The following is a 57671-nucleotide window of genomic DNA, read 5'->3' as shown; positions in this document are numbered from 1 at the left end:
GTGAAACGTTGATTGATTTTGATGCAATCAAGGCTATCGCATACACCAATGACGGCATTGGGGTTCAAACTGCTGATACTATGTATCAAGCAATGAAAGTTGCAGCAGAGCGTAATGCACTCATTGTTGCGCATACTGAAGATGAATCCGTGCTTCATGGCGGCGTGATGCATGAAGGAATCCGAAATAAAGAGCTGGGATTACCGGGGATGAGCAGTTTGAGTGAGTCAACCCAAATTGCGCGTGATGTGGTGATTGCAAAGCATACGGGTGCGAGATATCACGTGTGCCATGTTTCGGATACCCTAAGTGTAGAGGCCATTGCGTTTGGGAAGCGAATGGGTGCGCAGGTTACTGCAGAAGTTACCCCGCATCATTTAATTCTTAACGAAATGCACATCACGGAAGATAATGCGAATTTTAAGATGAATCCTCCGTTACGATCGAAGAAAGATCAGATAAACCTTCTAGAAGCACTCCATAACGGAACGCTTGACATGATTGCGACCGACCATGCACCGCATGCATGGGATGAAAAAGCCTCAGGGTTTAGAAATGCCCCCTTTGGCATTATTGGGAGCGAATTTGCATTTCCCCTCATGGTTACGCATTTTGTAAAGACAGGGAAAGCGACCTATGAAGATTTACAAAACTGGATGAGTATTCGACCTCAAGAAATCTTTGGGTTACCAGGGTGTCAGTTAAGAGTTGGTGATGTTGCTGATATTGCAGTCTTTAATGTAACCGATACGGTCACATTGGCATCTGAACATATTCAATCAAAATCCCAGAATACCCCTTTTCTGGGAGCACAAGTAACTGGAATGTGTACACAAACCTATGTTGGAGGAGAACGCGTATGGAACGCATAATTATACTTGATGATAATACAGAATTTGCAGGATTTGGCTTCGGATCGCGTGGTGATGTGTCAGGATCCTTTATGATTGACCAAAGTGCTTATACGTACAATACCTCGATGCTAGAAAACGATATCACCATCTTTACGTATCCTGAAATTGGGATTCAGGGTGTCAACGAATCAAAACTTCCAAAAAGCATGAGTCCCTACCGTGCAATTATTGTCTCTGAACTTAGTAGCGATAGTGCTCATTATGAGGCAACAACTTCACTAGAATCATATTGTGATATGTATCAAGTGATTGGTGTACGTGGTGTGGATACTCGTGCATTGGTACGCCATATTGAGAAACATAAGAATAAATCATTACGCATTGTTATGAAAGAGGGACAGGAATGAAACGAATCTTAGTTATCGGATCAGGACCAATTGTTATTGGTCAAGCAGCAGAGTTTGACTATGCGGGAACACAAGCATGTTTGGCGTTAAAAGAACTGGGATATGAAGTCGTTTTGGTTAATTCCAATCCCGCTACAATTATGACGGACGCGGATGTTGCTGATAAAGTATATATTGAACCATTAACAGTAGAATTTTTAACACGAATCTTAGAACATGAAGCGATTGATGCAATTCTTCCGAACCTCGGTGGGCAAACTGGCTTAAATTTAGCGGTTGCCTTGTATAAAGCAGGAACCCTTGAACAGTTTGGCATTACGCTTTTAGGGACACGTGTTGAAGCGATTGAACAAGCTGAAGATCGTGACTTATTCAAACAGTTGATGTTAGAACTTGACTTACCGATTGCACCCAGTGAGATTGTCCACAAAGTTGACGAAGCAATTCAAGCTGCACAACGTATCGGGTATCCGATTATTGTCAGACCAGCCTTTACAATGGGCGGTAGTGGCGGCGGTCGGTGTGAAGATGAGGCTGCATTGGTAGATGTTGTGACACAAGGGTTGTTACTCTCACCGGTAAATCAATGTTTGATTGAACAAGACATTTCGGGATTCAAAGAGATTGAATACGAAGTGCTTCGGGATAAAGATGATAACTGTATGGTGATTTGTACTATGGAAAACTTTGACCCTGTGGGAATTCATACTGGAGATTCAATAGTCTTCGCTCCTGCTCAAACATTGTCCGGGGATGAACTTGACATGCTTCGTAACTCAGCATTTTCAATTCTCAAAGCCTTGAAAATAGAAGGGGGCTGCAATGTACAATTTGCTTTAGATCCATTCTCCAAACAATACTATGTGATTGAAGTGAATCCACGGGTATCGCGATCCTCAGCACTCGCAAGTAAAGCAACGGGTTATCCAATTGCGAAGATGACGGCGAAAATAGCGGTGGGACTGACACTACCTGAAATTGAACATCCAATTCTTGAGAATACATCAGCATTCCATGAACCGGTCGTTGATTATGTTGTCGCTAAAGTGCCACGTTGGCCATTTGATAAGTTCCTAAGTGGAAACCGTAAACTGGGAACCCAAATGAAAGCAACGGGTGAAGTTATGGCTTTAGGGCGAAATCTCGAAAGTGCGTTACTGAAAGCAATCCGATCACTTGAGCTTGGCATTCATCATATTAAACTCGACAAGCTTGAAGAGGTGGATACAAAATCACTATATGATGGTCTATCCGCTCAAACCGATGAGCGCATTTTCTATATCGCAGAATTACTTCGCCGTGCAATTAGTGTGGAAACAATCTATGAAATGACACGCATCGATCGATTCTTCTTAAACAGAGTTGCGCATATTGTGGCGCTTGAAGCAAGCGAAGATACCCTTCAACAAAAACGCTACGGTTTTAGCGATACAGTTGTCAAAGACCATAATCATAAACCTGTCTTTAAAGCCATTGATAGTAATGGTGGAAAGGCAACAACAACAGCACCATACTTCTATAGTACGTATGAACAGCATAATGACAGTGTGGTGAGTTTGAAACCATCCATCGTCGTCTTAGGGTCTGGACCGATACGAATTGGCCAAGGCGTAGAATTTGATTACGCAACAGTACATTGTGTCAAAGCAATCCAAGCAAACGGTTATGAAGCGATTGTCATCAATAATAATCCCGAAACCGTCTCTACAGATTTTGAACTGGCCGATAAACTGTATTTTGAACCACTGACATTTGAAGATGTCATGGCGGTCATAGACTTCGAAAAACCTGTGGGAGTTATTGTTCAGTTTGGCGGACAAACAGCAGTCAACCTTGCAGGACAACTTGAGCGAGCAGGTGTCAAAATTCTCGGGACTCCAGTCCGCGCGATTGATGCAGCCGAAGATCGCCACCAATTTGAACAGTTACTCAAAAAACTTGATATTGCACAACCCCTGGGATCCAGTGCTCAAAGTAAAGACCGACTGATTGCAATTGCTCAGGAAATCGGCTATCCGGTGTTGGTTAGACCAAGTTTTGTCCTCGGTGGTCAATCGATGAAAGTTGTTCATACAGAAGCAGCACTCATTGAACACATCGATACTCTAAGTTTTAAATCACCGATTCTCATTGATCGCTACATCTATGGAACTGAAATTGAAGTTGATGCCATTTCAGATGGAACGCACGTGGTTATTCCCGGTATGATGGAACACATTGAGAAGTCGGGAGTTCACTCAGGCGATTCGATGGCAGTGTATCCACCACAATCACTCAGTGCAGCGTTAAAAGAAAACATCATTGATATTACAACACGCCTTGCTTTAGGACTGGAAACAATTGGATTGATTAACATTCAATTTATTGTTCAAGATGAAACAGTTTATGTCATTGAAGCAAATCCGCGGGCATCGCGAACCGTGCCGTTCTTAAGTAAAGTTACGGGTATTCCGATGACACGACTTGCGAGTGAAGCGATGCTTGGGAAGCGGCTCCCTGAACCTTATGGATATCAAAAAGAAGTCGCAGGTGTTCATGTTAAAGCACCGGTATTCTCGTTTGCAAAACTTCGAAGTGTGGATACTGTGTTAAGTCCTGAAATGAAATCAACGGGTGAGGTAATGGGATCGGATTTCGAACTATCGCAAGCACTTTATAAAGCGTTTGTGGCGAGTGGTCATACAATACCATTACGAGGAACCGTTTTAATTACTGTTGCTGATGCAGATAAGGAAGAGGCACTTACTCAAGCCCGCTTCCTTCAACAACGTGGATATAAAATTATTGCCACAGAAAGTACAGCGAAGTACTTTAATGAGAATAAAGTTTCTGCAAAGAGTATTGCTAAAATATCAGAGACATCTGAGAACGGAATTCTTGCGGCAATTCGCAATAAAGAAATTCAAATGGTGATTAACACTATAAGTGGTGAATCTCAAACAATCACTGATGGTTTCCTCATTCGACGTGTTGCAACGGAACAAGGCATTCCACTCTTTACATCGCTGGATACATCTCAGGCAATGCTACACGTCATTGCTTCGAAGATCGTAACCCCTTGGGAATTGGGAGAACGAAGATGGCAATCATAAAAGATCTAAAAATACTTCGAAATCAAGAAATAGCAGACAACATTTATGAAATGATTCTTGAGAGTAAAGAGCTCGCAGAAACATCCAAAGCAGGTCAATTTCTTCATTTAAAACTCCATGACCAAGCGAAGACGCTTCGACGCCCCATAAGTATTGCCTCAATTGATACGAAACATCATCAAATCGTGATTTTGTATCGTGTTGTTGGCCAAGGGACATTAGAAATGTCGACATACACTACTGGAGATTTAATAAACGTTATGGGTCCGCTTGGCAATGGATTCGATATCGAAATCATTCAAAAAGATTCGAAAGTCCTAATTATAGGTGGAGGTATCGGCGTCGCGCCTTTGTACGAATTAGCAAAACAAGTAAGCACGAAAACAAACAATGTAACAATGTGCTTCGGATTCACCACGCAGGGTGATATCTATTATGAATCTAAGTTTAAACAATTAGGTCAAGTGATGTATACAACTAATGATGGTACCTATGGGCAGCAGGGATATGCTTTGGACGCTTTAGATGATACGGAGTCATTTGATGTGATTTACGCATGTGGTCCCCATGCATTGAATGAAGCAATTCAAAAACGATTTGAACATCATGATAACGTATTCTTGTCCTTAGAAGAAAGAATGGCGTGCGGCATGGGTGCATGCTATGGATGCGAAACAAAAGATAAGAAGCATCGTGTCTGTAAAGATGGACCTGTATTTAATACAAAGGAGATCCAGTTATGAATCGATTAGAAGTACAATTACCAGGGATAATGCTAAAAAATCCAATCATTCCGGCAAGTGGAACATTTGGTTTCGGTGAGGAGTTCGCGGACTACTATGACTTGAGCATGCTTGGGGCTATTATGACAAAAGCTGCAACGCTAGAAGAGCGCGTTGGCAATGACTTGCCACGTGTTTGTGAAACCACAAGTGGAATGATGAATGCGATTGGTTTAAAGAATCCGGGTCTCGATGTCATTATGAAGGAAAAATATACGTTTCTTGAAGCGTTTGATGTTCCTCTTATTGCGAATGTCGCAGGCTCGACGGAAGAAGAATATGTTGAAGTTTGTCAGCGCGTTGGTGAAGCGCCTAACGTAAAGGCAATCGAATTAAACATTTCATGTCCCAATGTTAAGGAAGGGGGGGTAGCATTTGGAACAGATCCCGAGACTGCGGCGCGTTTAACACGTAAAGTCAAAGCGGTGGCAACCGTTCCTGTTTATGTCAAACTCTCTCCGAATGTCACTGATATAGTTGCTATAGCGAAAGCAGTTGAAGATGCTGGAGCAGATGCAATTACAATGATCAATACCTTCACCGCAATGAAAATTGATATTAAAACGAGAAAACCGGTACTTGCCAATGGTACTGGTGGTTTATCAGGTGCTGCGATAAAACCCATCGCAATCCGCATGATTCATCAAGTCTCTCAAGCTGTATCCATTCCAATCATCGGGATGGGTGGTGTAGAGACGGTCGACGATGTGCTTGAAATGATTATGGCAGGTGCAAGTGCAGTGGCAGTTGGAACCGCAAACCTCCATAACCCAATGATTTGTCCGGAATTGATTGAGGCGCTCCCAGACCGAATGGCAATGTTGAAAATTGACTCAATAGAACAATTGATTAATGAAGTTCACGCTTCTAAATTCAAGTAGAGGACCCAAAAGGGTCCTTTTATTTACAGAAATTGAATTTTTAAAACTATTTTTGAAAAGTAGAAAATCGTTAAAAAGTGACATTTCCTCACGATGATAACGCTATCAGAAAAGGTGCGATAATATATTTTATTAGGTATACCTAATTTAATATTGAATTGCACTTAACAAAGTGGTATTGTATAACTACAAAGGAGAGAGATTATGATAAAAATTAAAGATTTGAATGTTGATTATTTCGGAAACCCAGCACTCTCCAATGTTTCAGTAGAGATACCATTTGGATATTCTGTAGGAATTATTGGACCAAACGGTGCCGGTAAATCAACATTTATCAAAGCACTTCTAAATATCGTGAAAGCAAGTTCGGGAGATGTTACGGTTGACGGAGAACCAATCAAAAACAGACAATCCAAAATTGCATATGTTCCACAAAAAAGTGATGTGGATCTTAGTTTCCCAATTACTGTCGAAGATACAGTTTTAACGGGAACATACCCAAATATTAAATTATTCAGACGCCCTGGTAAGAAAGAACGAGAAATCGTGAAGACGGCCATGGAAATGGTAGATATTACAAATTTAGCAAAACGCCAAATTAGTAATTTATCTGGGGGACAATTACAACGTGTGTTTATTGCCCGAGCACTCGCTCAACAAGCCGATGTGTTCTTTCTTGATGAACCGTTTGTCGGAATTGACCTAGTCAGCGAAACCATTATTGTAGACCTTCTTAAAGAACTGCGTGCAGAAGGAAAAACAGTAGTTGTTGTTCACCATGATTTACACGAAGTCGAAGCATACTTTGATAAACTCATAATTCTTAATAAAGAACTCGTCGCATTTGGTGATGTCAAAGATGTCTTTAATACAGAAAATATTCAGAAAGCATACGGCTCATCACTGGGACGTATCGAAATCAAAGGTTTAGGTGATACATTATGATCGAATATCTATCGCAATTAACCAATATTCCGATCTATATCCTTAATGCTGGACTCTCAGCGATTATTCTAGGTGTTGTATCGGGAATTATTGGAAGTTTTATTGTTTTAAGAAAAATGGCATTAATGGGAGATGCCCTTTCCCATGCAGTTTTACCAGGTGTCGCAATATCATACATGCTAGGTATCAACATGCTTGTTGGGGCATCCATATTTGGATTAATTGCCGCGATCTTAATCCAATTCATATCAGCGCGTAGTACGCTAAAAAGTGACACATCGATTGGGATTATCTTAAGTACATTCTTTGCACTGGGTATTATCTTGATCACACGTGCTCAAAGTGGTATTGACTTAAACCATGTTCTCTTCGGAAACATTCTTGCAGTGCCAAGTTCAGAATTGATGCAATCCTTTTGGGTCATGGTCGGTGTCATTGTGATTGTCGTTCTATTCTACAAAGAATTATTGATTAGCTCATTTGATCCAATTGTTTCCAAGGCATATGGATTGAACACAACATTCTACCACTACCTACTCATGTTCCTATTGTCAATCGTAACAGTTTCCTCCCTATCACAAGTTGGTGTAGTCCTTGTTATTGCTATGTTGGTAATTCCAGCAGCGACTGCATACTTGTGGACAAATAAACTATCACACATGATTGTTTCGGCATCTGTTATTGGCGCAATTATCGGAATTGTTGGAACATACATTAGTTTCAACTATAACCTTCCTACTTCAGCAACAATCGTCCTTGTGGGAGCGACTTTGTTTGTTCTAGCTTTCCTAACATCCCCCAAAAATAATTTCATAAAGAGAGGCGTTAAAGCATGAAAAAAATATTAGTAAGTTTAGTTCTAGCACTGGTAGTGCTAACTGGATGCCAACAGGCATCTGGCATCGAAAAAAGTGATAAATTACAAGTTGTAGCAACGTATTCAATTATTGCGGATATGGTAGAGAATATTGCCGGTGATAAGGCAGATGTCTACAGTATGGTACCAATTGGAACAGATCCGCATATGTACGATCCCCTCCCAAAAGATACTGATAAAGTATCTAAAGCGGATTTAGTTTTCTATAATGGTTTAAATCTTGAAACTGGAAAGGGTTGGTTTAATGACCTCTTAAAAGTTACGAATAAAGAAGACAAAGCCTTCGCAGTGACTCGTGATGTACAACCAATGTACCTTTCAGAAAAAGGAAAAGAAACTCAGGAAGATCCTCATGCATGGTTTGATGTACAAAACGCTATTAAGTACACAAACGTTATTGCGGAAGAACTGATTAAGGCCGATCCAACAAATAAAGAGGCATATGAAGCCAATCACGCTGCGTATGTAAAAGAACTTGAAGCCTTGGATGCGTATGCCAAAGAACAAATCGCGACATTGCCTTTAGATAACCGGACATTGGTAACCAGCGAAGGTGCGTTTAAGTACTTCTCAAAAGCATATGACTTACAAGCTGCATATATCTGGGAAATTAATACTGATAACCAAGGTACTCCGGAACAACTATCGCGTATTATCCAAATTATCAATGATGAAAAAGTACCCGCGTTATTTGTTGAAACAAGTGTGAGCCCAAAAACAATGGAAACGGTATCCCGTGAAACAGGTGTAAAAATTCATTCAAATGTGTTTACCGATTCCCTTGCTAAAAAAGGTGAGAAGGGAGACAACTACATTGACATGATTAAATGGAATGTTGATCATGTAGTTGAAGGACTCAGTCGGTAGTTGTGAATCCGTCGAAACCTATATTTAGAGACTAAAAATAGAGATAATAAAAGTAATATCGTTGAATGAGACTTAAACTAAAAACATCTTGTATTCGTACAACTGTCCAAGGACAGTAAGTGCAAATAGGAGGTGTTTTTTTTACATATCCCATATTACAGAAGCAATTCCAATTAAATCAATTAATTTTCTGAATATTATTCAATTTATTGACATTGAGCACAATAATTTAACATCACAAAATATACATCTGACTCGTGAATGCGAAGCATAAACTGAACTATGATGATATATAATACCGATAAATCATAACCAATTTATAGTGTTTTAAATATCATCTTGTTTGGATTGAAAAAAATGAGATAGCAAAATTAATGAATATTAAATAGTATTTATGCTCTTGACAAAAAAAGATTTCGATTTTAAAATATCGGTGTTGGCACTCGGTTTGGTTGAGTGCCAAGTGGTCGATTATGGAATAGGAGGAATGGATATGATTAAACCATTGTATGACCGGCTTTTATTAGAGACGATTCAGGAAGAATCAATGACACTTAGTGGAATTATCTTACCAGAATCAAAAGATAAGCCTACCATTGCACGTGTTGTAGCTATTGGTGACTTAGAAGATAATGAATCTGGCAACCAAATTCAGGTTGGAGATCATGTAATTTATAAAAAATATTCAGCAACCGAGCTAAAACATAATGGACAGGACTATTTAATTATTGAACTAAAAGATATTTTAGCACTTGTAGAGGAGGATAAATAATGGGAAAAGATGTACGTTATGGTCGAGACTCGCGAGATTTATTGTTAAAAGGGATGGACACACTTGCAAATGCTGTTAGTGTCACACTTGGGCCAAAAGGGCGTAATGTTGTTCTAGAAAGAAGTTACGGATCGCCTTTAATAACAAATGATGGTGTGACAATTGCAAAAGAAATTGAATTAGAAAATCCGTTCGAAAATATGGGGGCGAAACTTTTATATGAAGTTTCAAATAAGACAAATGATATTGCAGGTGATGGAACTACAACTGCCACGCTTCTAGCGCAATCAATTATTCATAAAGGTATCACGCATGTTGAACGAGGCGCTAATCCGGTTCTAATGCGATATGGAATCGAGAAAGCAGCACAAACCATCTCAAATTATTTATTGAAACAAAGTAAAAAAATCGAATCACGAGATGACATTTCTAATGTTGCTGCTATTAGTGCAGGAAGTGAAGAAATTGGTCAAATTATTGCGGATGCAATGGAAAAAGTTGGTAGAGACGGTGTCATCACAGTTGATGAGTCAAACACATTTGAAACAACTCTAGAGATTGTTGAGGGGTTACAGTACGATAAAGGGTACCTCTCACCATACATGGTTTCCGACCGGGAGAAAATGGAAATCGAAATGGAGAATCCTTATATCCTTGTAACGGATCGTAAAATCTCTACGATTCAAGAAATCTTACCGCTTCTTGAACAGATTGTGAAAGAAAATAAACCACTTTTTATCATTGCTGAAGACATCGATAGTGATGTTGTATCAACACTTGTCGTCAACAAATTACGAGGAACGTTCAATGTTGCAGCAACAAAAGCACCTGGCTTTGGAGATAATCAAAAGAAAATTCTTGAAGATATTTCAATCGTAACAGGTGCCACCTTTATCAGTAAGGATTTAGGTATGGATTTGAAGGATAGTACACTTGAAATACTTGGTGGTGCTTCAAAAGTAGTTGTTCGTCACGATGAAACCACCATTGTTGGAGGAAAAGGTTCAAAAAACAAACTCAATGAACGAATCCAAGAAATTCGTGCCCATATCGAACACTCAAGCAACGATTATGATACGCAACAATTAAATCAACGCATTGCAAAACTAACAAACGGAGTTGCTATTATTAAAGTTGGAGCTGCAACCGAATCTGAAATGAAAGAAAAGAAACTTCGAATTGAAGATGCACTCAATGCCACAAAAGCAGCTGTGCTAGAAGGTACTGTACTTGGGGGCGGTTATGCTCTAGCTCGTGCATACCTCGACTTGAAAGGAACGATTACTTCGGAGTCACAGGATGAAAATCGTGGCATATCCACAGTCTTTGAAGCAATTTTGAAGCCGTTATGGCAAATTGCAGAAAACGCAGGTTTTGACGGCGACGAAATTGTAAGCACTCAATTGGCATCAGATATCAATGTTGGGTTTGATGCAAAAAATGGGGAATGGAAAAATCTCCTGGATGCGGGAATTGTTGATCCTACTAAAGTAACTCGAAATGCCCTATTGAATGCTGCGTCAATTGCATCTTTATTTTTAACCACTGAAGCTGCTGTCGCTTCCATAGGTGACAGTAAATCAATAGCATCACCAGAAATGCCACTTTACTAGTGGTAATAATTTAAAGGACGTAACCCGGTTTTTCTAGAAAAATCGGGTTTTTAATTATCCGTTTAGAGACCCATATGCTATGTCTATGAGCATAAACGTATGGCGTTATAACAGAAAAAACCTTCATGTTATATAAATGTGATTGACAATTTCGAATTATAAAATGAGGTAATAACTTGGTGCCGAGTGAAAATAGTTTAGCACATACTTGTGTTGATCATATCCATTTGTTGGTGAAAATATCACTGAGACTTGCGATATCTGCATTTGTAGAATATCTCAAGGGAAAAAGTACATGGACGATATTTGATGGACATGCAAATCTAAAATATAGGTAGGGGAATAAAAGCTTCTAGGCAAAGGGATATTATGTTAGCACAGTGGGATTAAATCAGAAAACAATAGAAAATCATAAAAAAATCAAGAAACAGAAGATAAGCTTAGAGATGAAATGACGAAGCGAGAGTATATCTAACCCTTTTAGGGATAGCAAACAACGATATAGCGGTTGTCAGTCTCTAAAAGAAAACCCCCTTAATGGTCGTGAACAAAAAGCACTTTTAGGGCGATACTACACTACCTGTTCTACGAGTAATTATTTATTACTAGGGGATCAGATATCTACAAATTCTTCTATTATGCCACTGTAACTGACGGCAAAACAAATGAAAAAAAACAACGTTTCTTGAGAAATTCCAAGAAATCGTGCTAAAGATTAATTTAGACAACTTGGGTCGTTAAAATGAGTCCCAAAATGAAGACGTTATGCAGGTTTCATGAACAAAAAAAAAGATACTATTTGGGATGTAAATAGTACACGTTCTGTCGTCCTACAGAAAACATCATTTGGCAAAACTGATTTTGAAGTCAGACCCGAATTCGATTGTGTATTTGGCGAAGAAATAAACTAAAAAAAGACATCAGGGAAGTCGATTGATTGAGTAACCATGATGTGTGCGTGTATTTAATGCGTAAAGTATCTGAAATCAAAAAAAAATGCAATCCATGAATTCTGAAATTTTTATAATGTGATAGAGCCAGAAAGTGTATTACTATTTTATAATAAAATTTAGCTATCATTAGTTTTATGTGTATAATAGTAGTGATTAGTTTTCGTATTTTCGAAAGCATGTGTAAATTTGAAAAATGTCGGAGTCAAAAAAGTAGATATATATTTACATCACATATATATTAAACCAAACATTTACTTTCATTTTTCAATAAATAGGAGAGGGAGAATTAAACAATGATTGTTACTAAGACACCACTTAGAGTTTCTTTTTTTGGTGGAGGAACTGATTTTAAGGAATATTTTGAGAAAGAGGGCGGAATTGTTTTATCAACTTCAATTGATAAATACACGTATGTCACAGTTCGCGACTTACCCGATCTTTTTTCATTCAAAAATGAATTAACCTATTCGAAAACAGAACGCGTTGAAAATATCGACGAGATAGAGCATCCATTAATACGTAACGCAATGAAGTTTACAAATACAGATAAGATTCGACTGTTTTATGATGCAGATTTGCCTGCGGGAAGTGGTTTAGCTTCAAGTAGTTCTTTTGCGGTTGGTCTATTGAATGCATTCAAAAAAAGAAAGGGCGAAGTACTTTCTAATCGTGAAATGTCAGATCAATCAATTCATCTTGAACGAGTCATGTGTGCAGAATCAGGAGGTATCCAAGATCAAATAGCAGTCGCTTTTGGAGGCTTGAATAAAATTGAATTTTCGAAAGATGGCTATACTGTTAACCCAGTTGAATGTTCAGTAGAACGTAAAAGGCAGCTTAATGACAAGCTGATGCTTTTTTATACGGGAATCACACGTCGTTCTTTTGAAATTCAAGATGACACTCGAAAATCAATTACGGATTCAAAAAAATCAGAATCTATGAGCAGAATGAAAGAAATTGCATATTCTGCAATTAATGTTCTAGAAGATGAATCCCGTAATCTAGTGGAATTTGGAGAGTTACTAGACGAAACATGGCGTATAAAGCATTCTCTTTCATCTAAAATCAGTAACGATCAAATTGATGAATATTATGATATGGCTATGAAAGCTGGTGCAGTGGGAGGGAAATTACTTGGCGCTGGAGGCGGAGGTTTCTTATTGTTTTATGTTGATGAAAAAGAACAAGAATCAGTTATTAATGCACTTTCAGAACTTCACCATGTGAAATTTTCGTTTGAAGACACCGGAGGTACCATTATCTATGAAGAGAAATAGTGACAAATTTGATGTAGTCATCATGGCAGGAGGAATGGGAACAAGAGTTGCTGAAAATTTTCCCTTAATTCCTAAACCAATGATACTAATAAATGATATCCCAGTGCTAGAGCACCAAATAAAGGTTTTGGCAGACTCAGGATTTAAAAATATATTAATAGTAGTTGGACATTTGCATTCTGTAATCACAAGTTATTTTGATTCAGGGGAGAATTGGGGCGTTAAAATAAAGTACTTTGTTGAAGAAACCCCACTTGGAACCGCAGGAGCATTGTACAAAGTTCGAGATTTATTAAGCGCAAACTTCATTTTATTGAATGGTGATTTAATTTTTGATATGGATTTAGAGAGATTATACAAATTTCATATGGAATCGGAAAGACTGGCAACAATTACAGTACATCCAAATAGTCACCCATTTGATAGCGCTATTGTAGTAAAAAAAGGTGCAGAGGTTGTTAAATGGCTGTCTAAAGATGACCCAAGTAGAGCTGATGATGAATATTGGTATTCAAATTGTGTAAATGCAGGTATTCATGTTTTGAACAAAAGTATATTTGATAATATCCCAGCAAAGGATAAAGTAAATTTAGATAGAGACATTCTTAAACCTCTGATAAAATCGGGGAATCTATCCGCATATTCAACAACTGAGTACATTAAAGATATGGGAACTCTGGATAGAATCCCTGAAGTTGAACGTGAGATTGCTTCAGGATTTGTCCATAGCAAGAATTTGACATTCAAACAAAAGGCAATATTTATAGATCGTGATGGAGTCGTCAACAAGCACGTAGGCCATCTCTCGAATATTGAAGACTTTGAATTAATTAGGGGAGTAGAAGATGCGATTTCGACATTAAACAATCTTGGTTATCTATGTATCATTGTTACAAATCAACCAGTAATTGCACGTGGTGAATTATCAGTTAACCAGTTAGAGATGATTCATAATAAAATGGAAACACTTTTAGGAAAACACGGAGCATATTTAGACGGAATTTATTATTGTCCGCATCATCCGGATTCTGGATTCGAAGGTGAAATTAGGGAGTTGAAATTTGATTGTGATTGTAGAAAACCTAAAGCTGGCCTGCTACTTGCTGCAAAAGAAGCATTTAACATCGATTTTTCAAAGTCGTGGATGGTGGGAGACCATATTCGTGATATTCAAGCAGGTAATTCCGTTGGGTGCAAAACCGCATTCATAGGCGAAAATGAATTGTCAGAGGCTAACGTGACGTTTAAATCGTTATTGTCATTTTCTGAGTTTTTAACTAGTAGGGAGAGACCGTAAGTATGTATCAAAAAATACTGTTAGATGATTTAGTATCTCGATATACTTGTTTATCAGTTTCTAAAGAATCAATATGGAATGCATTTATAATCCTTCGGGAGAGCTATGAAAGTTCGGGAAAACTTATTATTGCAGGTAATGGGGGTAGTGCATCAGATTCGAACCACATAGTTGGTGAATTGATGAAAGGATTCAACTCACACAGAAAACTAGAGGACAAATCAGTAGAAAGATTTAAAGATGTTGCCGGAGAATACGGTGTTTCGCTTGCACATAAATTACAAGGTTCGCTTCCAGCAATATCTTTGTCTGCACATACTGCTCTTATTTCAGCGGTAGTTAACGATGTTGATGGCGATATGATTTATGCTCAACAAGTCTACGGATACGGAAACAAAAATGATGTGTTTTTAGGGATATCAACCTCTGGAAATGCACTAAACGTATACAATGCTGCAGTGGTTGCAAAAGAACGTGGAATGAAAGTAATTGCATTGACAGGAGAAAAAGCAAGTCGATTATCAAAGATTTCAGATTTAACTATCAGAGTTCCTGAAGTGGAAACATTTAAAATTCAAGAACTACATCTTCCCGTCTATCATACTCTATGCTTAATGTTGGAATCATATTTTTTTGATAAAGTAGGTGACTCAGATGTGTAGAGATAGAAAGGTTGCAATGATATCACTTTCTGATAACTATGATCACCAGAATACTCTATATAGTATGTATGATCAATTTGCCAATGATGAAAACTACATATGCATCGGATTGAACAACCCAAAGTTTAAGGTTTCTAACGAAGTAAAAGAATCTTCAAGATATTATTCAGTGAAAGGCCCACGAAGACCTGGAGTTACTAAAGGTACGTTTAACTTCCTTAACCTGAATAAAATATTGCAAATATTAAATAAAGAGAAAATTGAATGCGTTTATTTTGAAAGTACTCATGTTTGGAATCTTCTAATAATACTGTACTCTAAGATGAAGAAAATCAAAGTGTATCACGCTTTACATGATGTTATACCCCACGATGGTGACTCTCAAAGCTATTTTGTTAAAAAACTTCAAGAAATGATTATTAAGTTATCGGATATGATACTCGTCAGAAGTGAAGTATCGGTGTCGATTTTCAATGAATTGAATCCAAAATATTCTGAAAAATGTAGATATTTACCACTATGGAGAGAATGGAATGATTTAACAATTATTTCTAAAACGAATCCAAATCCATATCTTCTATTTTTTGGAAGACTAAATAAATACAAAGGGTTGGACGATCTAATTAAAATTATTGAGATGTTACCAGATATCAAATTCAAGGTTGTGGGAAGAGCATCGAACGAAGTTGTTAGTGAAATTGAATCACTTAGAGGCTTTAGAAATGTAGAAATGGATTTAGAATATGTTTCAGATGAAGCGATGGAATCATATTTTAGAAAAGCTAATGCGGTTATCCTTCCATATCAATCTGCGACTCAATCAGGAGTAATAATAGATGCATATAATTGTGGAACTCCTGTGATTGCCTATGATGTTGGAGCAATTTCATCCCAAATCAAGCACGGCTCTACTGGATTTCTTTCTAAACCAAATAATGTGAAAGCAATGGCAGACTATTCTCAAGAAATGATGAGATTGAGTGACAAGGAAATATTTGAGTTTCGAGAAAGAGCATTCTTGTTTGGAGAAGAGCAATACTCGAGTAAATCCAAAAAGAATCAGTTTGAAGAAATATTTTTATAATGAATGTTTTAATCATTGAATGATTGCAAGAAGTAGGTTATTAGAGGGGTATTTATGGTTATTTATATAGTTATAGCAACAGCGCTTGCGTCTTTTTTAATAGTTGATTCAAAAAGTACAAAGGTTAATTCGATTGCAATATTCTCATTTATGGGAATCTTATTCTTTTTGAGTGCTTTCAGATTCCACACAGTGGGTGCAGATACTGGAAACTATTTGTCTATTTTCAGATGGATTAGAGATCTCAATTTCTTTGAAATTCATGGAGCATCCTTAAACGTTTGGTATGAAAATGGAACCACAGAATATGTATATAAGGTACTTAATTGGATTTTTTCCAAGATTATTTACTGGGAGCAATCTGTATTAATTTTTTGTTCTCTAATTACTTACGTTCTCATGTATAGAACAATAACTAAACAATCAAAAAATGCTCTTTTTAGTGTCTATTTATTCGTAGTTTTTGGAATGTTTCAAATGAGCATGAATTTGATGCCTTCATCACTAGCAGCCATGATATGGCTGAATTCTCTTTATGAGTTATCAAATAGTAAGTATTTAATTTATGCAATAAAAGGAGTTATCGCGACAGGCATACATAATAGTAGTATTTTTTATTTTGTTCTGTTGCTTTACAAAAAAATCAAAGTTAATTTCATGATGATTAACCTTATAATTGTTGGTAGTATTGTATTCGTTTTCGTTGCGATGGGCCCATTTGTAAGTTTAATTGGACATTTTTTACCTGCGAAGTACGTAGTTTATCTGACACCAGCACAGACGCGATGGACTCAATTGATTGTGTTGATTGTTCAGATGTCGATTTTGTATCCAATCATGTATGCAAATAGAAATAATCCAACTTTTTGGGAAAAATATAGAATTAGTATTCTTTGTACTGCAATAGTAATTGCAAGTTATATATTCTCGCTAAGAATACTCGTGTTTTCAAGGGTAGCATTTATGTTCTCACCTGTTTTAATCCTTACTCTGCCCAATATGATTTTGGATGTTGAGATTAATCACGTAACATATGCTCCGTATATGGTAACACCAAGAGATCGACAAAGAATGATTGTGCTATGGTTATTAGCGCTCTACATCGCAAGGTTATTAGTGAATAACATTGGAACAACTGTTCCATATATTTCTATTTTTTAGAGTAAATTAATTTGAAAGAGGTACATATGAGAAAAATAGCATTGTTCGGATACTATGGTCAAAATAATTTAGGAGATGACCTAATAATGGAAACTATAATCAATAGAATTAATCAAAAGTATCCAGATTCTAAGATTACGGTATATGGCAGTGGGCAGTCACTTGATGTTGGAGAGAATACATATGAAACAGTAAGTAAAAAAAGTATTAAAGGAATGCTGAGTCTGCTTGGCAACGACATCGTTTTTATTGGAGGTGGAGGTCTATTTCCTAATAAAAATATTGGGAAACTAAAGACTTTCAATATCTTGACAAAAGTACTCAAGTTTTTCGGCAAGAAAGTTTATGTGATTGGAATTGGAATCGGATCAAAAAACTTTGAAGAAGATAATTCCATCGAATTGATAAAGAAAATTGCTAGGAGAGCAGATTATTTTGCTGTGAGGCATGACATTCCTAAAGAATTGAGTGACTTCATTGTTTCGTCAGCAGACGTTGTTCTAAGTGATCCCGTGTTTGATTATGACGTGAAGCATGTTCAAGAAAGGTATGTTACATTTTCGCTAGCTAACATTATGCCACATATAGAAGCTAACAACGACACATATAATGACTTTGTGAACTCAATTGCAAAAATAGTTGAATTTGTTTTAGATCAAGAAATGAATATAAAACTATTAACTTTTACAGGGAAGGACGATGAAATTCTGAATCGAGACTTAGTAAAAAAAGTCACTGAAGTACGAGGTAAAAAGATTTCAGAGAGAATTGAAATTGTACCATATAATAACAATATCCAAGAAGTAATTAACTTGATAAATAATGCATCGCTAAACTTATGTATGAGATTTCATGCAGTGGTTATTTCAATCAAGACTAAAACACCACTTATTTCTTTATCATACAGTGATAAGAGTGAAGATTTAATGAAGAAAGTTGAACTGGGTAAATTCTCAAGAAAAGTAGGGTTTAGCAAGAATCACTATTGGAACGAAGTTGTTGATATAGACTCGAAAGAAATTAATGATTTAGTCGAAAAATTGCTGAAAGATGACAGTGAACAGCTTAATAAATTGGAAAAACATCATGAAACTTTAGAGACTTTATCAAATCGAAATTTTGACTGGATGTAAGTTAATTGATGTATAATTCATAAATGATAAATTAACTAAATAGTGAAGGAGCAAAGCAATGGGGAAAATTAGCAGAGCATTAACTTATACTCGCTTACTTACAATGAATGGACATCAGAGAGCCGTTTACTTTAAAAAGAATGACTATTTTAATGCGCAGGGTGAAGATTGTTTCTTTCAACCCATTAATTTTGGAACAGAGCCCAAATTGATATCGTTTGGAAATAATGTTTACGTTGTTGCCAAAGTTACATTCATAAACCATGATGTTATCCATATGATGTTAAATACTGCTGAAAAAACGGATAAATTTTCTGAATATGTCGGGCGAATCAACTTTGGTAACAATATATTTATTGGATCGAACTCTACCATTTTATACGGAGTGTCTATTGGTTCAAACTGTATTGTTGCTGCTGGGTCTTTAGTAAACAAATCAATACCAACTGGATCAGTCGTTGCTGGTGTACCAGCTAGGGTCATTGGAACATACGACGATTTTATAAGAGATAGAGAAAAGTATAGTCAGAGTATACCGTGGAACAGTACAATGTCTAAAGAGCAACGCTTAGATTTACAAGTCGATTACTACAACAAAAAGTAGGGCGAATAATATCTAGGTTGCTGTAATTTGGTTTAAATCGGAGAAATAATAAAGTAAAAACACAACCGTGAGACGCGGTTGTGTTTTTACTTTATATAAATGTATTAAGAAGAGTTGTTTGGAAATTAGTTGTTTTCTACTAAATCGTCTTTGATGAAGACCATTGTGATTACGAAACCAGCTACATATGAAATAACAAGTCCGATAAAGAAGTTTAGCATCATTGTAGGAGTTTGCATTAATGGAATAGCAACAAGTCCTGAAGGACCCCATGCTCCTGCCATAACGCCTGTTAGCATTACCCATGCTCCACCAAATCCGGCACCAATACCAGCTGTGATAAATGGTTTACCAAGAGGTAAAGTAACCCCGTAGATTAATGGTTCACCAACACCCAAGAATCCAGCAGGTAGAGCACCGATGATTGTTTTTTGCAAACGTTCGTTTTTGCGACGTTTTGCTTTAATATAAATAGCGATTGCAGCTCCGACTTGTCCGGCACCAGCCATAGCAAGAACTGGGAATAATGAAACACCACCAAGTTGTTGGAGTTGAACAGCATAGATTGGAATTAATCCATGGTGTAATCCTAAGAGAACCATTGGTAAGAACAATGCTGATAAGATAAAACCAGATAGGATACTTACGATTGGGTTTGTTGAGCTAATGAAGATATTTAGGAAACTAACAAGTCCATCTGATAAGAAACCAGCAACTGGCATGATACCAAGAACAAAGATAATTCCTGTAAGTGTTAATGTTACAAGTGGTGTAACAATTAAGTCGAGTACATCTGGGACCATCTTACGTACACGACGTTCGATCATGGACATGAGCCATACCCCAAAGATTACTCCAATAATTCCACCTTTACCTGTAGTAAGAACTGAATTTAATGGAACTTCAGTATTGTAAAGTCCAAAGAATGTTGAGATATCAACGATCAATGGCATGATGCTCATAGCACCAATCATACCACCAAGTGCTTCGGTACCACCGAAGACTTTAGCGGAGTTAATACCAGTGTAGATTGCAAAGTAGGATAAGAATGCACCACTGAAGAGTTGGAATAGTTTTAGTACTAAGAACCAGAATCCTTCAGTAGGAGCCATTGTTTGACCAATTAAACTTGCTAGACCTGAGAAAAGACCAGCTGCGATAATTGCAGGAATCAATGGAATAAAGATATTTGAAATTGTCTTTAATCCCGTTTTAAGTTTTGATTCTTTTTGGCCTGATTTCAAGGTTGCTTTGTTGTCTTCCCAAGAAGAAACGTCACCACCAACAGTTACACCGAAGTCTTCGATAACAATGTCATAGACTTTCTTTGCGCGTCCAGGACCCACAACAATTTGTAGTGTGTCGCTTTCTACGACTCCCATGACGCCTTCTACCCCTTTGAGAGCGTCGATTTCAACTTTGTCTGCGTCTTTAATGTTTAGACGTAAACGTGTCATACAGTGGGCTGCACGTCCGATGTTATCGGTACCTCCCACGAGATCAATGATATTCTTAGCGAGATCATTGTTATTCATATTGCTTCCTCCTTCTGTGCAAAAGAAAAAGAGCCAAAGCGACATCAAAAAATGTTGCTTTGGCTCTTGCTCCGTTAGATTGCACGCCTAATACAAATATACCACGTTGAAATATAATGTCAATGTAAACGCTTAAAAAATGAAATATTAATTCTCTAAGACATTAACAAGGTGTATGACAAGATATGCGAGTTCATCATCAGCAAGCGCAACACCAATCTCTTTTTCGATGATTGCGATAATATCTCGAGCATAGTCAGCATAAATGGGATACGTTTCGACAATGGTTGTGCTAACGACCTGGTTCAGTGCTTTTTTGTTGGATAATGTTGACTCAACTATAAATCGAATGTGTGTCAGAAGTCGTGCATAGTGAATAGAGTCTTTGTTCAGTTCGTGGCCATGTTCAATCAAGTATTGCTCGAGTTCAATAACAACAACATGCAGTTGCTCCAATTGTCGTTTTGCCCCAGCGTTTCGTAGATTTTGGATATAAAGTGCAATATAGGCAATTTCTGCATCCGGAATTTCCACACGATAATTTTTTAAGATAACTTCGCAGAGTTGCTGTGCATGTGCAAATGATTGCGGATAAAGTGCTTTTGTTTCGTGAGAAAAATACGTTGTTACCGCAACACCACTTTCAATGCGTTGAAACATTGCAGCAAGATGGTCTGCTAGGGTAATTAATTCTTCAGTTCCGAAACTACCAAAGTCATGCTTCGTAATCTGGCGAATCGTTTCCATAACCATAACGACGATGTCATCACTATACCCGCTAATAATTCTATGAAACTCATTCTTGTGAATGGTTAACTTGTATGATTTATCGTACTCAGTACCTTTTGCTAGTAATTCTCCTGGTTTTTGACCAAAACCAATCCCCCGTCCCATGAAGATGACTTCAAAGAACAAATCCTTGACGATAACAGAACTATTATTTAATACCTTCACGATTGTATAATTTTTTTCGGTCTTCATGATTCCTCCTCATGTTTAAAGTTATGATACATTATATTAAGCAATGATGAAACTAAAAAGAGATGAACGTTTGTACTGAACGTTCATCTCTTAGAAGGATCGAGCCGCATCGACCCATCAACGCGCTAGCGATTCAACGGCTGTTTTTCTATACTAATTCAAGGGATCGTAAGAATTAATTCGGGAAAACATACCAGGAGGTTGGTAGTTGGAATCACCGCTAGAAGTCGTAGCGCGCCTCATATTCATTTTTATTTGGTCAACGCGATTCTCGACTTGACGGGCAAGGTTTCGAAGACGGAAATGAACATCATCTTCAACAATATCTTCCTTGAGGAAATCACGTCCTTCGATAAAAACATATTTTTCCAGCAATGCAGCTTTCATATAGGTTAAGACTGGTTTGAGCTGATATTCTGCAACGAGATAATGACGGGATGAGCCAGCAGTAACAACAATTCCGACAACTTTGTCTTTAATCGAATCGACGGGTAAAAGATCAAATACGTTCTTCAATGCACCCGGGATTGATGCTTGGAAGACTGGTGTTCCCACGATAATTGCGTCTGCAGCAATAATTTTCTCAACTAATGTTCGGGTATCACCTTCAAAATCTCGAAAGTCACGTCCATCCGCAAACATGATATCCAATTCACTCAAATCAACAATTTCATAGTCAACACCATCACTAAATGTGATGTTTTGCATCGCGATGCGTGTTTTGGTTCCGAAGACAGAACCGACAATACCTAAAACTTTCATCATTAAGCCTCAACTTTCGCTAATTGACGTTTGGCGATTTCCTCACGTACACGAGGTGCAATAACTTTTCCAATCATCTCGATATTGTATTTCACTTGTTCCCAAGGCATGCCTCCCAGATCAAGTTGTAACATGATTCGATCGTTGTTATAAACGTCGTATTGGTATAGTATTTTTTCAATAATGGTTTCAGGACTTCCAACTAACATAACGTTACGTTTATCCAACGCATCAACATAGGCTTCGCGGTTAAATCCATGACCATTTGCACTTAAGAAGGTGTGATTGATGTATTTATAGAAGTTCTTGAATGCTTCTTGATCTGTTTCGGCTGTATGGAATAGGTTCGTAACACCGACAATCATATTCTCTGGATCATGTCCTGCAGCAATATAGTTATCACGGTATGTACGCACAGAGTGATTAAAGAGCGTTGCAGGTCCACCTAAGGTTGCAAGCATCATTGGTACGCCTTGTTGTCCTGCTAAGACGGCGCTGTATGGAGGGCCACCAACTGCACGCCAGATGGGTAAACGACCTTTAAGCGGTTTTGGATATAAAACTGCATTTTCTAGGGGTGCCCGGAAACGCCCGCTCCAATTAACCACACTTTCCTTATTTAATTGTAGTAACATTTCAAATTTTTCTTCAAACAATGCTTCGTAATCACGAACGTTGTAACCTAATAGGCTAAAAAGACCGATGCGTGATGCACGTCCCCCAACAATTTCAGCACGTCCATTGGACATTAAATCAATAGTTGAAAAGTTTTCGTATACCCGAACTGGGTCAGATGTTGAAACGATTGTTGCAGAACTGGAGATTGTTATATTCTTTGTTTCACGCGCAATCCCTCCAAGAATAACAGCGTGAGCTTGTGATATAAAATGTTCTTGATGTGATTCACCTAGTGCAAATACATCGAGTCCTAATTCGTCAGCAAGTTTAGCTGCTTGGATGATTTCTTCGATACGCTGTTGCTCCGATACAATTGAACCCGTAGCAGGATCTGATAGATAATCTCCAAGGGAGTAAATGCCAATTTCAAATTTCTTCATAGTGTAGAACCACCTTTCTGATAAGACAAGTATGCTATAATATTTTTAGCTTGTGAAGTAGGCACTTTTAAGTGCACTAGTTCCCAAAAAGATACTATTAATGGTATCAAAAAGGATACTAATATGTGGAGTGAGGGTGTGTATGTCGAAAATTGAAAATGTTGTTTTTTGTAAAGTTGATGATGCTTTATCGATTATAAGTGGAAAATGGAAACCAGCCATTCTTTTAACGTTAATTTCTAAGGGTTCGATGCGTTATGGTGAATTGAAACGGGAACTTGTCGGTATAACTCCTAAAATGCTTTCGAGTCAGCTTAAGGAACTAGAAGATGAAGGCCTCATTTTAAGAGAAGAATTTCCAGAAATTCCACCTAAAGTTGTCTATTCAATGACTCCTTATGGGATGACTATCGAACCTATTTTGTCTCAGCTACACGAATGGGGAATTAATCACGTAAAGAACGGTCCGAGATAACCGTTCTTTTTTTGCATTGAACTCGTACCAAACACGGATTCGTTCACAATTTAAGCTAAATTGATGATTGGTGGGAAATCAAAGATTGTGAAATTATCGCAAAAAGTTTTCGAAATCAATGTTGCGATGCGTATTCATGGTAAAATTAAGATTAAAGTTACGAGGTAACCTATGAAGAATAAAACAAAAAACACAAAAGAATCGATTATAACTCGCAATAAGACAATATTTGCAATCCAACTCATTGTTGGTTTATTTACGGTTGGCTATGTCTATTATACTGGCCTCTTACCATTAAAGTACAATATCATAATTGCAGTAACCCTATTGGGCGCAATCGCAATCAGTGGTGTTGTACTATTCAAATCACGCGGTTGGTTTAATAACTTCGTGAAGATTATGAACATGGCTCTGAGTTTAGTTTTAGTTATTGGATGTTTCTATGCAAGTAAAGGTGTATCGTTCATTGACGCAATTACCGGTGCAGAATATGAAACGCATGTGGTATCGGTGATTGTTGATGCAAACAGCCAATACATGAAGCTTGATGACGTTAAAGCATTTCCTTTCAGTGCAAACACATCTCAAGACAAAACCAATGTTGATAAGGCTATCGAGCTATTCGAAAAAGAACATAAGTTCACACCATCCATTGATCCCTATGAAACTTATGAGGGGCTGCAAAGAGATTTACTAAATGGAACGACTCAAGTTATGCTTCTCAGTGAGAACCATCGAATGATGGTTGAACAAGTGAATCCTGAGTTCAGTAAACAAACACGCATTATCGAACAAGTAAGTTATACACAAAAAACAAATGTCCGAAACACGGGCGCAAATGTTCTAAAAGACACGTTCACGATTCTAATCTCAGGAATTGATACATACGGACCAGTATCAACCGTCGCAAGCTCTGATGTAAATATGTTAGTGACAGTTGACCCAAAAACAAACCACATCCTTCTAACGAGCATCCCACGCGACTATCATGTTGAGTTAGGAACAATCGGTGAGATGGATAAACTCACGTATTCTGGAATATATGGTATTAACGAAACCATGACAACCGTTGAAAAACTACTCGATATTGATGTTGACTTCTATGTTCGTGTAAACTTTAGCTCTGTTGAGACGGTTGTGGACGCGCTGGGTGGGGTTACAGTTGAATCAAAATTTAATTTCAATTCTACCGTGGATCCTTCGCTCCACTATAATGTGGGGAAAAATGACTTAAACGGCTATGAAGCATTAATGTTTGCACGTGAAAGAAAAGCGTTCCCACGGGGAGATGAAGATCGTGTTGTCCATCAGCAAGAATTAATGAAAGGAATTATAAATTCCTTGACATCACCGTCATTTTTATTGAATTATACGCAGGTATTATCGACGATTGGCGATAGTATTGAAACAAATATGAGTGATGATGACCTCACACGTTTGATTCGAATGCAAATTGATAAAAATCCATCTTGGAATATTCAACAGAATCAGTTAGTGGGAACTGAAGCATATAGTATGACGACATACTCCATGACAGGCTGGAATCAATACGTATTTGAGCCGATTCCAGAATCAGTCGCACAAGCAAAAAAATACATCGAAGATATGGAATCACATAAAAAAATAGAAGTAAAACGGTAAAAAGTATCAATCGAAACAATCGAAGATACTAATAGATTTAGTACTCACCGAGTTTGGTTTGCAAATTGGGTGAGTATTTATTGTGAATAGACACGGGGAGAATTAAGTGTAAAGAAGAGAAACAGTTCTATTCGATTGGTAACTTTATTTGGAGTCGTAGGTGTGCATTTTTTCCTAAATACTGGAATCTGTGAAATTCAAGTATCAGGAGCAAAGTTATTTTTTGCAATAACAGTTAGATCGTTTTTTATGTATTGTGTACCATTGTTCATTATGGTTACAGGTTACTTGATGAACAAAAAGACACTCAGTCGGAAATACTACAAGGGGATTATCCCTACTTATATTACTTACGTTGTAATATCGATAATGTTGTTGATATTTTCCAATATTCACTTCAATACAAATTATTCAATAGAAGATGGTTTTTTCAAGATACTCGATTTCTCGGCAGCAAACTACAGTTGGTATATCGAGATGTATCTCGGGTTATTCTTACTTATTCCGTTCATTAACCTAATGTATCACGGACTCGAGAGTAAGAAGGACAAGCAAATCCTGATTTTAACACTAATAACATTAACGGCACTTCCGTTATTACTTAATTATAATGAATACAGAAACTAGAGCTGGTGGTTACAACCCGCTAAATCGTATGACTATGATAAAATTGTTCCCCAATTTTGGGAAATACTTTATCCACTTACGTATTATTTTATCGGAGCGTATATCAGCGAGTTCCAACCAAAAATTAAGAAAAGTATAAATATTATACTCCTCCTTCTCGCTACTTTAGCAGCAGGAGCAATCGGCTATTATAGAAGTTTTGGTGGACCATTTAGTAATGGTCAGTATCAGGGGTGGGGATCCATTCAGTATATTATCGTTGCATACTTATTATTTATTCTGCACCTCAATATTGAAAGTTCAGGATTGTCACAGAGATTTAAAAATATTCTAAGAATGCTAAGTAACGCGTCATTGGGAGCATCTCTAATCTCTTACATGTTTGATAAACTCGTTTATACTCAACTGAATAGTGCAGTTATCAATGTAAATCAAAAGTACTTATGGTTCCCCATAACAACACTATTAGTATTCTCACTATCCCGGGCTTCAGCCTTAATTATAGATGTAATTATCAAAGGGTATCTTCATTAATCACTAAGAAGAATACCTGATTGTTGAAACTGTCATTTGTTATTAATGACAGTTTTTTTCTGTTTAGCATTTCTTTGCAATGAACAATAGAATGAAGTAAAACTCTAATGTCACTAACTTAAAGAATGACACTACATCGAAAATCTATACTATAACGAAGAGCGTACATCCTCTGTAGTCAAAATTCGCCTTAAATGCTAATATGCGAATGAAGATAGTGGCGCCTAAAACTTGAAAAAAAGATGAAATGTGCTATCCTTAATATACTAAACATATGAATTAAAGATTTAATGAAAGTGTGGGTAATTAATCGGGGGATAGATACACAAATATGAAGTTAAGAGGGGACTATGAACGTTGAGATGAATGAGCAGATTAAAGTTAAGCCGACCGGATATTTATTATTTAAAAGGATCGCAGATATTGTACTAACAATCCTTGCTTCACCTTTTATTATTCTCTTAGTTGCAATCTTTGCAGTGATAGTGAAAATTGATTCGAAGGGGCCTGCATTTTATACGCAAATGCGTATTGGAAAAAATCAAAAAGAATTTAGAATTTACAAGTTGAGATCGATGCGTATCGACGCAGAAAGTGATACAGGGGCTGTTTGGGCGGAAAAAGATGATCCAAGAGTCACGAAAGTAGGTCGCTTCATTCGGAAGGTAAGAATTGACGAGCTTCCTCAGTTTCTAAATGTACTTATTGGCGATATGAGTATAATTGGACCTAGGCCCGAGCGTGCTGACTTGACTTGGCAATTTGAAAAAGAAATACCAGGATTTGTAAATAGACTCTCTGTACGCCCAGGAATCACAGGGTGGGCTCAAGTTAATGGCGGATATGATATTTCTCCAGCAGAAAAATTAGAGTTTGATAATATATACATTAGTAATTTATCCTTAAAACAGGATTTAATAATTGCTTGCAAGACAGTTGGTGTAATTTTTACTGGGCAAGCTGCGAGGTAATGAACCAGAATTGAATTTCTGGTTTTTTATTTTTGAAGAGTTTTTAAAAAAGTAGAAATTCATGTTAAAATAGGTTCGGAAGTATTCGATTTATCAAAGTGAGGAACAGTATGAAAAAAAGAAGGAATAAAGAATTTTTCTTATCAAGAAATTCAACGATTATGATGATTCAAGTCATTATTTCGGTAGTATCAATTTTTTACATCCATAGATTTGGGTTGCTACCGGTCAAATATTTTCTGTTGGTTTCAGGCATTATTTTGACACTTTTAGTGTTTATGGGCCTACTCCTATTCAAGACAAAAGGAAAGTTAAACTGGTTTTCAAAAATACTTAGTCTTTTGTTAAGTCTAGTTCTAGTTATTGGGTGTGGTTATGCTATGAAAGGTGGCAACTTACTTGCAAAGGTGACTGGTGCAGACAAAGATACACACGTCATTTCGATAGTGGTCAAAAAAGATAGCAAGTATAATTCGCTTGAGGATTTGAAAGATGTAAAAATTGGTGCAAATATTCAAATGGATAAAGTAAATGTTGCCAAGGGAACTGAACTGTTTAGTCAAAAATTTAAATATACTACTGATATTGAGGAATATACAAACTATGAAAGAATGAATGCGGACATAATGGATGGAACAATACCTGCATTGATGATAAGCGAATCTCATCGAGGTTTTTTAAAGGAGTTCAATGAAAAGTTTGATGAGCAAACGCGGGTTATTCAGTTTGTATCTTACGAAGTAGAAACGAATTTAAAAAAATCAAATGTTGATGTGACAAAAGACACTTATTCAATTTACTTGACGGGGATTGATACCTATGGCCCTGTGTCTTCAGTGTCAAGATCAGACGTGAATATGATAATGACAGTTAACCCGAAAGAAAATCAGATCTTATTGACAAGTATTCCTAGAGACTACCATGTAGAATTAGGAACAATCGGGCAGATGGATAAACTAACACATGCAGGTATCTATGGGGTTGGTGAGTCTGTTGCGACACTTGAGAAGTTATTGAAGATTGAAATTGATTACTATCTGAAAGTAAACTTTAGTTCAGTTGAACAGATTGTGGATTCATTAGGTGGTGTTGAGGTCTATTCAAAAAATTCGTTTGTAACTATGACCCCTCCCAATGTACATATAAATGAGGGGATAAATCAATTAGATGGTCCAGAATCCCTTGCGTTTGTTCGAGAAAGATACAATCTCCCTGACGGAGATAACGGACGAGTAAGAAATCAACAAGAACTAATAAAAGGTATGATTAACAAAGCATTATCGCCGAAAATATTAACAAATTTTGACAGTATAATTGCTAGCGTTGGTGATAGCATGCAGTTGAGTATGTCTGACAGTGATTTCAAGTTAATAATTAGAAATCAACTTGATAATGGTGGAAGTTGGGACATACAGCAATATCAACTTTCAGGTTACGGATCCACAAGCACTTCGACATACTCAATGCCGGGTTGGAATCTTTACGTGATGGAACCAAACTATGAAACTGTAAATCAGGCAAGCAAATTTATTGAACAAATGGAGAAGGGGCAACTTATTTCGGTACCCAAATAATGAATTACTCCTTGAGTTAAATTAGCTCAAAAAGTATCCATCCAGAGCTAATTCTTATAATAAAAAGCTATATACGCTTAAGAATCTATCGTAAAGACGTCACATTAAACTGACGTCTTTATTGCCGCAAACAGAGATTCGTCCGAATCGAAAATCTTTTGATGCTCGATAACAATGTTGCTCTTTGAATATTAGAGAATTCAATAATCAAAATTGAGATGAGAATATGGTGTCAAAATGTTAATCCACACATAATTTCTATATTCATATAAAATATGATAAAATAAAGAATGATTGTAGAACTCATCTACAACGTAAACTATAAAACGTAATGTAACAAACCCGGAAGGATTATTTATGAAATCAAATATTAATAAATTGATAATTGTAGGATTAAAAGCAGTATTGTATGTCTTGTTAGGATATACATTTTTTGAAGTGTTTGCACTACAAAATATCGGACTTAATTATATCTCACGAACACTAGGGACAACTATGATGACATTCGCTGTCGTTGGAATCTTAATGCTCACAGTGTATGGTAACTTTGAAATTGGAAAAAAGAAAAGCAAACCAATTATATTCTCTACTACGGTGGCTGTAATGTTTACAGATTTTGTCTCATACCTACAGCTAATGATTATGAACACCAATCCCAACAACAATCATTCATTCCGGTTGGAACAACTTGATCTCTTACTGATTGTATTATTAATTCAAATTATTGCGATTATTATCTTTGCATATTTAGGAAACTGGATTTATTTCAAAATTAATGATCCGGTGAATGCGTTAATCATCTATGATGGGAATCACCCTGAAGTGAGTGTACGAAAAATTCAACGCTATATCTCACGCTTTAAACTTCAATACCGAGTCATTGATACAATCGATGCTTCACAATGTGATTTAGGCAAATATGTGGACAAAGTAGACTATGTTATTTTTTCAGATTTACCTGAGTCAGTGCGTAAACCATTAGTGGATGTTTGCTATGAACATGCGATTAACTTTACGTTTGCACCTTCAATTACCGATGTAATTCAGTTAAGTGGAGAGCATATTACATTTGATGATAAACCGATGGTGGATGTCAATGTTTCTGGTCTAACATTGGAGCAACGTTTCTTTAAACGCATTCTTGACATTGTTGCAGCACTTGCTGGTATTGTAATTTCATCACCAATTTGGATTGTATCTGCAATCGCGATTAAACTTGGTGATGGTGGGAAAATTCTCTTTACACAAGATCGATACACCATTGATGGTAAAATCTTTAAAGTTTATAAATTTAGAACGATGAAAGAGAATGTGGAGAATTTCTCTTCTACAGAGAATGATGATCGTATAACCAAAGTTGGACGCGTACTTCGAAAAATCCGCATGGACGAATTACCACAACTTATCAACATTCTCAATGGCGACATGAGCCTTGTTGGGCCGCGTCCAGAGATGACAGAGAATGTAGATAAATATGAATCAGAATTGCCTGAGTTCCGTTACCGTCTTCGTGTAAAAGCTGGGCTCACAGGTATTGCACAAATTGAAGGTAAGTATAATACAAGTCCTTATGATAAATTACTCATGGATCTAGTATATATTGAAAACTATAGTGTTTGGTCTGATATTCGACTCATTCTGAGAACGGTCATTGTCCTCTTCAAATCGGATAGTACAGAAGGTTTTGAAAGTAACGACTAACTTAAAACATCACTCAAAAAGTGATGTTTTTTTCTGCGTAAATTTAAAGAGTCTTCATAAAAACCAATTGAAAAGAAACATTTACAAATTGTTTCTGTAAATAGTTACATATTGTATGAAACTGTGTTACAATCATACACATTACAAAGGAGAAAGTGTATGCAACAGATTATAAGTAGCTTTACAGAAAATAATAGCTTATTCTACTTTTTTATAATAATGCTAGTGTTTGGGTTCGCCGATTTTATGGGCGTATTTACGAAGGCTAAGGTATCCTCGGTCTTCGTAGTTATGGTTGTTTTCTTGATTGGATTTATGACGGGAGTATTTCCAACCGATATCGTTGAGCAAGCATTTTTGACCCAATTTGCGTCAATGTCAGCCGCAATTCTAATTTTCCACATGGGAACAATGATTAACTTAAAACAACTACGTGATGAATGGAAAACAGTGGTTACAGCAGTCGCCTCAATGCTCGTCGTAATCGTAACGTGCTTCATCCTAATCCCCATTATTGGTAGAGAAAATGCAATGGTCGCAATTCCAGTCCTCAATGGCGGCATTATATCAACACAAATCATGAGTAGTAAAGCTGCAGAGTTGGGATTGGTAGTTCCTGCAGCCTTCGCAGCTATCCTTTATGCCGTTAAAAAATTTGCGGGATCGTATCCTGCTTCGTATGTTGGGATGCAAGAGGCAAAAACAGTTTTAGCTGCCTATCGTAATGGAACCTACGAATCGAAACAGACGCAAGATGCTGAGAAGAAGCGAAAAGGACTTGCAACCAAGCATACGAAGTACTTTACAGACTTTGTATGTTTGATGATTGCAGTCTGCTTTGCGTGGATTGCTGTTTCTCTTGGGAAACTCATGCCAAGTATTAACTATTCGATTTGGTCATTGTTATTTGGAGCAATCTTAGGTTACTACGATGTTGTGCCAACACGCATTCTTGAAAAAGGTAAAGCGTCGGGTGTCTTTTCAATGTTAGTTTATGTCACCATTATTCCATCGTTAGGTAAAGTAACGTTTACAGATCTTATGGCATTGGGCATGAATATTGTTGTGACTTTAGGTGCAACGATAGCGATGCTCTATGTTGTGTTTGCGATTTTGCCAGGGTGGAAACTCTTAAAGTCTAAACACCTTGCCTTTGGTGTTGCTTTAGCACAGTATCTTGGGTTTCCGGCAACATACCTGGTCTCACAAGAAATTTCCAAAGCAATTACTGATGATGAAACAGAACAGCAAATCGTCTTTGACCACATCATGCCACGTTATGTGGTTGCGGGAATGACAACTGTAACGACACTTTCGATTGTTGTTGCGGGAATCTTTGTCGCATTCTTATAGGAGGAAAAAACATGATTAACTTTGATCCATATATGCATCGTTATCCATCCCGTCGTAATTTGGTTTATGGCCGGAAGGGAATGGTAGGAACGGCAAGTCCGTTAGCGTCACAAATTGGTTTAGAAATTCTTAAACTGGGAGGAAATGCAATTGATGCAGCGATTGCGACTGCAGCGGCATTAACTGTAGTTGAGCCGAGTGGTAATGGTTTAGGGGGCGATTGCTTCGCAATTGTTTGGCATGAAGGTCAAATGTACGGACTGAATGCGAGTGGTGCAGCTCCAGGACTGATGACGAAAGATGCCATCACTGCAAAAGGAGATAAAGCAATTACATTGTTTGGTTTAGATCCGGTGACGGTTCCGGGTATTCCAAGTGGTTGGGTGGCTTTATCTCAGAAATTTGGGAAACTCCCGCTTGAGACGGTTTTAGAGCCCGCAGCGCGCCTTGCAGAAGAAGGGTTCCCTGTCGCACCTAATGTCGCACGTTTATGGGAAAGATATTACAAGATTTATTCAAAAAATATTGAACAGTATCCGGTGCTCAAGACGTGGTTCGATACATTTTGTCCACATGGGCGCGCAATGCGCGTCGGAGAAATTTTTCATGCTCCGGGTCATGCAAAGACGATTCGTGAGATAGCGAGAACGCAAGGCGATTCTTTCTATAAAGGAAAGATAGCAGATGCTATTGATGCATTTTCAAGAGAAAATGGCGGATATATTCGCAAGCAAGATTTGGAAAAACATCAAGTTGAATGGGTAAGTCCAATGTCTGTCAATTACAAAGGCTATGACGTGTGGGAATTGCCGCCCAATGGCATTGGTATCATGGTACTGATGGCATTAAATGTTCTTGAGAATCTTCCATTAACAGGAAAAGATGAAGTAGATACGTATCATAAACAAATTGAATCGTTGAAGCTTGCATTTACAGATGGCATGAAGCATATTGGTGAACCCTCATTCATGCGCAAGGATTGGGAGTATTTATTATCCAAAGAGTATGGATCCCAAAGGGCTGCAACGGTTACGGATCATGCAATGGAACCAGCACCTGGTGAACTGGATAATGCTGGAACGGTATACTTTGCAACTGCGGACGGTGATGGAAACATGGTTTCGTTCATTCAAAGTTGCTATACAGGATTTGGATCAGGAAGTGTCGTTCCGGGATACGGAATCGCATTGCATAATCGAGGCTCACAATTCACGTTAGATGAAGCGCATCCAAACTGTCTTGAACCAGGTAAGCGTCCCTTACATACGATTATTCCAGGATTTATTACAAAAGACGGTAAACCTGTAGGTCCCTTTGGGGTGATGGGAGGACCACTGCAACCGCAAGCTCATATGCAGGTTGTTAGTAGTATGATAGACTTCCACCTTAACCCGCAAGATGCATTGGACGCGCCACGTTGGCAATGGACTCATGGGAAAAAAGTTCAAGTCGAGAATACATTACCATTCCATATTGCCGAGGGCTTGATGCGAAGAGGTCATGATATTGAGATTCTAAACGAAACCATAATGCTAGGACGCGGTCAGATAATTCTTCGTGACGAATCGGGAGTTTTAATTGGTGCTACCGAGTCACGATCCGATGGCCATCTTGCGGTTTGGTAGTTTCTGAAATTATTTACAAATATAAATGAAAATAGTTCCAAACTCTGTGAAAATATGTTACAATCTAACAAATCGGTGGGAATCGTTTCGAACAGATTCTAGACTCTACACGATTGCGTCAATTTGTATTTGTAAAATGCATGAAAGGTCGTAGTGTCACTACTCCTTATCATCAATACAAACATCAAACAATTACGGCCTTGCTGAGCACATGTACGGTACGAATGATGGAGGAACAAATTGATAATGTGTGCTATTTTGTAGAGTCTCCTAGATGTAATGAGCGATTGATTAAGGCAGTGTACACATTCACTGCTTTTTTTCTTACAAAAGTGTAACCCTAGTGTTAGGTTATCTGTATTGTTCGTGTGATACAATGATTGTGTTACACGAGGCATACAGCCGTGGAGGGATTATATGAAAAAAAATAAAGCTGGAGTATTTCTTGCTGTTGCAATTCTTGCAGTTGTGGGTGTTGGTGGATACTTTATCAAAGACTATTATGATGGTCGTTACAAAAAATCTGATACATTTTATGTTCGTGTACCAATGTCGCAAGAAGCAACAGTTACGGATATAAAAGACAGTAACGGTAAAGTCTTTGATCGTGGTCGTTCTTATACGTTTACAGGGTATAACGAAAAAGGAAACGCACGCGAAGTCAGTTTTTCTTATCAAACAAATGACGCATCAAAATTATTGCAACCTGGTCAGTATCTAGCTGTTGATGTAAGTAAGACAATCGTGATTGGCCAAGAAGTTATTGCGGAAAGTAAGGTTCCGGATGCAGTGAAGCCATTCCTAAAGTAATTTTAAAGGTATGATATCAAATCATACCTTTTTCAATACAAAAGTTCATAAATTCGCAAAGAACTTAAATATAAAATTGTATTTCTTAATTTTAATAGAAATATTGATTAATAATTTCAGAATAGCCGCTATGTCGCATAAGAAGTGCTAAGCTATTAGTATAAGAATACAAGCAGAAAGGAGTGGGGGTACTTGTATTCAAGCACACACAATCGAAGAAAAGAGGAATAAAATGAAATACAATAAAATTGCAACAATAATTTTAACTATTGCTATGGCGTTTGTTTCTTTTGGAATTGCGCCAAGCACCTATGCTGAAACATCGCCTGTGCAACAAGCTGGTGATTTTTATGAAGACTATCCTGAAGCCCGAAACCATATCTTAGGGGCAGCTGGTTTCTTTCATATTTTCGGTCGAGATATAACATCGAACTCGCATACAAATGGTAATATTGCGGCGATTAACTTTGGTGGCCAAGGCGATATCGGAACAAAACAATATGCAGCAACAGATAATGTCGATGTTTCGTATATTCGTAGTTACACCCACATACAAAGTGGCTCATTTCCGAATAAGGGGATGAATAAATTTGTCGTTGGAAGTGGAATCAATGTTGACTTAAGTAACGCAAATCAACCACGCATTAACGGTGGAACACTTGATAACTTAAGTGCAACTGCAATTTACCAAGACCCTGCAGATCATTACTACATCGACATTGACGCAGAACTCAATAAACTTGCAACGACAAGTTCAACACTGTCTCAGGAAGTTGCGGATCTTGAAATTACGAATGACTCATTTCCAGATCGAAACACCCGCGTAATTGATGTAACAGACATTGATAAGGATCAAATCTTTGTTAAGGTTGATGGAAATGTTTTAGGTATTGAGACACCAATTGTCGTAAAAGGCCTTGAGAAAAATGAAGACGGTGAGTTCAAGCAAGTCTTTATAACAGTTGATTATAGCGATGCGCAATCAGCAACTATTCAGTCGACCGTCATGCTTGAGTATGCTGATGGTTCAAGACGGGGAAACAAAGAAACGACAGACTTTGCCGATAGTACCTTATTGTGGAACTTCACGACAAATGGTACGCCGATGCAAGGAACAATTACTTTCAGAGGAACGTGGATTGGTTCGATTCTTGCACCCAAAGCCCATGTTGTGAATGAGAAAAACATTGATGGAACGATCATCGTTGATACTTTCACGAGTTCTGGTGAAACACACCGTTGGGACTTCCAAGATCCTGAACCGCTGATGATTCGCTTACGTAAAGTTGACGCAAATGATTCCGCTCGTGTACTCAAAGGAGCTATCTTTAAATTGGTAAATGAATCAGGAAAAGTACTCTACGATCATTTGACGACAGATATGCTTGGTGAAATCAATGTTTCTATTCCAAAGGCTGGAACGTATTGTTTTATTGAGACACAAGCCCCAGATGGCTATACTTTGGACACACGAGAAAAATGTATAACCATAACTGAATCTATGATGTTTAAAACAGAAGTTTTATTCGAAGTTACGAATACTAAAATACCAGATATGCCCAATTCACTCTTATTGCGTTTGCGCAAAATGGATGCTTCTGATTCTGGTAAAGTTTTAGCAGGCGCTGAATTCAAACTCGTCGTTGAGCATGATTTGGTTATCGCTGAAAACCTCATCACAAATAGATTGGGTGAGGTTACAGCTGCGGTGACAAGTCCGGGAACTTATTGCTTTATCGAAACGAAAGCACCCGAAGGTTATACGTTGGATGCGACTCCAAAATGTGTAACTGTGACAGAAACCATGTTGTATCGACCCGAAGTGCTTATCGAAATGACAAATGTGAAGATACCTGATAAACCAGAAGCATTGAATCTTCGACTACGAAAAATTGATTCAAAAGATAGTCGCAAAGTTCTTGAAGGTGCCGAGTTTAAGCTCACTTTTGAAACAGGTGAGGTTCTTTACGACAAACTTACAACGAATGCTCTCGGAGAAATTAACATATCCATCCCCAAAATTGGAACGTATTGCTTTGTCGAAACGAAAGCACCCGAAGGTTATACTCTGGATGCAACTGAACACTGTGTGACGGTAACAGAGTCAATGATGACTCAACCCGAAGTGCTTATATCAGTTACGAACGTTCGAATACCAGAAAAACCAAAACCAGAGAAGCCTACTCCAGAAAAACCAACACCAGTTAAACCGGATGATCCTGAAAACAAGGGATTACCAAAAACTGGGCAATCGGATGTCCTTATTCGATGGGGGTTAATTATCAGTGCTCTTGGAATTGTGATGGGTGGTATTGTAGTTTATATAAAAAAAAGAAATGATGATCAATAATTGAAAACCTTCAAAAACGAAGGTTTTTTCGATAGATGGGGAAAGATGAGGGAGGATGTAATGGAAGAGTATAAATCGTCATGATAGACCTATAATTTGTCTCTATTGTAAGCGGTTAACAAAATCGTACAATATCAAGGTATAGGAGGTAACACATGAAACGACTGTTACAATGTCTCGTAACAATGGGACTTTTGCTTACGAGTTTAGTTTTACCAGTTATGGCAGAAACATCCGGGGAAGATGGATCTGTACAAGCAACTGATGGGATTCCTGTTATTGAGGATCGCCCATATTCTTCATTTTTCTTTCCAAATGATTTCTTAGAATGGGATTTCAATACGGACCCCGATGCAATTCATAATGTATCGAAGGTACCGTTACAAAAACGTGTCAAAGGAACACCAGTGAATCCGGACCAAAATCCGGATGCAAAAGTAGTATCACTACCGATTGCAAACAAGAATACAAGTGGGACACCGTCACAAGGTTCCAGTGAAAAAGCAATCTACAATTTTACAAACTGGCAATATGTTGATGCCCTTGTCGGATGGGCAGGATCTGCTGGTGAAGGGATAATTGTTCCTCCCAGTGCCGATTTAGTTGATGTCGCGCACCGTAATGGTGTCCCTGTCATGGGAACAGTCTTCTTTCCTCCGAAAGCCTATGGAGGACAAAATCAATGGGTCAGTGAATTCTTGGTTAAGCGCGATGATGGCAGTTTTCCAATGGCAGACAAGCTCATCGAAATGGCAGAGTTGTATGGATTTGATGGTTGGTTTATAAACCAAGAAACCAGTACAGGTAGTCCTGAACATGGTCAAGGATTCTTGGACTTTTTAGCATATTACAACAATAACAAAAAAGACCATATGGAGCTCGTGTGGTATGACTCAATGCTTGAAAGTGGTCAGGTTAGTTGGCAAAATGAGCTAAATGATCGCAACAAGCGTTATTTCCAAAATGGTGAGCAAAGAACATCAGACTACATGTTCTTAAACTTCTGGTTTGGGCCACAAATGGTTGCTGGAAGTCGTGATAAGGCGATTTCTTTAAACCGCAGTCCTTATGATGTATTAGCAGGCTTTGATGTTCAAGCGCGAGGTGTAAACAGTGGGGATAAACTGTCTAATGCAGTTGGAAGTGACAACAAGGTAATGACGTCTGTTGGTCTTTATGCTCCAGACTGGACATTACGTGATGGCGGTCAGTATAATGTCGACAAATATTGGCAAAATGAAAGTGACTTCTGGATCAACCAGGCGGCAGACCCAAGAGATACATCTCAAGGGAAAAATACCTGGCAAGGAATATCACGTTACTTTGTTGAGAAATCTCCTGTAACAAGCCTTCCATTCCATACAAGCTTCAATGTTGGCAATGGGGATAACTATTATCAAGATGGTGTGATTGCGAAAGCTGGCACATTCAATAACCGTTCAGTTCAAGATATTATGCCAACTTATCGTTGGATTCTTGATCAAAGTGGCAATGAACTTTCCGCATTTATTGATTATAGTCGTGCGTACAATGGTGGTTCTTCGATTGGATTGAAAGGAACCATGACTGAAGGGGCAACTACACGCATGGACCTGTATGCAAGTGAACTTGCACTAACTGCAAACAATAAAGGAATCGTTCGTCATCATGGGAATGCAACAATCGATTTGGTGTTAGATTTTACTGACGGAACCCAAGAAGTCATCAAGGGAACACAAACATCGAAGGGTGAATGGCTTGAGACCCACTTTGAACTTGCAAGACTCAGTGGAAAAACAGTTAAGAAAATCGCAATTGATATTACCGCAGATGAAACGATTGCATCGGGCTTAATTAATATCGGTTATTTAGGTATTGATGACAATACAGACAAAGCAGTGTCAGCGGTGGGTGATGTTAAAATCGTTGGGAAAAATGTCACCGATAACGTGAGTGCAAACTTACGATTGACATGGAACCATGATCAAGTAAATACACGTCAATACGATATTTATCGTGTCGAAGATGGTGTTCGATACTATGAAGGAAGCACCGCAAATACAGCTTATTATGTAGAAAATCAACAGAGACCAGAGACTGGAAAACTTCACTATGAAATCGTCCCAGTTGACGAAACAAATGCAAAACATTTTAATAAAGCAGCATCCGTTGACTTTAAATTTGAAGCTGTGGGTCTTCCAAGTGGAGACTTCAGAATATCCTCAAGTTTTGTGAAGGTTGGTGAGGAAGTAACCTTCACAGCGGTTCCATCACAATCAACAAAAACAGTTAACTGGCTTGTTGAAGGTGCTGTAACAGATCGACTTGAAGGTGTTGAGACAACCGCATCCTTTGATCAAGCAGGTGTCTACAGCATAACTATGACGTTAGGCAATGAGGCAGGTACTACCGATGTTCGTAAACAAAATCTAATTTACGTTTATGATGATACTTTAGTTACGAAACCACAGTCCCTTTCCAATCTTGCACAAAATTTCAAAGTGTCAAATTCATGTGCACCAAGTGAAGGTGCTGCTCAAGCCTTTGACGATTCAGACGCAACGAAGTGGTGTGATAATAAGACAGAGAAACCATGGCTAGAAGCATCATTCCCACAAACTGTAACGCTAACAGACTTTGAACTTCACCATGCTGAAGCAGGTGGGGAAAACAAGGAGTGGAATACACGTGACTATGAAATTCTAACAAGCATGGATGGGGAAACATGGGAAACTGCTGTCATGAGAACATGGAATACGGATGCCGTTACCAAAGACGCGATTCCTGCAACCCAAGCAAATCATATTCGTCTAGTGCTCCATAAAGCTGAAAGCACCGGAAATGTTGCACGAATTTACGCATTCAAAGTAAATGGTATTAACGGGGTGGATATTGAAGTACTTCCAAACCAAAATGAAATAAGTGCACTTCGAAGTTTACAGTATGAAACCGATATTGATTTAACAAAATACACGGATGAATCAGCGCGTGTACTTGTCAGTGCACGCACACGCATGAATGAAATTCTTGCGAACAATGGAATTGGTACGGATAAAGAAACGATTCTGAATGTCATTGCGTCTGTTAAAGATGCATTTGCAGGCTTAGAATTGAAAGATATCGACCCAATTGATCCAATTGATCCAATCGATCCAATTGATCCAATCGATCCAATTGATCCAATCGACCCAATCGATCCAATCGACCCAATCGACCCAATCGATCCAATTGATCCAATCGATCCTGTCAAACCTGTTGAACCTGAAGTTGTGAAGCCAAAACCGGAAACAAATGAAGTCAAGCTACCGGCAACAGGAATTGGGAATACTTTACTAATTTCGGGAGGATTCCTGACTTTAGTGGGTGTTGGCGTTTACGAAGTCAACCGTCGTCGCAAACAATAAACTTAAAAGTATGCACAGATAATGTGCATACTTTTTGTATGCTAGCTGGGACTTTGATGATAGGTTTTATCAATAATTTCAAAAAGATGTTGACAATTGAAACATTATTGGTAATAATAGTGAAAAGCGATGAAAAGGAAAGTAACTTCATGAAAGTTCTTACAGAGAATCTACGTATGGTGAGAGTAGACGAACGGAAACGAAGCGAAAATGGCCTTGGAGCAATGATGCTGAAACACGAAAAGTGGTTTAGGCACATCGGGAGCGCCCGTTAAAGCGCTAGAGAATGATAGTTCTTGAAGAGGTTTATGATCGTGAGACATAAACGAATTAAGGTGGTAACATGAGCAGCGCTCATCCTTAGGGATGGGCGCTTTTTATATGCTTACAAAGCAAAAGGGAGAAAGAATATGACACACAAAATTGATGAATATGTAAACCAACAACACGAAATATACAAAAAAATTGCCTTGGATATTCATGCGAAACCAGAAGTAAGTAATTATGAGTTTTTTGCAAGTGAGACCCTCGCAAACCAACTTAAAGCAGAAGGTTTTGATGTCAAGGTCGATGTGGCAGGACACCGTACAGGTTTTGATGCACGATATGTTTCAAAGAAACAAGGACCTGTAATTGTATTTCTAGCTGAGTACGATGCGCTTGTCGGAATCGGGCATGCATGTGGGCACAACCTCTTTGGTGCAACCTCATCCTTAGCGGGTGCTGCTTTAAAACAAATTGTTGATGAAGTCGGTGGTGAAATTCGAATCTATGGAACACCGGGAGAAGAAGGTGGTGAGAATGGATCTGCAAAAGGAAGCTTTGTTCGTGAAGGGTTCTTCGAAGATGTAGACGCTGCATTATGTGTTCATCCAGGACACTTGCATGGAGGAACAACATCAGGACTTGCAAATGATCCAGTCGATGTTGAATTCTTCGGACGAGCAAGTCATGCGTCTGGTAATCCCCAACATGGAATAAACGCTCTAGACGCGGTCATTCAAGTGTTCAACAGTGTTAATGCATTACGTGAACACTTGACGGATGATGTTCGAATTCATGGAATTGTAACGCATGGTGGTGATGCACCGAATGTAGTACCTGAATATGCATCAGCGCGCTTCTACCTGCGTGCCAAAAGCCGTACAACTCTTAATGATGTTTATCAAAAATTTGAGAATATTGTAAAAGGTGCAGCGCTAGCCACAGGATGTACACATAAATTTGGACTCTTCCAAAACAGTGTTGATAACATCATCCTTACCCCGTCCTTCGATGCAATTTATGAAGCAAAGCTTGCAACGTATGGTGAAGTTTTCACACCACGCAAAGTCACTGGAGGTCAAGGATCCTCAGACGTAGGAAATGTGAGTCAGGTTGTTCCAACGATTCAACCCTATATTAATATCAACAATACGCCAATGGCTGGGCACAGTATTGAATTTAGAGAAGCATCGAAGAGTGAACTTGGACTCGATTCTATTGCCTTAGGGGCAAAAGTTCTTGCCCATACAGCATTGGAATTACTGACAAATCCTGAACTACTAGAAGCAATTAAAAAAGAACATCGAGAAAATGTGGTATTGCAAGGAGAATAAGAATGATTGAATTTCAGAATGTATCCAAAACATTTCAAACAAAGCAACTGAATGTCCATGCGCTTCAAGACGTTAGTTTCAAGGTTAAACCGGGAGAAATATTCGGCGTTATCGGATTTAGCGGTGCAGGAAAGAGCACGCTTGTTCGCTGTATTAATTTACTGGAGCGCCCAGAATCGGGTAAAATTATCGTAAATGGCATTGATGTGAAGTCGTTAAATCCGCGCGAACTTCGAAATGAGCGTCGTAAAATTGGAATGATATTTCAAGGCTTTAACCTACTAAATTCCCGAACTGTTTATGAAAATATTGCATTTCCGTTACGCTATAAAGGCAAGACAAAACATGAAATTAAAGATAAAGTTGAGTCACTCCTCGAGCTGGTTGGAATTGCAGACAAACGCGATGTTTATCCATCACAATTGTCAGGTGGCCAAAAACAACGTGTTGCGATTGCACGTGCTTTAGCGAACGATCCAGACATTTTGTTATGTGACGAGGCCACGAGTGCTCTTGATCCGCAGACCACCCAGACAATATTGAGATTATTGAAGGAAGTTAATGAACGATTGGGAATCACAATTGTAATTATTACGCATGAAATGGCTGTTGTAAAAACGGTTTGCGACCGTGTTGCTGTGATGGAAAATGGCCATATTAAAGAGTTGGATGCAGTGACCGAAATATTTGCAAACCCACAAGCATCCATCACCAAAGATTTTGTAGACACGACTACAAATCTTACCTCACTGCAAGCATTGATTAACGAGAAACCAGAAGTTCTTGAGCTCGATGAAGCTCAACAATTAGTAAGACTTGATTTCCGGGGGAATATTACCCAAGAAGCAATCATTTCAGAAGTAAGTTTACGTTTCAATGTTAAAGCAAGTATTGTTTTTGCGAATGTCGAAATTGTTCATGACGAAGTGTTAGGGATTCTCGTGGTTATCTTGACTGGTGAACGTCAAATTGAAGCGCTTGAATTCTTAAAGGCGACTGGGGTGAAAGTAGAGGTATTTGAAAATGACAAGCGTGCTTGAAACCTATTTACCGAATCTAATGAACTATCAAGATGAGTTCATAAAAGCGGTTTGGCAGACGATTGAAATGGTTGTTCGTAGTGGGGTGATTGCCTTTGTCATCGGAATTACTTTAGGTGTGATTTTGGTTGTTACCCGTGAGGATGGTATTCTCGAAAATAAATTGATTTATCAAGCTTTGGACAAATCCACCAACTTGTTAAGGTCGATTCCATTTGTCATTTTGATTACTTTTATCGCACCACTAACACGAACTATTGCAGGAACAAGTATTGGGATTGATGGCGCAATTGTACCACTTGTAATTGGGTGTGTTCCCTTCCTAATGCGACAAGTTGATATGGCGCTATCTGATATCGATTCTGGTTTGATTGAAGCAGCAACTGCAATGGGAGTCTCTCCGCTAGGGATTATCTTCCGTGTTTATTTGAAAGAAAGTATTCCAGCACTCGTCCGTGCCACCACCATCACAATTGTAAGCCTGATTGGTCTTACTGCAATGGCAGGTATCGTCGGTGGGGGCGGTCTTGGAGATTTTGTAACACGTTATGGTCATGCCCGTTACATGCATGATATTACCAATGTTTCAGTCCTTGTAATTTTAATTATGATCAGTGTTGTGCAAGGATTAGGAACTATTATTATTAAGAAAACAACACATTAAGGAGAAAATAAATGAAAAAAATTATGACGATCCTCATCGTAGGATTATTGATTTTAGTAGGATGTGGATCAAAAACAGCACCAACTACAGGTGATGAAAAGGTCGTTAAAGTAGGAATGATTGGGAGTGATTCGGTAGTTTGGAAACATGTTGCTGAAGAAGCTGCCAAAGAAGGTATCAAAATTGAAATTGTTGCTTTTAGTGATTATACGCAACCCAATGCTGCCTTAAACAATGGCGAAATTGATTTAAATGCGTTTCAACATCAAGTCTATTTGGAGAATGAAGTTGAAACGAATAAGTATGACTTAGTCTCGATTGCGAAGACATCAATTGCACCGCTCGGACTTTACTCAAACAAAATTACCGATTTAAAAGAGGTTAAAGAAAATGATAAAGTCGCAATTCCAAATGATGTCACAAACGGTGGTCGTGCTTTACAACTCTTACAAGCCAATGGGTTTATCAAATTGAACGATGCGAAATTCCCAACCTTAAAAGATATTATAGAAAATCCATTAAACTTGGAGATTGTCGAATTGGCAGCTGCGCAAATTCCAGCATCGTTACCAGATGTTGCATTTGCAGCCGTGAACTCTGGAATTGCGGTTGATGCAGGGCTTAATCCGACAGAAAAAGCAATCGTTTTAGAAGATGTAAGTATCTCGCAAGAGAATCCTTATGTAAACTTAATTGCGGCTCGTAGTGAAGATAAAGATAATCCAACGTTCAAACGTATTGTTGAATTGTATCAAACAGATGCCGTGAAACAACTTGTGATTGAAGACAGTAAAGGTGCTTCAATTCCAGTGTGGTAAGAAAATAGTGCTGCGGCACTATTTTTTTGTTTCAACAATCCCTAAACAGTAGCTAAAATGACCATTGTTAAAAATTATTTCCAATATTTTCCTGAATCTAATGAAATAATATTTCTAATGTGTATAATAAATGTAAGCGCTATAGGAGGAAAATATGAAAAAAACTTTGGTTTTATTTTTAGCACTTTTTTTAGGATTATCAACATATCAAGTTGGAGCATCAACCTCTGAACCTCTGTACAAGTACAAAAAACTTGCAGATGAAACAATGGGGTATGACAAAACGGATCCTGTCATGTATTACAATGGCAGTACGGAACAAATCGAAATTCCTGTTGCATACAATCAAGAACAAACGCAATTTAAATCATCGTGGATTGGTACCATTTTCAACCTACACTTCCCACAAATAAGTGACGAGACGGCATTCCAAGAAATGTACGAATCGCGTCTTGACGATTTTGAATCATGGAACATGAATGCAATGATTTTCCAAGTGAGACCGTTGTTGGACGCATTTTATCCATCTGAGATAAATCCAACATCAGAATTCTTGAGTGGTAAACAAGGTCAAGATGTAGATTTTGACCCTCTTGCATACATGGTCGATGCAACGCATGAACGTGGTATGGAATATCATGCTTGGTTTAACCCTTATCGTGTAACGAATTCAGATATTATGTCAGCAGGTGTGCTAGCAAAACTATCTGCAGTTGGTTATAGCAAAGAAGATGTAACGGCTATGAGTACAGGTGAGCGTGTTGCAGCACTTAACAAAGCCGGTATCCTCGCCGATACAAACTTCCCAGTTAAAAACCCAGAATACGTTCTTGAGTTTCAAGGAAAGCTATTCTTAAACCCAGGTGAACCGGATGTTATTAATCATGTTGGCGATACCATTCACGAAGTTGTAACAAACTATGATGTTGATGCGATTCACTTTGATGATTACTTCTACCCATATAAAGGGGCAGTACTCAAAGATGAAAATGGCGTTGATATTCCAAATAGTGAAATTTTCGGAAGTAAAAACGAAGATCGAGCAACATTCGAAAAATATGGAAAAGACTATAAGGACTCTCCAGAAGGAATTGAATCATGGCGTCGTGATAATGTTACCAAACTCATCGACAAAGTGAACGACGTTATTGGAACACACAATAACAAAACGGAATCATCAGTTCAATTTGGAATCAGTCCATTTGGAATTTGGGAACACAAATCAATTGATGATCGAGGTTCAAATACTCCTCAAGGCTCATCCAAGTCATACTCCCAAACAATTTTTGCGGATACTTACCAGTGGGTTAAAGATGGCAAACTGGATTATGTAGCACCACAAATTTACTGGGCATTTGGTGCTGGAGCAGCCCCATACGGCGAACTTGCACGTTGGTGGGACCAAGTTGTAGAAGGAACTCAAACAAAACTATATATTGGACATGCCAACTACAAACATGTTAATAACTCATGGGATAGCGACTGGAAGAATCCTGAAGAAATCAACAATCAAATGAAATTCAATCAAACACTATCCAATGTTGCAGGGAGTGCGTTGTATGGATACTCAGACATAATGCCATCCGATCTGGATACTGTTGATCCAGCGAAACGTGGGGCACACGCTATTAAGAATGAGAGTTTAGAAATCCTACGTAATGACTCATTTGCGAAAGTGTCACTATCGCCAAGTCATCCTCAGTTATCACATGGTAACGTCGTGCCATTAGACGGTATAGAATTAAAAGATACTACCCTTTTATGGACTGAAACGAACAATACCAACGCACGTATGTATGTTGTTTACGGTGGTGACGAAGGTCAAAGTGTTGATGACATCATGCAGACAGGTACAATTATTGGGAAAGTGAATTTCGCTGGAAAACAAGATTATGTATTTGACGTTTCTGATGCCCCATATGATACATACGTTGTGAGTGTTGTAGACAAAGCATATGTTCAAACGAATGGAAAAATGGCGGAAACATTTGTCTTTGATGCAACGCTACAAAACCTTGCGCTAGAGATCGAAAAAGATACGACGCTAACGAAACAAGAATTTTTAGACTTACTGCAAATTCAAGCAAATGACACCTACCAGGTTGCTACAAACTTTGATGAAGTCTTTGATGCAAGCAAACTGGGAACTGTTCAGATTTCAGTAACACTGACTTCGGATAGAACAGGGGAAAGTGTTCCGTTTAGTGTAAGCTTAAATATTGTGAAAGCTGATACGAATCCAGAAGTAAAACCAGAACCAGAACCAGAACCCGAACCAAAACCTGAAACAAATCCAGACAAAGATAACAATGAATCACCAACAACCCTACCAGCAACTGGTGTTCAAGAAAATTATCTCGGTTATAGCATTTTGGTTGCAGGATTTGTACTCGTAATCTTTGGTAAACGCCACCATTATAAAGCAAAATAACAGATGAAAATCATTTGTATCAATGTAGAGAAAAGAACAATTAAAGTGTCATAATCATTAATAATCCTCGCAATCTAGTATTAAAGAAACTTATCCAAATGCCAATGGATAAGTTTTTTTATGGTATCAACTAGTTGTGGAAGTCGACGAAAATGCTGGAAAAAGAGGAAGCAAGAATCAAAAAGAAAATTAGTGTATAATATACAAGTAGGAATGTAAAGATATTAAACATAATTAGAATTAGGAGTACACATGGAAGTAGGATTTTATTTTAGAGACTATATTTATAACCGCGGTGAAACGCTATTAGAAGAATCAAAAGTTCAAATTATTGAAGATACAAAAGAAGTGATACGAGCTCGTGTGCAAGGCAGTGATTTGTATATCGTTCGGATTGAAATTACAGGGAATGCAGTGGATTCAATGTATTGCTCATGCGAACATGCAAAAAAAGGCAACAACTGTAAACACATGGCTGCAACTATTGCGTCATCGATTAAAAACGGAAATATCCACAATTTTAGTGTTGAAGCACTCGAAACCTTTGATGATTATGCTTCCGACTTGGATATGCAAGAAGGTACTTTGACCCCAGAATTGATGGTTGAAGTTGGTCACCTCTTATCGCTACTGTCGCATGATAATTTGATTGAGTATTTAATCGTGTTATTTGAGCGTTATCCGCAATTAGCACAACAATTTTCAGAGTTTGATTTCACATTTGATGGACAAGGTGAAGACTTGTCATAGGAGCCAGTATGAAACGTAAAAGTTATATTCAAATAGGGATTGTCGCTATTTTTGCGCTATACGCAATCTACTCACTCACAAAAATTAAAACACCTGTTGAGTCAATGCAGGACAAAATGACGGTTGAGGTGGGAACAATTATTGATTTGGGTGCCATCGCAAAACAACAGAATATTGAGTCTGGTGTTGTTGAAGTGAATGGAAAAGTCACTGAAAATAGCCAATACACTATTAATAAACCAGAAAAAGCAAAAGATAAGAATCTAGCCGTTGTCATTTCATCTAAAAAAGAGAATCGTGTGCATCGTTTTGAGATTGCGATTGTTGAAAACCGTGATGTTGCGCTAACTGTACGTCATAACGATCAAGTATTGAAAGATCAAGAGCGCGTGAATGCTACAGCGGGTTCCTTAGTTGCAAGTGCAGATTATATCAAAGAGTATGATAAAGTTGCAGCAACAGTAACGTCAAATCTTGATACAGTCGATTGGGATGTGGAAGGTGAATATCCTGTAACTTTTGAAACGAGTGCTGAGGGGAAATCGCAAACAATCAACATTACTGTTGTCGTTGGGGATTCAGAAGAACGTGATACAACAGAAGATGTTGCTGTAAAACCGGAACCTGAAACCAATGAAGAAAAACCAAAAGAAGCATCAAATGAGAAACCACAGTCAGAACTTGCAAGTGTAACCAATGCAGGTTCTGAACTCGTTTTGGTGACCAAGCAACGAGCATTGCCGGCAGATTATGTACCACCACTTAAAGATATTCCAGAAGCATATGCGGTCAGCACCGGATATGAGGCAACACCTGCTACAGTCGATGCCTTTATTGCGATGGTAGACACCATGAAAAGTGAAACGGGAATGTGGATGTATACGACATCATCATACCGTGATTACGACTTTCAAAATGAATTGTATACCAATTATGTGGCGCAACATGGGCAGGCTGAAGCCGATCGAATGTCTGCTCGTCCAGGGACGTCCGAACACCAAACAGGTCTTGTTATCGATGTTGTAACACCAGGTGGTTACATGTTTGATTTTGCCCAAACTGAGCAGTCAACATGGGTTAATAACAATGCCCATAAGTTTGGATTTATCGTGCGATATCCTGAAGGAAAAGAGCACATTACAGGCTACATGCCTGAGGCATGGCACTTACGTTATGTCGGAAAAGATATGGCCACAAAAGTTAAGAACTCAGGACTAACCTTTGATGAAGTGTTAGCACAAAGTTAAAAATAAGTGATTAAAAAATTTGACATCTTAGAATTAATTTCGTAAGATGGCAATAACGAACGAAAGGCGGTGTGGCAATGTACAACTCATCCTATACAGCATAAATAATCAAAATAGGAGGAGTTTGCCATGCTAAATTTTAATATTGGTGTGAAGTCACCACAAGGGCGCCAACTCGTAGCGCCTTTTTCTATGTCCGTTCATGAGAACGAAAAAATTGCAATTATCGGAGAAGAAGGAAATGGAAAAAGTTTATTTCTAAAAGCCTTACTGAATCATCCGTCTTTAGATACTTTGGAAGTAACCCGGAGTGTATCATCGAAAGTTCTTTTTGGTTATGTATCCCAAGATATTGCTGCCGAGGATCTGTTACGATCAAGTAGAGACTACATTATTGAAGATCAATGGGAGCGTTATGAATCCTTTGGCTCAGTACATCAGGATTTATTACCACATTTTACGGATGATGATTTTGATAGACCGTTGCAAAGCCTTAGTGGTGGAGAACGTGTTCGGATTCAACTTATGAAAATTCTTGTGCAAGATGTTGATGTCTTTTTACTTGATGAGCCAACCAACGATTTGGATATTGAGACACTAATGTGGCTTGAATCATGGATTTTAAGTCAAAGTAAGCCAATTCTGTATATTTCTCATGATGTCAAGCTCCTAAAAAACACAGCAAATCGAATCGTTCATTTTGAACAGACGCACCGAAAAACACGATCACACATAACGGTCTTTGAGGGTACTTACGATGATTATGTGGAAACACGCAATCTGGAAATCGCAACGCACAATCATCAAGTCGAACGGGATCAAGCAGCACGTGCCAAACGGTACGATCGATGGTTAAAATTATATCAAACGGTAGAGCATCGCCAGCGAACACAAACCCGTCAAGATCCTGCAAAGGGTCGCTTGCTTAAGAAGAAAATGAAGACCATTAAATCTATGGAACGTCGCTTTGATCGTGAAACACACGAAACGAAAATCGATACCGAATCTGCAATTTCCATACGCTTTGACAATCAAGAAAAAGTGCATCGTAAGAAGATTGCTGAAATTAACGTCGACGCACTTGAAGTTGCTGGCAAGACACTTGGTTATAATTTCTATTTGGATATTTATACACCAGATAAAATCGCGATTATTGGTCGAAATGGAATCGGAAAATCGAGTTTGTTGAAGCAGGTTTTCGAAAATCACGATGCAATGATGCACCAAGATTATCGTCTGAATCTAGACTTTGAAAAGTCGCCGATTGATAATTGTGTACGAGAAGGGTCGCGTGAGGAACGAGGGCTCATCACTAATCGTTTGGGAAGTTTAAAGTTCACCGAAACAGAAATGAATACGCCGATGCGACTGCTTTCTGGAGGACAAAAAGCCAAAGTGTCATTGCTTAAGCTCGTACTTCAAAAGCCGCAATTTATTATTCTGGATGAACCAACACGAAACTTAAGTCCCCTTTCAGTTCATGAAATTTATAGTATGCTTCAAGGATTTCAAGGTGCTATACTTTGTGTAACCCATGACCGTGCCTTAATCGAGAATGTATTTGATACGGTCATTGTTATGACCGAAGATGGTTTTGAGCCGGTAAGCGAGTAAAGTCGATAAGCAATCAGTGAAGGAGGATCAAGCAATTGAAAAAGAAACTTAGTGTATACGGTTGTTACTTAATATTTGTTGAAGGCCTCTATGGCATCGAAAATGGTTTGGGATGGTTTGCGTTTAGTCGCTATGCTGGAATTGCGATTGGTTTGGCACTTCTTGTAACCCTGTTTACATCAGTGCCTTTATTCCATAACGATTTTGAAACCGTTGGAAGCATTGCTGATCGAGCAAAAGAAAGCGCGCCAATTATGTCAGTTGGGATGGCCTTTGCATTGATCTTGCCGCTTGTGATCTACATATATTTCTCATAAAAAACCGACTTAAATCGGTTTTTTTCAAATTGTATTTGCGAAGTGATGAAGCAAGGACAATGAAAACAACCCAAGCAACAACATAATCAACACAAGTCATCTTATGAGGAAAAAAAGATAGAATAGAATTAAGATAGAAAGAGCGGAATTTGAAATGAATGTAGCGCTTATGATGTATCATTCACTTCTTGAATTTATACGAAATATTGATCCAATTATTGTATTTACAATCAAAATAGTGACAATCATCATTCTAGTACAAACTGTCATCTTTTTGCGAAAAATCAATAAGAAAATGCATCACCAATAAATGAGAAAGACACAATAAAATGTGTCTTTTTAGTACAAACTATCAACACGAATAAACGTACGCTTCCTGGTTTCGGGCTGCTGTCCGGTGCTACAGGTTCTTCCTATTAACAATGTGGCTAAAGATTTGGTATAATTATATAAAGGTGGTATGGCTTATGTGGGAAATTCTAGGAATCGATGCAACAACAGATATCGAACAAATCTTTGAGGCATATGCTTCAAAAGTCGCGGAATATGGCGAATCAGATGCATTAACACAGGCATATGAAGAGGCGCTTGTTTATGCAGAAGGAACATCCGATACGCGATTTGACGATCTCATGCAAGAGTTATCCTTGATGGACGTTAAAGAGCGCATTGCCTGGCAAAAATGGTTTGATGCACTCGACCGTTTGGAAGTATATGAGCGTTTTGAAGATGTCGAAATCCTCAATACGTCACTTCAACGCGTGGATGTTCGCTTGATTCCAAGTGGCGTCATGTTTGAAATCATTTTGCCACATTTGCGAAAAATAGCACATTACAATAACGAAAATGAATCTGAGTTAAAAATGACGATGGACCACTTCGAATCCTATGTCCGATTCCGTGAAGCAAGTCGTATCGGGTGGCGTGATCAGGGGAAATCAAAACGTAAGAACCAGTCGAATGCGAAACACGTATGGTCTGTTATTCAGATGATTGTACAGTTCATTGGGTGGGTGACGGTATTCTTATTGATATTTCAAATGTTAGGTATTTTCAATATCTTCGGCACGCGTCAAGATACACGGTACCCTGAGCGAGAAATTACACCACCAACCAGTGAATTTGTACATTATGAAAGTCAGTTTTCTGATGCATTGGTTGAGGCAATTCAAGAAGGGGTACGCGATCAATCACTCCAAGCCCATCTTGACTTTGATACACTGAGCCGCTTAGAGACAAACTCATGTTTTGATAAAGATATCGACTATGATGCATGTGAAGGCGCGTTTTTGTTAGATCTTACAGAACGCCAATATAAACGAATCATGGCGAATTCCTATCTTCAAGAAGGCTTGAATGATGATTTGTATGATGCTTTTCCTGCTGAAAGTATCTACTATTATGAAACATATTATGATGAATTCGCGGACCTTCTCAAGAATAACAAAGCGTATGTTTTAAATGACATTACACAAGGATTACATCTCAATGAAGCACTCTATGATGAAGCATATCGCGCATATTCTGATGCGGTCTATGATGTCTTCTTCAAGCAACTTGTGCAGGAGAATCACAATATAAACCTACAAAGATTTACCAAGGATGCATTATAATCATTGACGTTAGGAATATAAAACGTATAATGAAGGCGTACAATTGAATCCATAAATACAAGGGGTGCCCGCTATGGCGGCTGAGACTAAACGCACGTTTTAAACCCTTAAACAGGAAGTCCTGTTTAGCACTTGATCCAGATAATACTGGCGGAAGGATGTATATCGTAGCTCGTTTATTAACGTATATACATATGCCTCTTTTCGGAAATGAAAAGAGGTTTTTTTTATGAAAGATGGAGGATTTGCTATGAATGCAAGTATCGCAATACAAGTATTACCCCATGTAGATGGGAACCAAGAAGTAGTTCGTATCGTTGACGAAGTTATTGATTACATTAAAGGAACTGGTCTTCATTACACCGTTGGAGCATTTGAAACAGCGGTTGAAGGCGATTATGATACGTTAATGGAAATCGTGAAACAATCACAGATTATTGCACATCGTGCCGGGGCTGATAAAGTTTCAGCATACGTAAAAATCGTGTACGCACCTCAAGGTGAGATGCTCACAATTGATGAAAAAATTACGAAACACCAACAATAAGCGTTATGCGTTTATGTCGGTTGGTCTTGTCATAGTACTGTGGCAACTCATAGTATGGAGTGGTATTGTGCCCCAGTTCATGCTTCCAGGTCCCGCTTCGGTTATTATGGCATTGTATGAAGACCGTGCATTGTTATGGATGCATGCTCAAACAACCCTGCTAGAAGCCTTTCTTGGGCTTTTAGGGGGTGTTGGGTTGGGGATCACGTTAGCGTTACTGATGGATCGTTACGATCGCGTTTATCGCATGGTTTATCCGTTGATGATTCTCACGCAGACAGTCCCAACTGTCGCCGTTGTACCACTGCTTGTCTTATGGTTAGGATATGGAATCTTACCGAAAATTGTACTCATCGTTTTAACATCATTTTTTCCAATGGCTATCGGATGTTTCCAAGGCTTACAGGCTGTCGATCGAGACAGCATTCAACTCTTACGAAGTATGGGGGCGAATCCGCTACAACAGTACCAGCACGTTCGGATTCCGGAAAGTATATCGCCATTTTTTGCCAGTCTAAAAATTGCGGTTTCGTATGCAGTTGTTGGGGCTGTTATTGCGGAATGGCTCGGAGGAACGAGCGGACTGGGAGTCTATATGACACGTGTTCGAAAAGCCTATGCATTTGACAAAATGTTTGCAGTAATTGTGCTCATTTCACTATTAAGCCTACTTTTAATGGGGTTGGTCAATATTTTGGAACGGAAAGCGATGCCGTGGAAAGATGTGGAATAAAGGAGATATTATGAAACGAATTGTAGTGAGTTTATTAGCGTTGCTAGTCTTAGCAGGGTGTAGTACTTCCAATGATACTCAGAAAGTGCGCTTTGTACTGGATTGGACGCCCAATACCAACCACACAGGCCTATACGTAGCGCTTGAAAAAGGATACTTTGAACAAGCAGGAATTGCGTTGGAAATAGTTCAACCGCCTGAGGATGGTGCTGTTGGATTGGTTGCAGCTAAGGGTGCAGAATTCGGTGTCGGGTTCCAAGATACCTTGGCTCCGGTTTGGGCACGCCCAGAACCTTTACCAGTAACTGCAGTTGCAGCGATGATTCAACATAACACGTCTGGAATTGTCTCGTTGAAAGAGAAAGGCATTGACCGTCCATCTAAAATGGCGAATCATTCCTATGCGACATGGGATATTCCCGTTGAACAAGCAATCTTAAAATATGTAATTGAACAAGATGGTGGTTCATTTGATAGCGTCTCATTAATCCCAAATACCGTGACGGATGCTGTCAGTGCGCTCCAAAGCAATGTCGATACAATTTGGATTTATCGTGGTTGGGATGGGATTGCTTTAGAAGTTGCGAACCAAGAGATAAACTACTTTGGATTCGCCGATTATGCGAAAGAATTGGATTTCTATAGCCCTGTAGTCATCGCAAATAACGATTATCTGAAAGATAATCCAGAGCAAGCGAAAGCATTTTTAGCAGCATTGGGTAAGGGATATCAGGACGCTGTTGCTAATCCTGAAGAAGCTGCTCAAATTCTGATGAAACATGTCCCGGAATTAAAAAGTAATGAGGCGTTAATCGTTGAAAGCCAAAAATATCTTGCGGGTGAGTATATGCGTGGCGAAGCGCAGTGGGGAAAATTTGATGCAAACCGTTGGAATGCTTTCTACAATTGGCTCGGTGAGAAGCAATTGATTGAGCAACCGATTCCTGCTGGATTTGGCTTTACGAATGAATTCCTTGCTTCATGAAACCACTTTTAGAAATTCGTAATCTTGGTAAGTCGTTTGGAACGCATACAGTCATTGCCGATGTAAACTTTGAAGTGTATCCAGAAGAGACGGTTGCTATTTTGGGGCAAAGTGGTGTTGGAAAATCAACACTCTTTCAAATTGTAGCTGGCTTAAGCAACCCGGACACAGGAGATGTGCTCCTTGAAGGTGAGTCTATTGTTGATAAACCCGGATCGCTTGCATATATGCTCCAAAAAGATTTATTGTTAAATCATAAAACTGTGATGGAAAATGCAGCCCTTCCTTTGACGATTCAAGGGATGGATAAAGCCGCTCGACACGCGAAGGTTATGCCATACTTGGACACCTTTGGACTTGCCCAAACAGAAAACAAGTACCCACGTCAATTATCAGGTGGGATGCGCCAAAGGGTTGCATTTCTACGTACTTATATGATGAACAAACCAATTATGTTACTGGATGAACCGTTTAGTGCCTTAGATCCAATGACAAAATATCAAATCCATGAATGGTATCAGGATTTGAGTGATAGGTTTAAAATTACGACATTGTTTATTACCCATGATGTTGAAGAAGCAATTAAACTCTCTGATCGCATTTTGATTTTGAATGGAGCCCCTGGACGCATTCAGGAGACGCTTGAGATTGCATCGCTTAAAAAGAAGCACTCTGACTTTTTACAAACGGCTGCTTTTTTGGAATTGAAGGCATCCATTCAAGAAAACTTTATGACGAAACCATAACAGTTTATTGAATCCCAAAAAAAGATGAACCCTAGGGCTCATCTTTTTTAGATTATAACGCGGTTATTGATGCTGAGATGTAGAATCTCAGCTTGTTCCGCTGAACCATTCCATAAGAAAATCAGCTTGGAAATGTTTGGGCGACCCCGTTGTACGGGTTCTTTAATAATAACGGCCACTTTGTTTGGGCCTTGATTTTCGAATTGCCACTGACTGCGGTCAGGAGCGGTAAATCCATAATCAGCAAACGTTTGAATTACAAACTCATCTTGAGTGAGACCACTGGTGGTTTCGACGGGTGTTTCTTGAGGCTCTTCAATGGGTTCTTCAACTACGACTTCTGGTTCTTTGATTTCTACCTTTTCTGGTTCTTGTTTGATTTCCTTTGGTGTTTCCTTCTCTTGAGTGGGTGCTGTATCATTGGGTACCGCTTCTTTTGCGCTACATCCATAAAGCAAAGCACTCACGATTAATAATACTAAAACGCGTTTCATAAATATCCTCATATCTTTCCTATGTATGCTTGTGATTGCACAAGAACATCCACTATACGCCCTTTCTGACATTTATCCTTAGTGTGTGCCCCAAGTGCGTGATTGATGTTCCAAAAATAAAAAGGCAGTATCAAAGTGGCTGCCCTTAAACCATCTATTGGTCAGTACCAAACTTAACGGTGTTTGAGACCACGACATGAAGTAATTCTCCAGTCTCCATTTGATTATCCCAAAGGAATACAAGTTTGGAAATGTTCGGTTTTCCTTGACCAATATTCTCTTTAATAATGACCGCAACTTTTTGCGGTCCCTGTTGTTCTACAATCCATTGAGAACGCTCAGGCGCAGTGTAACCATATTGTGCAAATGTATCGAGAATATAGGCATCTTGTGCCGAGATGGCATCGGTTTGAGGTCCATTTACATTCGCATCGTTTGAAGATGGGTTAATGGGAGTCTCTTGCTGCGGTTTTGGTTCTTGAGGTTTCGAATCATCAGCAGGGAAGTTCACACTAACACATCCCGTCAGCACGATTACAAACAATGCTAAGGTGAGTAGTTTTCGCATGATATTTGTCCTTTCTAAGAAGCCCTGGACATAGTGATACTATGATTCGACTATTCTTAGACTTTATCATATAATTAGGTTTAAGAAAAGGGAACAACCCAGGAGGCATTATGAAACGCTGCACATGGTCGACACATTCGACAAATGAAATGGAATATCACGACACAGAATGGGGAAAGCCAAATCATGATGATCGCTACCTCTTTGAAATGTTGAATCTTGAGGGGCAACAAGCAGGATTAAGTTGGTCAACCATCCTAAACAAGCGCGATACAATGCGTCAAGCATACGCAAACTTTGAACCGTCGGCCCTAATTAAATTTACGGAAGATGATGTGGAAAGACTGCTTCAAGATGCTGGAATTATTCGTCACCGTCTAAAAATACAAGCGGTAATTCATAATGCACATGCGTATCACGATATTGTGGCAAAACATGGCAGTCTCAATGATTTTTTGTGGGCGTATGTTGATAACGCACCTGTTGAAAATGATGTCCAACATTATACGGACGTTCCAGCAGAAACGGAACTCTCGAAGCAAATCAGTAAAGATTTACGAAAATTAGGATTTAAATTTGTGGGTCCAACAACTGTTTACGCATTTATGCAAGCCGTTGGTATGGTAAACGACCACGAAAATGATTGTGCATTTCGTCACCAATAAAAAATAGGTCTGAGAACCTATTTTTTTTCGTCTATGGGTAATGTTTGTTTTTTGATGTAGGCTTCATACCGTGCATCGAGTTTATCCACATGCATCTTAAAAATATCTTCGAAGGACAAATCATAATGGTTCGCAATGACCATTAAGTTTCCGAGCACATCGCCAATTTCGGACGCTAATTCTTCTTTGAGATCGGT

General features: G+C 38.4%; 51 protein-coding genes, 1 pseudogene, 1 riboswitch and 1 other annotated feature (2 of these 54 cut by a window edge). Of the genes and pseudogenes, 45 read left to right on the top strand and 7 right to left on the bottom strand.

What is annotated here, in order from left to right; translation table 11 throughout:
- The 19 genes from GVV22_RS07860 to GVV22_RS07775 all read left to right on the top strand — a co-directional run.
- On the top strand, window positions 1-872 hold the 3' portion of the coding sequence (locus GVV22_RS07860; RefSeq protein ID WP_159649572.1) for a dihydroorotase. 385 nt of this gene lie to the left of the window's left edge; the window shows 872 of its 1257 coding nt (coding positions 386-1257); its start codon lies beyond the left edge, outside the window; it ends in the stop codon at window positions 870-872.
- Window positions 860-1261: a carbamoyl-phosphate synthase domain-containing protein gene (locus GVV22_RS07855; RefSeq protein ID WP_159649571.1), complete on the top strand. Its 402-nt coding sequence runs from the start codon at window positions 860-862 to the stop codon at window positions 1259-1261. The genes GVV22_RS07860 and GVV22_RS07855 overlap by 13 nt, the downstream gene beginning before the upstream one ends.
- Window positions 1258-4353 carry a carbamoyl-phosphate synthase large subunit gene (gene carB, locus GVV22_RS07850; protein ID WP_159649570.1) on the top strand — a complete coding sequence of 1032 codons (3096 nt, stop codon included), beginning with the start codon at window positions 1258-1260 and terminating at the stop codon, window positions 4351-4353. Before GVV22_RS07855 ends, carB begins: the two co-directional genes overlap by 4 nt.
- Complete coding sequence (locus GVV22_RS07845; protein ID WP_159649569.1) at window positions 4341-5096, top strand: dihydroorotate dehydrogenase electron transfer subunit; 756 nt, start codon at window positions 4341-4343, stop codon at window positions 5094-5096. Before carB ends, GVV22_RS07845 begins: the two co-directional genes overlap by 13 nt.
- The gene (locus GVV22_RS07840) at window positions 5093-6016 is read left to right on the top strand and encodes a dihydroorotate dehydrogenase (protein ID WP_159649568.1); all 924 of its coding nucleotides are present in this window, start codon (window positions 5093-5095) and stop codon (window positions 6014-6016) included. The genes GVV22_RS07845 and GVV22_RS07840 overlap by 4 nt, the downstream gene beginning before the upstream one ends.
- Window positions 6017-6220: 204 nt before the next feature.
- Complete coding sequence (locus GVV22_RS07835; RefSeq protein WP_159649567.1) at window positions 6221-6961, top strand: metal ABC transporter ATP-binding protein; 741 nt, start codon at window positions 6221-6223, stop codon at window positions 6959-6961.
- The gene (locus GVV22_RS07830) at window positions 6958-7797 is read left to right on the top strand and encodes a metal ABC transporter permease (protein WP_159634025.1); all 840 of its coding nucleotides are present in this window, start codon (window positions 6958-6960) and stop codon (window positions 7795-7797) included. Before GVV22_RS07835 ends, GVV22_RS07830 begins: the two co-directional genes overlap by 4 nt.
- A complete protein-coding gene (locus tag GVV22_RS07825; protein WP_159649566.1) occupies window positions 7794-8705 on the top strand; it encodes a metal ABC transporter substrate-binding protein in 912 nt (303 codons plus the stop codon). Before GVV22_RS07830 ends, GVV22_RS07825 begins: the two co-directional genes overlap by 4 nt.
- Before the next feature lie 493 nt (window positions 8706-9198).
- The gene (locus GVV22_RS07820; RefSeq protein WP_159649565.1) at window positions 9199-9477 is read left to right on the top strand and encodes a co-chaperone GroES; all 279 of its coding nucleotides are present in this window, start codon (window positions 9199-9201) and stop codon (window positions 9475-9477) included.
- A complete protein-coding gene (gene groL / locus GVV22_RS07815) occupies window positions 9477-11090 on the top strand; it encodes a chaperonin GroEL (protein ID WP_159649564.1) in 1614 nt (537 codons plus the stop codon). The genes GVV22_RS07820 and groL overlap by 1 nt, the downstream gene beginning before the upstream one ends.
- A 179-nt stretch (window positions 11091-11269) precedes the next feature.
- Entirely contained in the window at window positions 11270-11428 is a 159-nt protein-coding gene (locus tag GVV22_RS11210; protein WP_268890720.1) for a transposase, read from the top strand.
- Between the two features lie 438 nt (window positions 11429-11866).
- Window positions 11867-12001, top strand: a complete 135-nt coding sequence (locus tag GVV22_RS11125) for a hypothetical protein (protein ID WP_268890716.1) — start codon at window positions 11867-11869, stop codon at window positions 11999-12001.
- Window positions 12002-12336: 335 nt separating this feature from the next.
- The gene (locus GVV22_RS07805) at window positions 12337-13323 is read left to right on the top strand and encodes a kinase (RefSeq protein WP_159649562.1); all 987 of its coding nucleotides are present in this window, start codon (window positions 12337-12339) and stop codon (window positions 13321-13323) included.
- On the top strand, window positions 13310-14620 hold the full coding sequence (gene gmhB, locus GVV22_RS07800; protein WP_201290700.1) for a D-glycero-beta-D-manno-heptose 1,7-bisphosphate 7-phosphatase: 1311 nt from the start codon (window positions 13310-13312) through the stop codon (window positions 14618-14620). The genes GVV22_RS07805 and gmhB overlap by 14 nt, the downstream gene beginning before the upstream one ends.
- Window positions 14621-14622: 2 nt before the next feature.
- Window positions 14623-15282 carry a D-sedoheptulose-7-phosphate isomerase gene (locus tag GVV22_RS07795; protein WP_159649561.1) on the top strand — a complete coding sequence of 220 codons (660 nt, stop codon included), beginning with the start codon at window positions 14623-14625 and terminating at the stop codon, window positions 15280-15282.
- The gene (locus tag GVV22_RS07790; RefSeq protein ID WP_159649560.1) at window positions 15275-16366 is read left to right on the top strand and encodes a glycosyltransferase family 4 protein; all 1092 of its coding nucleotides are present in this window, start codon (window positions 15275-15277) and stop codon (window positions 16364-16366) included. Before GVV22_RS07795 ends, GVV22_RS07790 begins: the two co-directional genes overlap by 8 nt.
- Before the next feature lie 54 nt (window positions 16367-16420).
- On the top strand, window positions 16421-17527 hold the full coding sequence (locus GVV22_RS07785) for an EpsG family protein (RefSeq protein ID WP_159649559.1): 1107 nt from the start codon (window positions 16421-16423) through the stop codon (window positions 17525-17527).
- Window positions 17528-17553: 26 nt separating this feature from the next.
- Entirely contained in the window at window positions 17554-18660 is a 1107-nt protein-coding gene (locus GVV22_RS07780) for a polysaccharide pyruvyl transferase family protein (protein WP_159649558.1), read from the top strand.
- A gap of 58 nt (window positions 18661-18718) precedes the next feature.
- The gene (locus GVV22_RS07775) at window positions 18719-19264 is read left to right on the top strand and encodes an acyltransferase (RefSeq protein ID WP_159649557.1); all 546 of its coding nucleotides are present in this window, start codon (window positions 18719-18721) and stop codon (window positions 19262-19264) included.
- 125 nt (window positions 19265-19389) lie between these two features.
- On the opposite strand, the gene GVV22_RS07770 is transcribed toward GVV22_RS07775, so the two are convergent.
- From GVV22_RS07770 to GVV22_RS07755, 4 genes are all read right to left on the bottom strand, one after another.
- Window positions 19390-20799, bottom strand: coding sequence for a PTS transporter subunit EIIC (locus GVV22_RS07770; protein ID WP_159649556.1), 1410 nt, complete (start codon window positions 20797-20799; stop codon window positions 19390-19392).
- A 147-nt stretch (window positions 20800-20946) separates the two neighbouring features.
- Window positions 20947-21780, bottom strand: a complete 834-nt coding sequence (locus tag GVV22_RS07765; RefSeq protein ID WP_159649555.1) for a PRD domain-containing protein — start codon at window positions 21778-21780, stop codon at window positions 20947-20949.
- Window positions 21781-21933: 153 nt separating this feature from the next.
- Window positions 21934-22545: an NADPH-dependent FMN reductase gene (locus GVV22_RS07760; RefSeq protein ID WP_201290699.1), complete on the bottom strand. Its 612-nt coding sequence runs from the start codon at window positions 22543-22545 to the stop codon at window positions 21934-21936.
- Entirely contained in the window at window positions 22545-23600 is a 1056-nt protein-coding gene (locus GVV22_RS07755; RefSeq protein ID WP_159649554.1) for an LLM class flavin-dependent oxidoreductase, read from the bottom strand. Before GVV22_RS07755 ends, GVV22_RS07760 begins: the two co-directional genes overlap by 1 nt.
- A 142-nt stretch (window positions 23601-23742) precedes the next feature.
- Here GVV22_RS07755 and GVV22_RS07750 point away from each other — a divergent pair, with 142 nt between their 5' ends.
- From GVV22_RS07750 to GVV22_RS07630, 25 genes and pseudogenes are all read left to right on the top strand, one after another.
- Complete coding sequence (locus GVV22_RS07750) at window positions 23743-24075, top strand: winged helix-turn-helix transcriptional regulator (RefSeq protein WP_159633997.1); 333 nt, start codon at window positions 23743-23745, stop codon at window positions 24073-24075.
- Window positions 24076-24246: 171 nt separating this feature from the next.
- Entirely contained in the window at window positions 24247-25716 is a 1470-nt protein-coding gene (locus GVV22_RS07745) for an LCP family protein (RefSeq protein ID WP_159649553.1), read from the top strand.
- A 135-nt stretch (window positions 25717-25851) separates the two neighbouring features.
- Window positions 25852-26877, top strand: a pseudogene (locus GVV22_RS11205) (acyltransferase family protein).
- 350 nt (window positions 26878-27227) lie between these two features.
- Entirely contained in the window at window positions 27228-27848 is a 621-nt protein-coding gene (locus GVV22_RS07735) for a sugar transferase (RefSeq protein WP_159649551.1), read from the top strand.
- A 110-nt stretch (window positions 27849-27958) separates the two neighbouring features.
- The gene (locus GVV22_RS07730) at window positions 27959-29422 is read left to right on the top strand and encodes an LCP family protein (RefSeq protein WP_159649550.1); all 1464 of its coding nucleotides are present in this window, start codon (window positions 27959-27961) and stop codon (window positions 29420-29422) included.
- 357 nt (window positions 29423-29779) lie between these two features.
- Entirely contained in the window at window positions 29780-31123 is a 1344-nt protein-coding gene (locus tag GVV22_RS07725; RefSeq protein ID WP_159649549.1) for an exopolysaccharide biosynthesis polyprenyl glycosylphosphotransferase, read from the top strand.
- A gap of 159 nt (window positions 31124-31282) precedes the next feature.
- Window positions 31283-32476, top strand: a complete 1194-nt coding sequence (locus tag GVV22_RS07720; protein WP_159649548.1) for a hypothetical protein — start codon at window positions 31283-31285, stop codon at window positions 32474-32476.
- An 11-nt stretch (window positions 32477-32487) separates the two neighbouring features.
- A complete protein-coding gene (locus GVV22_RS07715; RefSeq protein WP_159649547.1) occupies window positions 32488-34101 on the top strand; it encodes a gamma-glutamyltransferase family protein in 1614 nt (537 codons plus the stop codon).
- Between the two features lie 417 nt (window positions 34102-34518).
- Window positions 34519-34911: a YxeA family protein gene (locus GVV22_RS07710; RefSeq protein ID WP_159649546.1), complete on the top strand. Its 393-nt coding sequence runs from the start codon at window positions 34519-34521 to the stop codon at window positions 34909-34911.
- A gap of 232 nt (window positions 34912-35143) precedes the next feature.
- The gene (locus GVV22_RS07705; protein WP_159649545.1) at window positions 35144-37261 is read left to right on the top strand and encodes an MSCRAMM family protein; all 2118 of its coding nucleotides are present in this window, start codon (window positions 35144-35146) and stop codon (window positions 37259-37261) included.
- Between the two features lie 155 nt (window positions 37262-37416).
- Window positions 37417-40644: an endo-beta-N-acetylglucosaminidase gene (locus GVV22_RS07700; protein ID WP_159649544.1), complete on the top strand. Its 3228-nt coding sequence runs from the start codon at window positions 37417-37419 to the stop codon at window positions 40642-40644.
- 120 nt (window positions 40645-40764) lie between these two features.
- Window positions 40765-41009 (top strand) — a binding site (T-box leader).
- Between the two features lie 45 nt (window positions 41010-41054).
- On the top strand, window positions 41055-42242 hold the full coding sequence (locus GVV22_RS07695; RefSeq protein ID WP_159649543.1) for a M20 family metallopeptidase: 1188 nt from the start codon (window positions 41055-41057) through the stop codon (window positions 42240-42242).
- A gap of 2 nt (window positions 42243-42244) precedes the next feature.
- Window positions 42245-43282: a methionine ABC transporter ATP-binding protein gene (locus GVV22_RS07690; protein ID WP_159649542.1), complete on the top strand. Its 1038-nt coding sequence runs from the start codon at window positions 42245-42247 to the stop codon at window positions 43280-43282.
- A complete protein-coding gene (locus GVV22_RS07685; protein WP_201290698.1) occupies window positions 43266-43946 on the top strand; it encodes a methionine ABC transporter permease in 681 nt (226 codons plus the stop codon). The genes GVV22_RS07690 and GVV22_RS07685 overlap by 17 nt, the downstream gene beginning before the upstream one ends.
- A gap of 11 nt (window positions 43947-43957) precedes the next feature.
- Window positions 43958-44764: a MetQ/NlpA family ABC transporter substrate-binding protein gene (locus GVV22_RS07680; RefSeq protein ID WP_159649541.1), complete on the top strand. Its 807-nt coding sequence runs from the start codon at window positions 43958-43960 to the stop codon at window positions 44762-44764.
- 154 nt (window positions 44765-44918) lie between these two features.
- Window positions 44919-47195 carry a glycoside hydrolase family 10 protein gene (locus GVV22_RS07675; protein ID WP_159649540.1) on the top strand — a complete coding sequence of 759 codons (2277 nt, stop codon included), beginning with the start codon at window positions 44919-44921 and terminating at the stop codon, window positions 47193-47195.
- A gap of 252 nt (window positions 47196-47447) precedes the next feature.
- Entirely contained in the window at window positions 47448-47945 is a 498-nt protein-coding gene (locus GVV22_RS07670; protein ID WP_159639297.1) for an SWIM zinc finger family protein, read from the top strand.
- Between the two features lie 8 nt (window positions 47946-47953).
- Entirely contained in the window at window positions 47954-49192 is a 1239-nt protein-coding gene (locus GVV22_RS07665; protein WP_159649539.1) for a M15 family metallopeptidase, read from the top strand.
- Window positions 49193-49321: 129 nt separating this feature from the next.
- On the top strand, window positions 49322-50806 hold the full coding sequence (locus tag GVV22_RS07660; protein WP_159649538.1) for an ATP-binding cassette domain-containing protein: 1485 nt from the start codon (window positions 49322-49324) through the stop codon (window positions 50804-50806).
- Window positions 50807-50841: 35 nt separating this feature from the next.
- Window positions 50842-51123: a hypothetical protein gene (locus tag GVV22_RS07655; RefSeq protein ID WP_159649537.1), complete on the top strand. Its 282-nt coding sequence runs from the start codon at window positions 50842-50844 to the stop codon at window positions 51121-51123.
- 467 nt (window positions 51124-51590) lie between these two features.
- Window positions 51591-52736, top strand: coding sequence for a hypothetical protein (locus GVV22_RS07650; protein WP_159649536.1), 1146 nt, complete (start codon window positions 51591-51593; stop codon window positions 52734-52736).
- Between the two features lie 50 nt (window positions 52737-52786).
- Window positions 52787-52912: riboswitch (TPP riboswitch) on the top strand.
- A 53-nt stretch (window positions 52913-52965) separates the two neighbouring features.
- Complete coding sequence (locus GVV22_RS07645; RefSeq protein ID WP_236261755.1) at window positions 52966-53283, top strand: thiamine-binding protein; 318 nt, start codon at window positions 52966-52968, stop codon at window positions 53281-53283.
- On the top strand, window positions 53255-54016 hold the full coding sequence (locus GVV22_RS07640) for an ABC transporter permease (protein ID WP_201290697.1): 762 nt from the start codon (window positions 53255-53257) through the stop codon (window positions 54014-54016). The genes GVV22_RS07645 and GVV22_RS07640 overlap by 29 nt, the downstream gene beginning before the upstream one ends.
- Before the next feature lie 10 nt (window positions 54017-54026).
- Window positions 54027-55001 (top strand): ABC transporter substrate-binding protein, encoded by a 975-nt coding sequence (locus tag GVV22_RS07635; protein WP_159649534.1) that lies wholly within the window; start codon window positions 54027-54029, stop codon window positions 54999-55001.
- Window positions 54998-55747: an ABC transporter ATP-binding protein gene (locus GVV22_RS07630; protein WP_159649533.1), complete on the top strand. Its 750-nt coding sequence runs from the start codon at window positions 54998-55000 to the stop codon at window positions 55745-55747. Before GVV22_RS07635 ends, GVV22_RS07630 begins: the two co-directional genes overlap by 4 nt.
- A gap of 47 nt (window positions 55748-55794) precedes the next feature.
- Here the strand turns inward: GVV22_RS07630 and GVV22_RS07625 are convergent, their stop codons facing one another.
- Together GVV22_RS07625 and GVV22_RS07620 are read right to left on the bottom strand one after the other, a co-directional pair.
- On the bottom strand, window positions 55795-56241 hold the full coding sequence (locus tag GVV22_RS07625; RefSeq protein ID WP_159649532.1) for a hypothetical protein: 447 nt from the start codon (window positions 56239-56241) through the stop codon (window positions 55795-55797).
- Window positions 56242-56395: 154 nt separating this feature from the next.
- On the bottom strand, window positions 56396-56809 hold the full coding sequence (locus GVV22_RS07620) for a hypothetical protein (protein ID WP_159649531.1): 414 nt from the start codon (window positions 56807-56809) through the stop codon (window positions 56396-56398).
- 110 nt (window positions 56810-56919) lie between these two features.
- On the opposite strand from GVV22_RS07620, the gene GVV22_RS07615 reads away from it, so the two are divergent.
- A complete protein-coding gene (locus tag GVV22_RS07615; RefSeq protein WP_159649530.1) occupies window positions 56920-57474 on the top strand; it encodes a DNA-3-methyladenine glycosylase I in 555 nt (184 codons plus the stop codon).
- A gap of 17 nt (window positions 57475-57491) precedes the next feature.
- Here GVV22_RS07615 and GVV22_RS07610 read toward each other — a convergent pair whose 3' ends face one another.
- A protein-coding gene (locus GVV22_RS07610; RefSeq protein WP_159649529.1) for a MazG nucleotide pyrophosphohydrolase domain-containing protein crosses the window boundary here: on the bottom strand, window positions 57492-57671 show its 3' portion. The gene runs 168 nt beyond the window's last position; the window shows 180 of its 348 coding nt (coding positions 169-348); its start codon lies off the right edge, out of view; it ends in the stop codon at window positions 57492-57494.

The sequence above is a fragment of the Erysipelothrix aquatica genome, from assembly GCF_009828825.1.
GTDB classification, from domain to species: Bacteria; Bacillota_I; Bacilli_A; order Erysipelotrichales; family Erysipelotrichaceae; genus Erysipelothrix; species Erysipelothrix aquatica_A.
Note: the sequence above shows the minus strand (reverse complement) of the source record. Positions and strands in the feature narration are given on the sequence as shown.

Bases quoted from the DNA above. Each gene is read 5' to 3' on its own strand.
- GVV22_RS07625 (WP_159649532.1), bottom strand. From the start codon at position 56,241: ATGAAACGCGTTTTAGTATTATTAATCGTGAGTGCTTTGCTTTATGGA.
- GVV22_RS07695 (WP_159649543.1), top strand. From the start codon at position 41,055: ATGACACACAAAATTGATGAATATGTAAACCAACAACACGAAATATAC.
- GVV22_RS07845 (WP_159649569.1), top strand. From the start codon at position 4,341: ATGGCAATCATAAAAGATCTAAAAATACTTCGAAATCAAGAAATAGCA.
- GVV22_RS07750 (WP_159633997.1), top strand. From the start codon at position 23,743: ATGTCGAAAATTGAAAATGTTGTTTTTTGTAAAGTTGATGATGCTTTA.
- GVV22_RS07620 (WP_159649531.1), bottom strand. From the start codon at position 56,809: ATGCGAAAACTACTCACCTTAGCATTGTTTGTAATCGTGCTGACGGGA.
- GVV22_RS07710 (WP_159649546.1), top strand. From the start codon at position 34,519: ATGAAAAAAAATAAAGCTGGAGTATTTCTTGCTGTTGCAATTCTTGCA.
- GVV22_RS07650 (WP_159649536.1), top strand. From the start codon at position 51,591: ATGTGGGAAATTCTAGGAATCGATGCAACAACAGATATCGAACAAATC.
- GVV22_RS07715 (WP_159649547.1), top strand. From the start codon at position 32,488: ATGATTAACTTTGATCCATATATGCATCGTTATCCATCCCGTCGTAAT.
- GVV22_RS07690 (WP_159649542.1), top strand. From the start codon at position 42,245: ATGATTGAATTTCAGAATGTATCCAAAACATTTCAAACAAAGCAACTG.
- carB (WP_159649570.1), top strand. From the start codon at position 1,258: ATGAAACGAATCTTAGTTATCGGATCAGGACCAATTGTTATTGGTCAA.
- GVV22_RS07785 (WP_159649559.1), top strand. From the start codon at position 16,421: ATGGTTATTTATATAGTTATAGCAACAGCGCTTGCGTCTTTTTTAATA.
- GVV22_RS07780 (WP_159649558.1), top strand. From the start codon at position 17,554: ATGAGAAAAATAGCATTGTTCGGATACTATGGTCAAAATAATTTAGGA.
- GVV22_RS07685 (WP_201290698.1), top strand. From the start codon at position 43,266: ATGACAAGCGTGCTTGAAACCTATTTACCGAATCTAATGAACTATCAA.
- GVV22_RS07820 (WP_159649565.1), top strand. From the start codon at position 9,199: ATGATTAAACCATTGTATGACCGGCTTTTATTAGAGACGATTCAGGAA.
- GVV22_RS07790 (WP_159649560.1), top strand. From the start codon at position 15,275: ATGTGTAGAGATAGAAAGGTTGCAATGATATCACTTTCTGATAACTAT.
- GVV22_RS07830 (WP_159634025.1), top strand. From the start codon at position 6,958: ATGATCGAATATCTATCGCAATTAACCAATATTCCGATCTATATCCTT.
- GVV22_RS07635 (WP_159649534.1), top strand. From the start codon at position 54,027: ATGAAACGAATTGTAGTGAGTTTATTAGCGTTGCTAGTCTTAGCAGGG.
- GVV22_RS07630 (WP_159649533.1), top strand. From the start codon at position 54,998: ATGAAACCACTTTTAGAAATTCGTAATCTTGGTAAGTCGTTTGGAACG.
- GVV22_RS07725 (WP_159649549.1), top strand. From the start codon at position 29,780: ATGAAATCAAATATTAATAAATTGATAATTGTAGGATTAAAAGCAGTA.
- GVV22_RS07720 (WP_159649548.1), top strand. From the start codon at position 31,283: ATGCAACAGATTATAAGTAGCTTTACAGAAAATAATAGCTTATTCTAC.
- GVV22_RS07660 (WP_159649538.1), top strand. From the start codon at position 49,322: ATGCTAAATTTTAATATTGGTGTGAAGTCACCACAAGGGCGCCAACTC.
- GVV22_RS07805 (WP_159649562.1), top strand. From the start codon at position 12,337: ATGATTGTTACTAAGACACCACTTAGAGTTTCTTTTTTTGGTGGAGGA.
- GVV22_RS07730 (WP_159649550.1), top strand. From the start codon at position 27,959: ATGAAAAAAAGAAGGAATAAAGAATTTTTCTTATCAAGAAATTCAACG.
- GVV22_RS07745 (WP_159649553.1), top strand. From the start codon at position 24,247: ATGAAGAATAAAACAAAAAACACAAAAGAATCGATTATAACTCGCAAT.
- GVV22_RS07855 (WP_159649571.1), top strand. From the start codon at position 860: ATGGAACGCATAATTATACTTGATGATAATACAGAATTTGCAGGATTT.
- GVV22_RS07755 (WP_159649554.1), bottom strand. From the start codon at position 23,600: ATGAAGAAATTTGAAATTGGCATTTACTCCCTTGGAGATTATCTATCA.
- GVV22_RS07760 (WP_201290699.1), bottom strand. From the start codon at position 22,545: ATGATGAAAGTTTTAGGTATTGTCGGTTCTGTCTTCGGAACCAAAACA.
- GVV22_RS07680 (WP_159649541.1), top strand. From the start codon at position 43,958: ATGAAAAAAATTATGACGATCCTCATCGTAGGATTATTGATTTTAGTA.
- GVV22_RS07670 (WP_159639297.1), top strand. From the start codon at position 47,448: ATGGAAGTAGGATTTTATTTTAGAGACTATATTTATAACCGCGGTGAA.
- GVV22_RS07825 (WP_159649566.1), top strand. From the start codon at position 7,794: ATGAAAAAAATATTAGTAAGTTTAGTTCTAGCACTGGTAGTGCTAACT.
- GVV22_RS07835 (WP_159649567.1), top strand. From the start codon at position 6,221: ATGATAAAAATTAAAGATTTGAATGTTGATTATTTCGGAAACCCAGCA.
- GVV22_RS07675 (WP_159649540.1), top strand. From the start codon at position 44,919: ATGAAAAAAACTTTGGTTTTATTTTTAGCACTTTTTTTAGGATTATCA.
- GVV22_RS07665 (WP_159649539.1), top strand. From the start codon at position 47,954: ATGAAACGTAAAAGTTATATTCAAATAGGGATTGTCGCTATTTTTGCG.
- GVV22_RS07705 (WP_159649545.1), top strand. From the start codon at position 35,144: ATGAAATACAATAAAATTGCAACAATAATTTTAACTATTGCTATGGCG.
- GVV22_RS07700 (WP_159649544.1), top strand. From the start codon at position 37,417: ATGAAACGACTGTTACAATGTCTCGTAACAATGGGACTTTTGCTTACG.
- GVV22_RS07795 (WP_159649561.1), top strand. From the start codon at position 14,623: ATGTATCAAAAAATACTGTTAGATGATTTAGTATCTCGATATACTTGT.
- GVV22_RS07640 (WP_201290697.1), top strand. From the start codon at position 53,255: ATGAAAAAATTACGAAACACCAACAATAAGCGTTATGCGTTTATGTCG.
- GVV22_RS07775 (WP_159649557.1), top strand. From the start codon at position 18,719: ATGGGGAAAATTAGCAGAGCATTAACTTATACTCGCTTACTTACAATG.
- GVV22_RS07770 (WP_159649556.1), bottom strand. From the start codon at position 20,799: ATGAATAACAATGATCTCGCTAAGAATATCATTGATCTCGTGGGAGGT.
- GVV22_RS07765 (WP_159649555.1), bottom strand. From the start codon at position 21,780: ATGAAGACCGAAAAAAATTATACAATCGTGAAGGTATTAAATAATAGT.
- GVV22_RS07735 (WP_159649551.1), top strand. From the start codon at position 27,228: ATGAACGTTGAGATGAATGAGCAGATTAAAGTTAAGCCGACCGGATAT.
- GVV22_RS07615 (WP_159649530.1), top strand. From the start codon at position 56,920: ATGAAACGCTGCACATGGTCGACACATTCGACAAATGAAATGGAATAT.
- GVV22_RS11125 (WP_268890716.1), top strand. From the start codon at position 11,867: ATGAACAAAAAAAAAGATACTATTTGGGATGTAAATAGTACACGTTCT.
- gmhB (WP_201290700.1), top strand. From the start codon at position 13,310: ATGAAGAGAAATAGTGACAAATTTGATGTAGTCATCATGGCAGGAGGA.
- GVV22_RS07840 (WP_159649568.1), top strand. From the start codon at position 5,093: ATGAATCGATTAGAAGTACAATTACCAGGGATAATGCTAAAAAATCCA.
- GVV22_RS07645 (WP_236261755.1), top strand. From the start codon at position 52,966: ATGAAAGATGGAGGATTTGCTATGAATGCAAGTATCGCAATACAAGTA.
- groL (WP_159649564.1), top strand. From the start codon at position 9,477: ATGGGAAAAGATGTACGTTATGGTCGAGACTCGCGAGATTTATTGTTA.